General features: G+C 72.5%; 49 protein-coding genes and 2 pseudogenes (1 of these 51 running past the window's edge). 18 read left to right on the top strand and 33 right to left on the bottom strand.

Translation table 11 applies throughout. The annotated features are described in order from the left end of the window. Positions 1 to 242 carry the 3' end of an N-acetylmuramoyl-L-alanine amidase gene (locus tag K377_RS20730; RefSeq protein WP_111664934.1) on the top strand. It extends 1687 nt beyond the left edge of the window, so the window shows 242 of its 1929 coding nt (coding positions 1688-1929); its start codon lies beyond the left edge, outside the window; it ends in the stop codon at positions 240 to 242. 80 nt (positions 243 to 322) lie between these two features. Here the strand turns inward: K377_RS20730 and K377_RS20725 are convergent, their stop codons facing one another. Both K377_RS20725 and K377_RS20720 read right to left on the bottom strand, forming a co-directional pair. Further along, complete coding sequence (locus K377_RS20725; protein WP_111664933.1) at positions 323 to 820, bottom strand: hypothetical protein; 498 nt, start codon at positions 818 to 820, stop codon at positions 323 to 325. Between the two features lie 68 nt (positions 821 to 888). Continuing rightward, positions 889 to 3785 (bottom strand): annotated as a pseudogene (locus K377_RS20720) (AAA family ATPase). 187 nt (positions 3786 to 3972) lie between these two features. On the opposite strand from K377_RS20720, the gene K377_RS20715 reads away from it, so the two are divergent. Continuing rightward, complete coding sequence (locus tag K377_RS20715) at positions 3973 to 4701, top strand: leucine-rich repeat domain-containing protein (RefSeq protein ID WP_111664932.1); 729 nt, start codon at positions 3973 to 3975, stop codon at positions 4699 to 4701. Positions 4702 to 4705: 4 nt separating this feature from the next. On the opposite strand, the gene K377_RS20710 is transcribed toward K377_RS20715, so the two are convergent. The 6 genes from K377_RS20710 to K377_RS20685 all read right to left on the bottom strand — a co-directional run bounded on the left by K377_RS20710 (position 4706) and on the right by K377_RS20685 (position 10294). Next, positions 4706 to 5593 (bottom strand): universal stress protein, encoded by an 888-nt coding sequence (locus K377_RS20710; RefSeq protein ID WP_111664931.1) that lies wholly within the window; start codon positions 5591 to 5593, stop codon positions 4706 to 4708. A 149-nt stretch (positions 5594 to 5742) separates the two neighbouring features. Continuing rightward, positions 5743 to 5985, bottom strand: coding sequence for a DUF397 domain-containing protein (locus tag K377_RS20705; RefSeq protein WP_111664930.1), 243 nt, complete (start codon positions 5983 to 5985; stop codon positions 5743 to 5745). Between the two features lie 84 nt (positions 5986 to 6069). Then, complete coding sequence (locus tag K377_RS20700; RefSeq protein WP_111664929.1) at positions 6070 to 7239, bottom strand: thiolase domain-containing protein; 1170 nt, start codon at positions 7237 to 7239, stop codon at positions 6070 to 6072. Next, a complete protein-coding gene (locus tag K377_RS20695; protein WP_111664928.1) occupies positions 7236 to 8306 on the bottom strand; it encodes a thiolase domain-containing protein in 1071 nt (356 codons plus the stop codon). Before K377_RS20695 ends, K377_RS20700 begins: the two co-directional genes overlap by 4 nt. Then, positions 8307 to 9272, bottom strand: coding sequence for a Zn-ribbon domain-containing OB-fold protein (locus K377_RS20690; RefSeq protein WP_111664927.1), 966 nt, complete (start codon positions 9270 to 9272; stop codon positions 8307 to 8309). It abuts the gene before it with no gap. A gap of 221 nt (positions 9273 to 9493) precedes the next feature. Then, complete coding sequence (locus K377_RS20685; RefSeq protein ID WP_111664926.1) at positions 9494 to 10294, bottom strand: crotonase/enoyl-CoA hydratase family protein; 801 nt, start codon at positions 10292 to 10294, stop codon at positions 9494 to 9496. 174 nt (positions 10295 to 10468) lie between these two features. Between K377_RS20685 and K377_RS20680 the strand changes: the two genes are divergently transcribed. The 3 genes from K377_RS20680 to paaK all read left to right on the top strand — a co-directional run bounded on the left by K377_RS20680 (position 10469) and on the right by paaK (position 14438). Then, on the top strand, positions 10469 to 12112 hold the full coding sequence (locus K377_RS20680) for an acyl-CoA synthetase (RefSeq protein ID WP_111664925.1): 1644 nt from the start codon (positions 10469 to 10471) through the stop codon (positions 12110 to 12112). Positions 12113 to 12218: 106 nt separating this feature from the next. Beyond that, positions 12219 to 13007 carry a GNAT family N-acetyltransferase gene (locus K377_RS20675; protein ID WP_111664924.1) on the top strand — a complete coding sequence of 263 codons (789 nt, stop codon included), beginning with the start codon at positions 12219 to 12221 and terminating at the stop codon, positions 13005 to 13007. Positions 13008 to 13145: 138 nt separating this feature from the next. Next, on the top strand, positions 13146 to 14438 hold the full coding sequence (gene paaK / locus K377_RS20670; protein WP_181512617.1) for a phenylacetate--CoA ligase PaaK: 1293 nt from the start codon (positions 13146 to 13148) through the stop codon (positions 14436 to 14438). A 13-nt stretch (positions 14439 to 14451) separates the two neighbouring features. Here paaK and K377_RS20665 read toward each other — a convergent pair whose 3' ends face one another. Both K377_RS20665 and K377_RS20660 read right to left on the bottom strand, forming a co-directional pair. Continuing rightward, the gene (locus K377_RS20665) at positions 14452 to 15396 is read right to left on the bottom strand and encodes a PHB depolymerase family esterase (protein WP_111664922.1); all 945 of its coding nucleotides are present in this window, start codon (positions 15394 to 15396) and stop codon (positions 14452 to 14454) included. Positions 15397 to 15534: 138 nt separating this feature from the next. After that, positions 15535 to 17082 (bottom strand): acyl-CoA synthetase, encoded by a 1548-nt coding sequence (locus K377_RS20660; protein ID WP_111664921.1) that lies wholly within the window; start codon positions 17080 to 17082, stop codon positions 15535 to 15537. Between the two features lie 117 nt (positions 17083 to 17199). Between K377_RS20660 and K377_RS20655 the strand changes: the two genes are divergently transcribed. Further along, on the top strand, positions 17200 to 19617 hold the full coding sequence (locus K377_RS20655) for a penicillin acylase family protein (RefSeq protein WP_111664920.1): 2418 nt from the start codon (positions 17200 to 17202) through the stop codon (positions 19615 to 19617). Between the two features lie 33 nt (positions 19618 to 19650). Here K377_RS20655 and K377_RS20650 read toward each other — a convergent pair whose 3' ends face one another. Together K377_RS20650 and K377_RS20645 are read right to left on the bottom strand one after the other, a co-directional pair. Continuing rightward, positions 19651 to 21207: an acyl-CoA synthetase gene (locus tag K377_RS20650; protein ID WP_111664919.1), complete on the bottom strand. Its 1557-nt coding sequence runs from the start codon at positions 21205 to 21207 to the stop codon at positions 19651 to 19653. 141 nt (positions 21208 to 21348) lie between these two features. Further along, entirely contained in the window at positions 21349 to 22449 is a 1101-nt protein-coding gene (locus K377_RS20645) for a nitronate monooxygenase family protein (protein WP_111664918.1), read from the bottom strand. Between the two features lie 167 nt (positions 22450 to 22616). Here K377_RS20645 and K377_RS20640 point away from each other — a divergent pair, with 167 nt between their 5' ends. Both K377_RS20640 and K377_RS20635 read left to right on the top strand, forming a co-directional pair. After that, a complete protein-coding gene (locus K377_RS20640; RefSeq protein WP_111664917.1) occupies positions 22617 to 24395 on the top strand; it encodes a serine hydrolase domain-containing protein in 1779 nt (592 codons plus the stop codon). Continuing rightward, a pseudogene (locus tag K377_RS20635) lies at positions 24374 to 24619 on the top strand (acetylxylan esterase); the annotation flags it as partial. The gene K377_RS20640 and the pseudogene K377_RS20635, both read left to right, overlap by 22 nt. Positions 24620 to 24711: 92 nt before the next feature. Here the strand turns inward: K377_RS20635 and K377_RS20630 are convergent. The 12 genes from K377_RS20630 to K377_RS20575 all read right to left on the bottom strand — a co-directional run bounded on the left by K377_RS20630 (position 24712) and on the right by K377_RS20575 (position 41224). Continuing rightward, positions 24712 to 26256 carry an NAD(P)/FAD-dependent oxidoreductase gene (locus tag K377_RS20630; RefSeq protein WP_111664916.1) on the bottom strand — a complete coding sequence of 515 codons (1545 nt, stop codon included), beginning with the start codon at positions 26254 to 26256 and terminating at the stop codon, positions 24712 to 24714. Positions 26257 to 26316: 60 nt separating this feature from the next. Then, complete coding sequence (locus tag K377_RS20625; RefSeq protein ID WP_111664915.1) at positions 26317 to 28581, bottom strand: serine/threonine-protein kinase; 2265 nt, start codon at positions 28579 to 28581, stop codon at positions 26317 to 26319. A 52-nt stretch (positions 28582 to 28633) separates the two neighbouring features. Continuing rightward, the gene (locus K377_RS20620) at positions 28634 to 29503 is read right to left on the bottom strand and encodes an oxygenase MpaB family protein (RefSeq protein ID WP_111664914.1); all 870 of its coding nucleotides are present in this window, start codon (positions 29501 to 29503) and stop codon (positions 28634 to 28636) included. Positions 29504 to 29541: 38 nt separating this feature from the next. Continuing rightward, entirely contained in the window at positions 29542 to 30345 is an 804-nt protein-coding gene (locus K377_RS20615; RefSeq protein ID WP_181512611.1) for a phosphatidate cytidylyltransferase, read from the bottom strand. Further along, a complete protein-coding gene (locus K377_RS20610) occupies positions 30342 to 32132 on the bottom strand; it encodes a histidinol-phosphate aminotransferase family protein (protein ID WP_111664913.1) in 1791 nt (596 codons plus the stop codon). The genes K377_RS20615 and K377_RS20610 overlap by 4 nt, the downstream gene beginning before the upstream one ends. A 99-nt stretch (positions 32133 to 32231) precedes the next feature. Further along, positions 32232 to 33020 (bottom strand): phosphatase PAP2 family protein, encoded by a 789-nt coding sequence (locus K377_RS20605; protein ID WP_111664912.1) that lies wholly within the window; start codon positions 33018 to 33020, stop codon positions 32232 to 32234. A 3-nt stretch (positions 33021 to 33023) separates the two neighbouring features. Further along, positions 33024 to 33977 carry a YihY/virulence factor BrkB family protein gene (locus tag K377_RS20600; RefSeq protein WP_111664911.1) on the bottom strand — a complete coding sequence of 318 codons (954 nt, stop codon included), beginning with the start codon at positions 33975 to 33977 and terminating at the stop codon, positions 33024 to 33026. Position 33978: 1 nt separating this feature from the next. Then, entirely contained in the window at positions 33979 to 35664 is a 1686-nt protein-coding gene (locus tag K377_RS20595) for a diacylglycerol kinase family protein (RefSeq protein WP_111664910.1), read from the bottom strand. Positions 35665 to 35812: 148 nt separating this feature from the next. Next, positions 35813 to 37078: an MFS transporter gene (locus tag K377_RS20590; protein ID WP_111664909.1), complete on the bottom strand. Its 1266-nt coding sequence runs from the start codon at positions 37076 to 37078 to the stop codon at positions 35813 to 35815. After that, positions 37075 to 38853, bottom strand: a complete 1779-nt coding sequence (locus K377_RS20585) for a condensation domain-containing protein (protein ID WP_111664908.1) — start codon at positions 38851 to 38853, stop codon at positions 37075 to 37077. Before K377_RS20585 ends, K377_RS20590 begins: the two co-directional genes overlap by 4 nt. Beyond that, on the bottom strand, positions 38850 to 40160 hold the full coding sequence (locus K377_RS20580; protein ID WP_111664907.1) for a DUF6271 family protein: 1311 nt from the start codon (positions 40158 to 40160) through the stop codon (positions 38850 to 38852). The genes K377_RS20585 and K377_RS20580 overlap by 4 nt, the downstream gene beginning before the upstream one ends. Next, positions 40142 to 41224 carry a phytanoyl-CoA dioxygenase family protein gene (locus K377_RS20575; protein WP_111664906.1) on the bottom strand — a complete coding sequence of 361 codons (1083 nt, stop codon included), beginning with the start codon at positions 41222 to 41224 and terminating at the stop codon, positions 40142 to 40144. Before K377_RS20575 ends, K377_RS20580 begins: the two co-directional genes overlap by 19 nt. Positions 41225 to 41582: 358 nt before the next feature. Between K377_RS20575 and K377_RS20570 the strand changes: the two genes are divergently transcribed. Genes K377_RS20570 through K377_RS20555 form a run of 4 tightly spaced genes read left to right on the top strand, consistent with a single transcriptional unit; the run spans position 41583 to position 43838 of the window. Then, entirely contained in the window at positions 41583 to 42485 is a 903-nt protein-coding gene (locus K377_RS20570) for a hypothetical protein (protein ID WP_111664905.1), read from the top strand. Between the two features lie 14 nt (positions 42486 to 42499). Next, a complete protein-coding gene (locus K377_RS20565; RefSeq protein ID WP_111664904.1) occupies positions 42500 to 42742 on the top strand; it encodes an acyl carrier protein in 243 nt (80 codons plus the stop codon). Then, positions 42739 to 43446: a 4'-phosphopantetheinyl transferase superfamily protein gene (locus K377_RS20560; protein WP_181512610.1), complete on the top strand. Its 708-nt coding sequence runs from the start codon at positions 42739 to 42741 to the stop codon at positions 43444 to 43446. Before K377_RS20565 ends, K377_RS20560 begins: the two co-directional genes overlap by 4 nt. A 14-nt stretch (positions 43447 to 43460) precedes the next feature. Beyond that, positions 43461 to 43838, top strand: coding sequence for a hypothetical protein (locus K377_RS20555; RefSeq protein WP_111664903.1), 378 nt, complete (start codon positions 43461 to 43463; stop codon positions 43836 to 43838). A gap of 98 nt (positions 43839 to 43936) precedes the next feature. Here the strand turns inward: K377_RS20555 and K377_RS20550 are convergent, their stop codons facing one another. The 3 genes from K377_RS20550 to K377_RS20540 all read right to left on the bottom strand — a co-directional run bounded on the left by K377_RS20550 (position 43937) and on the right by K377_RS20540 (position 46027). Further along, positions 43937 to 44218 (bottom strand): hypothetical protein, encoded by a 282-nt coding sequence (locus K377_RS20550; protein ID WP_111664902.1) that lies wholly within the window; start codon positions 44216 to 44218, stop codon positions 43937 to 43939. Between the two features lie 80 nt (positions 44219 to 44298). Continuing rightward, the gene (locus K377_RS20545) at positions 44299 to 45489 is read right to left on the bottom strand and encodes an acyl-CoA dehydrogenase family protein (RefSeq protein WP_111664901.1); all 1191 of its coding nucleotides are present in this window, start codon (positions 45487 to 45489) and stop codon (positions 44299 to 44301) included. A 124-nt stretch (positions 45490 to 45613) separates the two neighbouring features. Then, positions 45614 to 46027 (bottom strand): ferredoxin, encoded by a 414-nt coding sequence (locus K377_RS20540; RefSeq protein WP_111665203.1) that lies wholly within the window; start codon positions 46025 to 46027, stop codon positions 45614 to 45616. A gap of 578 nt (positions 46028 to 46605) precedes the next feature. On the opposite strand from K377_RS20540, the gene K377_RS20535 reads away from it, so the two are divergent. After that, positions 46606 to 47103, top strand: coding sequence for a two-component system response regulator (locus K377_RS20535; RefSeq protein ID WP_111664900.1), 498 nt, complete (start codon positions 46606 to 46608; stop codon positions 47101 to 47103). Positions 47104 to 47243: 140 nt separating this feature from the next. Beyond that, on the top strand, positions 47244 to 48320 hold the full coding sequence (locus K377_RS20530; protein WP_375605940.1) for a hypothetical protein: 1077 nt from the start codon (positions 47244 to 47246) through the stop codon (positions 48318 to 48320). 59 nt (positions 48321 to 48379) lie between these two features. Here the strand turns inward: K377_RS20530 and K377_RS20525 are convergent, their stop codons facing one another. After that, a complete protein-coding gene (locus tag K377_RS20525) occupies positions 48380 to 49009 on the bottom strand; it encodes an HdeD family acid-resistance protein (RefSeq protein WP_111664898.1) in 630 nt (209 codons plus the stop codon). Positions 49010 to 49107: 98 nt separating this feature from the next. Here K377_RS20525 and K377_RS20520 point away from each other — a divergent pair, with 98 nt between their 5' ends. Continuing rightward, positions 49108 to 49485, top strand: a complete 378-nt coding sequence (locus tag K377_RS20520) for a DUF488 domain-containing protein (RefSeq protein WP_111664897.1) — start codon at positions 49108 to 49110, stop codon at positions 49483 to 49485. Positions 49486 to 49516: 31 nt separating this feature from the next. On the opposite strand, the gene K377_RS20515 is transcribed toward K377_RS20520, so the two are convergent. Together K377_RS20515 and K377_RS20510 are read right to left on the bottom strand one after the other, a co-directional pair. Next, entirely contained in the window at positions 49517 to 49906 is a 390-nt protein-coding gene (locus K377_RS20515) for a helix-turn-helix domain-containing protein (RefSeq protein ID WP_111665202.1), read from the bottom strand. Between the two features lie 76 nt (positions 49907 to 49982). Further along, positions 49983 to 50558 carry a dihydrofolate reductase family protein gene (locus K377_RS20510; RefSeq protein ID WP_111665201.1) on the bottom strand — a complete coding sequence of 192 codons (576 nt, stop codon included), beginning with the start codon at positions 50556 to 50558 and terminating at the stop codon, positions 49983 to 49985. An 87-nt stretch (positions 50559 to 50645) separates the two neighbouring features. Between K377_RS20510 and K377_RS20505 the strand changes: the two genes are divergently transcribed. After that, positions 50646 to 52385, top strand: coding sequence for a sodium:proton antiporter (locus K377_RS20505; protein WP_111664896.1), 1740 nt, complete (start codon positions 50646 to 50648; stop codon positions 52383 to 52385). A 6-nt stretch (positions 52386 to 52391) separates the two neighbouring features. On the opposite strand, the gene K377_RS20500 is transcribed toward K377_RS20505, so the two are convergent. Further along, positions 52392 to 52751: a luciferase family protein gene (locus K377_RS20500; protein ID WP_111664895.1), complete on the bottom strand. Its 360-nt coding sequence runs from the start codon at positions 52749 to 52751 to the stop codon at positions 52392 to 52394. A 292-nt stretch (positions 52752 to 53043) separates the two neighbouring features. Here K377_RS20500 and K377_RS20495 point away from each other — a divergent pair, with 292 nt between their 5' ends. Further along, positions 53044 to 54030, top strand: coding sequence for an alpha/beta hydrolase (locus tag K377_RS20495; RefSeq protein ID WP_309252240.1), 987 nt, complete (start codon positions 53044 to 53046; stop codon positions 54028 to 54030). 28 nt (positions 54031 to 54058) lie between these two features. Here the strand turns inward: K377_RS20495 and K377_RS20490 are convergent, their stop codons facing one another. Both K377_RS20490 and K377_RS20485 read right to left on the bottom strand, forming a co-directional pair. Next, positions 54059 to 54439 (bottom strand): Zn-ribbon domain-containing OB-fold protein, encoded by a 381-nt coding sequence (locus K377_RS20490; protein WP_111665199.1) that lies wholly within the window; start codon positions 54437 to 54439, stop codon positions 54059 to 54061. 202 nt (positions 54440 to 54641) lie between these two features. Beyond that, a complete protein-coding gene (locus K377_RS20485; RefSeq protein ID WP_111664894.1) occupies positions 54642 to 55358 on the bottom strand; it encodes a TetR family transcriptional regulator in 717 nt (238 codons plus the stop codon). Between the two features lie 137 nt (positions 55359 to 55495). Here K377_RS20485 and K377_RS20480 point away from each other — a divergent pair. Continuing rightward, the coding region (locus K377_RS20480; protein ID WP_111665198.1) for an electron transfer flavoprotein subunit beta/FixA family protein at positions 55496 to 56255 on the top strand (760 nt) is incomplete at its 3' end.

The following is a 56255-nucleotide window of genomic DNA, read 5'->3' as shown; positions in this document are numbered from 1 at the left end:
AGGCCTATCCGGCGGGCATGACCCCGCAGGCGGTCTCCCCGCTGTCGTACACGCTCCTCGCGGGCCAGCGCTATGTGATCGGCGGGCGGACCACGGGCGAGTACTTCTACTCCCCCACCTTCGACACCACATCCCACAAGGTGGTCAAGGGCAAGGACGTGTACTACGAGATCCAGTTCGGCCACCGCGTCGCGTATGTGCGGGCGGCGGACGTGCGGGTGGTGCCGTCCTCGGTGAAGTGACGGCCGTGCACCGCTGACAGGTGGGGCCCGGGTCCGCGTGTGCGGTCCCGGGCCCTCGTCGTGTGCGGGTGTGCGGGTGCTCAGCCCTGCTGGAACAGCTCGGCGGGCAGCGGCTTCAGCAGCGCGTACAGGTCGTCGGTGATGGGGCGGTCCCAGGACGCGATGGTCACCAGGACATTGTCGCTGCGGTCGAACTGGACGCAGGAGATCCGCGTCTCGGAGAGCTTGAGGCGGCGCACGATGAGGAGGTTGTCGCCCTGCATGACCGGGACGTCCTCGACGCCGGTGACCGTGACCTCCTCGTCGTTCTCCAGCGCGATGAGCAGCTGCGCGACCTCGAAGGGGATCTCGCCCTCGGCGACCTCGCGGGCCGGGGAGCCCTCGGGCAGGTTGCCGATCACCATCGCGGGGCCGCGGCCGCCGAACAGGTCGTAGCGCAGGAACACGCCCTGGCAGGTGCCGTCGGGGGCGGGCAGCAGGCCCGCGCCGAGGTTGCCCGGCCAGTCGCCCGGGTCCATGGCCAGGACGTCGAAGTCGGGGCCCGCGGGGGTCGCTGCTCGGCGGCGGAGGAAGGACATGGGGCCATGGTACGTCGCCCCGCCGCCTTCCCGGGCTTCGGGGCTCCCGCGCAGAGACCGGCTCCCGGCTAGGTCCCGAGCGCCGCGGCGAGGCCCGCCTGGTCCGTGCCGAGCTTGCGGTACACCGCGGACAGCAGGCGCACCACGTCCGTCTCCGCCAGGTGCAGCTCGGCCGCCGTCTCCGACGGGAACAGGCCGCGTACCGCGCAGGCCGCGGCGGCCCGCTCGCGCCCGGTGAGGGCGTCGGTGGCCGCACCGTGCAGCGGGCGGGGCCGCAGGCCCGCGGCGGCGAGTTCGTCCCTCGCACGCTCCACCAGGCCGTCGGCGCCGCAGCCGGCCGCGGTCTCCAGGCCCCGGTACAGATGGTCCGCGGCGTCCTCGGCATGTCCGCCGCGGCGGGCCTCCGCGCCGAGGGCGACCAGCGAGCAGGCCAGTTCGTAGCCGGCCGGTGAGCGTTCCAGCTGGGCGACGGACTCCTCCAGGAGTTTGCCGCGTGCGGAGCGCGGCGAGACCTCGGCCGCGGCCCGCAGGGCCTGCCCGATCGCGGACGGCGCCCCGAAGTGGCGGGCCCGCTCGACGGCGTCGTGGGCGAGGGCGAGCGCCCGCTCGGGGGCGTCGTGCGCCTCGGCGCGGGCGAGATGGAGCCGCCAGGGGCACCAGCCGGGGTTGCGCATGGCGGGTCGAGGCGGCGCCCGGCCGCGCCCAGCTCCGCCGCCGCCTCCTTCGTGCGGCCGAGCGCGAGCAGCAGCTCGCCGTACACGGTCTGCGCGTCGGGGAAGACGACGGCGGCGGGGAACGGCGGCCCGAAGCCGTGGGTGCGCGCGGCCTCCTCGGCCTCCGTGACGCGGCCGCGGGCGAGCAGGACCTTGATGAGCGTGCCACTGGCGTACCAGTGGGCGGGGGTGCCGGGTCCGACGCGGCGGGCGAGGCGGAGCCCGGCGCGGACGAAGTCCTCGGCCTCGGCGAGCCGGCCGCGCCGGTACCGGACGTACGCGAGCAGGGTGTAGGCGAAGGAGAGGTGGGCGCCGCGCCAGCCCGCGCGTTCGAAGTCGGCGATGCCGTCGATGAACAGTTCTTCGGTGCGGCCGGGCCGGTCGGCGTACATGAACGCCATGGCGACCAAAACGGGCACCTCGAAGCCGCGGTCCTCGTCGGCGGCCCAGCGCAGGCCGCCCTCCAGGGCGCGCTCGGCGTGCCGCAGGACGACGTCGACGGGTTCGCCGCGCAGGGTGGCGTCCCAGGTGCGCAGGCCGATGATGTAGCGCTCGGTGAGGTCGCGTCCGGTGAGCCGGTCGGCGAGCCTGGTCAGGCGCCGGGAGCGGGACGGTGAGTCGGGTTCGTCGGCGCGGAAGGCGTCCCACATGAACTGCTCGGACTGCATGCGCAGGCGGACGCGGGCGTCGCCTGTCGTGCGGATCTCGCGGGCCAGGAGCTCGGAGGCCTCGGCGAGCCGGTCGCTGTGGGCGAGGACCTGGGAGAGGCGGTAGACGATGCCGTGGCGCAGTGCCGGGTCGGTGACCGTCTCCTCCAGGGCGGCGCGCAGGTGGTTGACGGTGGTGGCGGGTTCGGTGAGCAGGGAGGCGCTGCCGAGTTCGTAGAGGACGGCGGCGCGGTCCTCGAAGGGCGGGGGTTCGCGCAGGGCGCGCGCCAGATAGCGGCGGGCGGCGTCGGGGGCTCCGGCGCGGACGGTCTCGCGGGCGGCGGCGCGCAGCTGCTGCACCACCCAGCCGTCGCCTTCGGGGTGGGTCTCCAACAGGTGGCGGGCGGCGGTGGACGGGCCGAGCCCGGCGTTGAGGACGGTCCAGGCGGCCTGTCCGTGCAGGGCGACGCGGACGCCGCCGGGGATGGCGCGGTAGACGGCGGTGGCGATGAGCGGGTGGACGAATTCGAGGGTGCCCTCGGCGGTCACCTCGCCGGTGAGGATGCGCGCGGCGCGCAGCCGGTCGGCGGCGTCGGCCGCCTCTTCGGTGCCGAGCCCGGCGACGCTCGCGGCCAGCTCGGGGGAGGTCTCGGTGCCGAGGACCGCGCAGGCCCAGGCGAAGCGGACGGTGGAGGTGCCGAGGCGTTCGAGGCGGGCGACGAGGCCGCTGCCCTTGACGGCGGCGGCGAGGTCGCGCAGCAGGTGGGCGCCGCTCCCGGTCGGGGCGAGGCCGCGGTCGTGCACCTTGGCGGTCAGCTCGACGGCCTCGAAGGGGTTGCCCGCGGTGACGGCCCAGCACTCGCGGCAGAACGCGTCGTCGGCATGGGTGCCGAGGGACTCCCGCACCAGGTGGGCGACGGCGGTCGCGCTGAGCGGTTCGAGGCCGAGCGGTCGCTGTCCGCTGCGGCCCGGCAGTCCGCGCAGCGCCTCGCCGTGCTCGGGCAGTTCCTCGGGGCGGTAGGCGACGACCATCAGCAGCGGGAGTTCCTCGGCGCGCGGGGCGAAGGCGGCGAGCCAGCCGAGGGACTCCGGGTCGGCCCAGTGGGCGTCGTCCAGGACGAGGGCCATGGGCGCGCGCCGCACGGCGAGGTGGGTGAGGACCCAGTCGAGGCCGTCGCGCAGGCCCTGCGGGTCGGGCGGCGCGCCGTCGGTGTCCGCGCACAGGCCGAGCGCGGGGCCCACGATGGCGTACCAGCTGCCGAGCCGGTCGCGCAGTTCGGGCTCGGGGAGCGCGGCGAGCTGGGGCTGGATCAGCTGCCGTGCGACGTGGAAGGCGACGCCCTGTTCCTGGTCGCCGCCGCGGGCGTACAGGACGGTGCAGCCCCGGGCGGCGGCGCGCCTGCGCACCTCGGCGAGCAGGGTCGTCTTGCCCAGTCCGGCGGGCGCGGCGACGGCGAGCAGTGCGCCGTGCGGCCGCTCGGGCGGGTCGCCGCCCCGGGGTATCCCGGTCAGCTCGGCGAGCGCCTCGTCGACCGCCGCGAGTTCGCTCTCGCGCTCGAACAAGGTCTCTCGTCCTGTACCGCCCCGGCCAGCACGCAGCGCCATGACGCCCCCCTCCCGCGGTGGTGGTCCGGCGCGGGGAGCCGGTGCGCGCCGCGGGTTCCAGGCACCTCAGCGTACGCCGACGCGGTCCGCCGGGGGCCGTTCTCGCGGGACCCGCCGCGAACGCCCCGGCGATCACCGCCGGAGCCCGCGGCTACGATGCTCGATCGGCTCCGCGGGAGGGAAGGCCATGAGGCACATCGACGGCATCCTCGACTATTGGCGTGCGGGTCTGGAAGCCGTACCCGACGAGGTGTGGACGGCCCCCGGGCCCGAGGTGCTGCTGCTGTGCGACAACCGGCTCACGTCGGTACCGGCCCGGATCGGCACGCTGACCTCGCTGCACACCCTCGACCTCGGTCACAACCGGCTCACCTCGGTGCCGTCGGAGATCGGCGGCCTCACGGGACTGACCAGGTTTCTGTATCTGCACGACAACCGGCTGACGGCCCTGCCCGACGCTCTCGGCGCGCTGACCCGGCTCGCGTATCTCAACGTCGGGGAGAACCGGCTGGCCGCGCTGCCGGAGACCCTTGCCGCGATGACGGGTCTGGTGGAGCTGCGGGCGCAGGACAACCGGCTCACGCGGCTGCCCGCCGGCCTGGGACGGCTCACCGCGCTGCGCGAACTGTGGCTGCGCGGCAATCTCCTGACCGGGCTGCCCGATTCCGTACGGGATCTGCGCGAGCTGCGTGAACTGGAGCTGCGGGACAACGCGCTGGAGACGGTCCCGGAGGCGCTGCGCGGTCTGCCCCGGCTGCGCCGTCTCGATCTGCGCGGCAACCGGCTGTCGGAGCTGCCGCGCTGGGTGGCCGAGCTGCCGTCCCTGGAGAAGCTCGACCTCCGCTGGAACGACGTACGGGTTCCGCCCGGCCTGCTCGACGAGTTGACCGGGCGGGGCTGCGTGATCCTGCGGTAGAGCCTTACTCCTGGGGCGCGGGCGGGACCACGGCGACCGGGCTCTTGGCGTGCAGCAGCACGGCGTGCGTCACCGAGCCGAGCATCGGCGCGGGGCGGGTGAAGCGGCGGCGGTGCCGGCCGACGACGACCAAGGCGGCGTCCTCGGAGTTGTCGACGAGTTGACCCGCGGCGTCGCCCGGAGCGACCAGAATCTCAACCTCGACCTTAGAGTGAGAGTCGAGCAGCGGTGCGACGGCCTGCCGGGCCAGTGCGAGGGTCTCCTTCTCCACGGCCTCCTGCTCCTGACCGGTCAGGGCGAAGTCGCCGTACGCGGTCCAGGCGAGCACCGGCCAGGCATACGCGGCGACCACGCGCACCGGCGCACCGGTCCGCGCCGCGTGGTCGAGCGCGAAGGCGAGCGTCGTCTCGTCGGGGTCGTCCGGCTGGAGTCCGACGACGACCCGCTCGGCCTCGGCCTGCTGGGCGCGCACCACCACGACGGGGCAGGCGGCGTCGCGGGCGACGGCCACGCCGTTTGAGCCGAGCAGCAGGCTGGCGAAACCGCCCCGGCCGCGCGAGCCGAGCACGAGGAGCTGGGACTCGCCGCCCAGCTCCGGCAGGACGGCGGCGGGCAGGCCCTCCAGGCAGACGTACTCCACCGGGGGCAGCCCTGAACGCCCTTCGAGTTGCTTGCGTACCTCTGCGATGACGGGGTCGTCGGCCGGTTCCTCCGGCCCGGCCATCAGGACGGCGGGCTGGAGGAGGGGCGCGTACTGGCGGACGTGCACGACGCGCAGGGTGGCGGCGCGCCGGGCCGTCTCGGCGAGCGCCCACTCCAGGGCCGCTCGGCTGTCGTCGGACCCGTCGACCGCGACGACGACGGGAAGGTTCTGCGACTCGGGCGTGCTCATGGGTCATTGCCTCCGACACCGGGCACGCTCGCCGTGCCCTCGCTGACCGGCTCTTCCTGTGTTCTTGTGGCCAGGCTCGCGCACACAAGAGCCACAGGACAGGGCCGAAAGTCATGTGTTGGAGGCGCCCCTTCCCGTCCGGGAGGGGGCTATGTCAGATCGAACTCGCCCTCGCGGGCCCCGAGCACGAACGCGCCCCACTCGGCGGGAGTGAAGATCAGCGACGGGCTCTGCGGGCTGCCGCTGTTGCGCATCGCGATGAAGCCCTCGATGAAGGCGATCTGGACATCGCCCAGTCCCCTGCTGCTGGAGCGCCAGTCCGCATTGCTCAGATCCAGGTCCGGCTTCTCCCATCCCGCGAGCGGGTGCTGGTCGATGGTGCTCTCGGCCACGTCCGTGCTCCTCCCGGTTCGTCGTCCGTGCGTCAGCCTAGCGATCGGCCGGTGCCGCGCACAGGCCACGAAAGGGGCCGAAGGTCAGTGGGTGGGCGGCTCGGAGCCGACCAGCCACATGGAGAAGAACTGCGAGCCGCCTCCGTAGGCGTGGCCGAGCGCCTTCCTCGCCCCTTCCACCTGGTGTTCTCCCGCCTGGCCGCGGACCTGGAGGGCGGCCTCGGCGAACCGGATCATGCCGGAGGCGCCGATGGGATTCGTGGACAGAACGCCGCCCGACATGTTGACGGGGAGGTCCCCGTCGAGTTCCGTGACACCGGATTCGGTCAGCTTCCAGCCCTCGCCCTCGGCGGCGAACCCCAGGTTCTCCAGCCACATCGGCTCGTACCAGGAGAACGGCACGTACATCTCGACGGCATCGATCTCCCGGCGCGGGTCGGCGATCCCGGCCTGCCGGTACACGTCGGCGGCGCAGTCCTTTCCGGCCTGCGGCGACACGAAGTCCTTGCCCGCGAAGAGCGTCGGCTCGCTGCGCATGGCTCCGCCGAGCATCCACGCGGGAGGCTTCGGCGAACGGGCCGCGCCCGCGCGGTCGGTGAGGATCATCGCGCAGGCGCCGTCGGACGACGGGCACGTCTCGGAGTAGCGGACCGGGTCCCAGAGCATGGGTGAGGCCTGGACCTTCTCCAGGGTGATGTCGTGCTCGTGGAGGTGGGCGTACGGGTTCTTCAGGGCGTTGCGGCGGTCCTTGTAGGCGACGAGCGAGCCGACGTGGTCGGGGGCGCCGGTGCGCCGCATGTAGGCGCGCACGTGAGGCGCGAAGAAGCCGCCGGCTCCGGCGAGCAGGGGCTGCTGGAACGGGACGGGCAGGGAGAGCCCCCACATCGCGTTGGATTCCGACTGTTTTTCGAAGGCGAGGGTGAGGACGGTGCCGTGGACGCGGCCCGCCACGAGGTTGGAGGCGACCAGGGCCGTGGAGCCGCCGACCGAGCCCGCGGTGTGCACGCGCAGCATGGGCTTGCCGACGGCGCCGAGGGCGTCGGCGAGGTACAGCTCCGGCATCATGACGCCCTCGAAAAAGTCGGGCGCCTTGCCGATGACGACGGCGTCGATGTCGGCCCAGGTCAACTCGGCGTCGGCGAGGGCGGCTCGGGCGGCCTCGCGGACGAGGCCGGCGATGGACACGTCGCGGCGGGCGGCGACGTGCTTGGTCTGGCCGATGCCGACGACCGCCACCGGTTCTTTGTTGGTCATCGGTTCTCTCCTTCGGCGGCTTCGAGTACGGCGACGAGGTTCTGCTGGAGGCAGGGCCCGGAGGTGGCGTGGCCGAGGGCGCGGCGGGACTCGCCGCGGTGGATGCGGGCGGCGGCCTCGCCGATGCGGATGAGTCCGGCGGCCATCATCGGGTTGGCGGCGAGGGCGCCTCCGGACGGGTTGACGTTCACGTCGTCCCCGAGCAGCAGGGCCTTCCTGAGGACGACCTCCTGCGAGGTGAACGGGGCGTGCAGCTCGGCGGTGTCGACGGGCCGTTCGAAGGCGCCGGCGCGTTCGGCGGCGAGCCGGGTGGAGGGCGAGTCGGTCAGGTCGCGCACGCCGAGGCTGTGGGCCTCGATGCGGTGGTCGATGCCGCGGATCCAGGCGGGCCGCTCGCACAGTTCGCGGGCCCGGTCCCCGGCGGCGAGGATCACGGCGGCGGCGCCGTCGCCGATCGGCGGGCAGTCTCCGGTGCGCAGCGGATTGACGACGTAATCGCCGTGCGCGACGTCCGGGCCGCGCAGTTGGGCGTGCGGGTTGTCCGCGGCGGCCGTGCGGCTGCGGGCGGCTACTCCGGCGAGGGCGCCCTCGTCGGTCTCCCCCGCGTCGATGAGGGACCGGGCCTGGAGCGCGGCGAGGGCGACGGCGTCCGGCCACAGCGGGGCGACGTAGTACGGGTCGAGCTGGCGGGTGAGCACGTCGCGGACGCTGCCGGGTGACGACTTGCCGTACGAGTACACGAGCGCGGTGTCGGCGTCCCCGGTCAGCAGCTTCGTCCACGCCTCGTACAGCGCCCACGCGCCGTCCATCTCCACGTGCGACTCGGAGATCGGCGGCCAGGCGCCGACCCCGTCGAGCGCCATGGTGAAGGAGAAGGCGCGGCCCGCGAGATAGTCGGAGGAACCGGAGCAGGTGAAGCCGATGTCGGCCGTCTTCAGGCCGGTCGCGGCGAGCACCTCGTGCAGGACGGGCATCAGCATCTCCACCTCCGACATCTCGTCGGTGGTGCGCAGATGGTCGCTCTGGGCGAAGGCGACGACGGCGATGTCCCGGATCGGCGGCCGCATCTAGATCAGCTCCTTGTACGTGTCGTAGTCGGCGTCGGGTTCGCCGGTCGGCCGGTAGTGGTCCGGGTAGCGCCCGCCCTCGCTCCAGACGGGTTCGACGCGCAGGCCCATGCGGACCTGGTCGTAGGGGATGCCCGCGATACGGCCGTGCAGGGCGAGGTCGGCGCCGTCGAGCGCGATGTGCGCGTAGACGTAGGGCAGTTCGATGTCGAGGTTCTTCGCCTTGACGTTGACGATGCAGTACGTGGTGACGGTGCCGGCCGGGCCGACCTCGACCTGGTCGGTGGTGGCGACACCGCAGGTGGGGCAGGCGCCGCGGGGCGGGACGTACACCTTGTGGCAGGAGGGGCAGCGCTCGCCGACGGTGCGGTTGTCGGCGAGGGCGTTGATGTAGCGACTCTGGGCGCCGCCCGGGCTGTAGGTGTAGTCGAGGCGTGCCTCGGCGACGATGCCGGTGACCGGGTCCTCGTCGAAGGTGCCGGTGTGCGGGGTGGGCGGGGTCTGTTCGGCCTGTCCGTCGTACGGTTCGAAGCAGGCGATGTCGGTGATGGCGCCCGTGCGTTCCCCGGCCCAGCGGACGCGGACCCGCATGCCGGTGTGCACGGCGTCCGGGTCCGGGGCGTCGAGGGCGTGCAGGAGGGCGGTGTCGGCGCCGTCGAGCGTGACCAGGATCCAGGCGAACGGGGTGTCCAGGGGCTGGCCCCGGCGGGGTTCGGGGTTCCAGGCCCAGGTGGTGACGATGCCGGTGTCTCCGACCTGGACCAGGTCGCGGAGTTCGTCGGCGGTGACGGGGTCGTACTCGACGGGCGGGACGAGGGTTTTGCCGTCGGTGGTGCGGACGCCGAGGACGGTGCGGTGGCGCAGGCCGGTGAGGAAGGCGCTCTGGACGGGGCCCAGGGAGCGGGTGAAGGGGAACTCCACGACCAAGGGTGCGCGGAGAACCTCCGGTTGGGACGCGGTTGTCATCGGGGCTCCTCTTTGGTGCGGGGCGGTTTTTTTTGGGGGGGGGTGCTGTTTCGTCGCCGGGTGCGGGTTGCGTCGTGGCTGGTCGCGCAGTTCCCCGCGCCCCTGAGGCTGCGCTTCGCGCGTCTCACGTCCCGGGGGCTCTGATGAGATGGCGCACGAAGTGCGCGTCTCAGGGGCGCGGGGAACTGCGCGAGAAGCCCCACCGGGCCGCGGACGGAGCACTACTCCCGGCGGAACTGCGGCGCGCGCTTCTCGGCGAAGGCGCGGGCACCCTCCTTCGCGTCGGCGGTGTCGAAGATCGGCCAACCCCGCTTCAGCTCGGCGGCGAGACCGTCCGACTCGGACATCTCGGCGGCCTCGTACACGGACGCCTTGACAGCCTCCACGGCCAGTGGCCCGCACGCGTTGATCTGCTCGGCGATCCCGAGCGCGGCATCGAGCGCGGTGCCGTCGGGCACGACCCGCCCGACGAGCCCGATCGCGGCGGCCTCGGCCGCCGGATACGCGCGCCCGGTGAGCAGCATCTCCAGGGCGTGGGTGCGGGGCACCTGGCGCGGCAGGCGGACCGTCGAGCCGCCGATCGGGAACAGGCCCCGCTTGACCTCGAAGAGCCCGAACGTCGCGGACGCGCCGGCGACCCTGATGTCCGTGCCCTGAAGGATCTCGGTGCCACCCGCAACGCAGTAGCCCTCCACGGCGGCGATCACCGGTTTGCGCGGGCGGTGATGGCGCAGCATCGCCTTCCAGTGCAGATCGGGGTCGGCCTTGAGCCGGTCGCGGTACTGCTCGCCCGCCATGCCCTTGCCGGCCAGGGCCTTGAGGTCCATGCCGGCGCAGAACGAGCCGCCCGCGCCGGTGAGCACGACCGAGCGGACGGTGTCGTCGGCGTCGGCCTCCAGCCATCCGTCGTAGAGGCCGACGAGCATCGGCAGGGAGAGCGCGTTCTTGGCCTCGGGCCGGTTGAGCGTGAGGACGAGCGTCGCGCCTTCGCGCCGCACGTCGAGATGTTCGGTCCCACCCATGGGTGTCCTCCAGTCGGCCGGAGCTCGGACCTGGAACAGGTTGCAGGAGGGGACCGACCAGTTCAAGAGTTTTCTGACAGACAGTCAGATTTCTTGTGCGGGGACCCTTCCCCCTTACATCCCGGGATGCTCTGATGACGGCCACACGAGATGCGGCCTGGGTCAGGAGGAGCGGTGGAGTACAACCTTGCCGACCTGTTCGAGTCAGTCGTCGACGTGGTCCCGGACCGCGAGGCGCTCGTCTACGTCGACCATCCCGGTACGGGGGCGGAACGCAGGCTCACGTACGCGGAATTGGACACGGCGGCCAACCGGATCGCCCACCACCTCATCGACAGCGGCATCCGGCCGGGCGAGCACCTGGGCCTTCACCTCTACAACGGCGTCGAGTATCTGCAGACGGCCCTCGGCTGCCTCAAGGCGCGGGTCGTCCCGGTCAACGTCAACTACCGCTACGTAGAAGAGGAGCTGGTCTACCTCTACCGCGACGCGGACCTCGCGGCGCTGGTCTTCGACGCGGAGTTCACCGAGCGGGTCGCGGCCGCCCAGCCCCGCACGGAGAAGCTGCGGCATCTGGTGCGGGTGGGCACCCCGCCGCCCGGCGCGCCCCCGCTCAAGGCCGTCGATTTCACGGAGGCGGAGGCATCGGCGTCGCCGGAGCGCGGGTTCGCGGCGCGGTCGGCGGACGACCAGTTCATCATCTACACCGGCGGCACGACGGGTATGCCCAAGGGCGTGATGTGGCGTCAGGAAGACCTGTTCTTCGCCGGGTTGGGCGGTGGAGCACCGACCGGCGAGGCGGTGACCCGTCCCGAGGAGCTGGCCGAGCGGGTGGCGGCGGGCGGTGACGGCATCACGTTCTTCCCCACTCCCCCGCTGATGCACGGCACCTCGACACTGACGGCGTTCATCGGGTTCAACTTCGGCCAGCGCGTCGTCATCCACCGCAAGTTCGTGCCGGAGGAGGTGCTGCGCACGATCGAGAAGGAGCGGGTGACGAGCGTGTCCCTGGTGGGCGACGCGATGCTGCGCCCGCTCATCGACGCGCTCGGCGGCCCGCTCAAGGGCACGGACTGCTCGGCGCTGTTCAGCGTCTCCTCGTCCGGCGCGATCATGTCGGACACGGTGCGCGCGCAGTTCCAGGCGCTGGTGCCGAACGCGATGCTGCTCAACAACTTCGGCTCGTCCGAGTCGGGTTTCAACGGCACGGCGACCGACGGTTCGGGCGCGGGCCAGGGCTTCCGGCTGCGGGTCAACGCCCGTACGCAGGTGGTGGATCCGGCGACGTACGCGCCGGTGGAGGTCGGCGAGATCGGCCGGCTCGCCCAGCGCGGGCACGTCCCGCTCGGCTACTACAACGACCCGAAGAAGACGGCCGAGACCTTCTTCCGGACCGGAGACGAGCGGTGGGTGCTGCTCGGCGACATGGCGACGGTCGACGACGAGGGCATCGTGACGGTCCTCGGCCGCGGCTCGCAGTGCATCAACACGGGCGGCGAGAAGGTCTACCCGGAGGAGGTCGAGCAGGCGCTCAAGTCCCACCCGGACATCTACGACGCACTGGTCGCCGGTGTCCCGGACCCGAAGTGGGGCAACCATGTCGCGGCGGTCGTCCAACTCCGTGACGGGGCACCCACGTTGGATCTGGGGGCGGTCCAGACGCACTGCCGTACCCATCTCGCCGGCTACAAGATCCCCCGCCAGCTGGTGGTGACGGACAGCATCCAGCGCTCCCCCAGCGGCAAGGCGGACTACCGGTGGGCGCGGAGCGTGGCGGCGGAGTCGGCCGCGTCCCCGCCGGTCAGCGACGCGCCGTGACGATCGGCCGGTAGGACCCCGTCGTCCCGGGGGTGCGCCGGGCGCATCGTCACGGCCGCACCGTAATCCGGTTGCCGCCGCATGGCACCGGTGCTGGAGTGACCGGATGGATCGTGAAAAAGTACTGGCCCTGTTCGACCGGCAGATTCGGCTCGGGGCCCGGCCCGACGAACCGGCGGCGCGGGTCGAGCGGGTCGGCGGCGTCGTACGGCATCTCAGTCCGCCGGGCGGCTGGCACGGGGTGCTGTGGTCGGACCTCGACGAGGACACCGCGGACGCCGCCATCGCCGAGCAGGTGCGGCTCTTCCGGGAGCTGGGCGGCGAGGCCGAGTGGAAGACGTACTCGCACGACCGGCCCGCCGATCTGCCCGCGCGGCTGGTCGCCGCCGGGTTCGTCGCGGAGGAGCCGGAGACACTGCTCGTCGCCGAGACCGCCGTGCTGCCGCTGGACAGCCCGCTCCCGGAGGGGATCCGGCTCATGCCGGTCACCGAGGAGGCGCACATCGCGCTCGTCGAGGCCGTGCACGCACGGGCCTTCGACAACGAGTCGTCGCACATCGCCCACCAGATCCGCCAGCAGCTCGCGAACGACCCCGACACGGTGCCCGCCGTGCTCGCCCTGTACGGCGACGAGCCGGTCAGCGCCGCCCGCCTCGAACTGAACCCGGGCACGGACTTCGCGGGCCTGTGGGGCGGCGGCACGGTGCCCGAGTGGCGCGGGCGCGGGATCTACCGCGCCCTGGTCGCCTACCGGGTGCGGATCGCGGTCGAGCGCGGATACCCGTACATGCAGGTCGACGCGACCGAGTACAGCCGCCCGATCCTGGAGCGGCTCGGCTTCGAGGCGCTGGGGACGACCACGCCGTACCTGCTGCCGGCGGAGACGGGCCGCTGACGGAACCCGTCTCGACCGGATCGCCCGCGTCGCATCCCTTGACGTCAGGGCCCCGACCTTGAATTACTGACGACCAACAGGTCAACCGAATGATCGGTCGGGAGTTCGGGAGTGCGGTCGATGGCGACAGAGGCATCCATGACGGACTGGTGGGACGCGGGCGAGCGTCTGGGCGTGGCGGGGTTGCGGGAACTTCAGCTGGAGCGACTGCGCGCGACGCTCGCCCGGGTGTACGAGCGGGTGCCGTTCTACCGGGAGGCGTTCGACAAGGCGGGGGTGCGCCCCGAGGACTGCGGCTCGCTCGCCGATCTGGCCCGGTTCCCGCTGACGACCAAGGCCGATCTGCGGGACAACTACCCGTTCGGGATGTTCGCCGTCGACCAGGCGGACCTGCGGCGGCTGCACGCGTCGAGCGGGACGACGGGGACGCCCACGGTCGTCGGGTACACCGAGGCCGATCTGTCGATGTGGGCGGACATGGTGGCGCGGGCGATCCGCGCGGCGGGCGGCCGGCCGGGCCACAAGGTGCACGTGGCGTACGGGTACGGCCTGTTCACCGGCGGGCTCGGCGCGCACTACGGCGCTGAGCGGCTCGGCTGCACCGTGATCCCGGCGTCCGGCGGGATGACCGCGCGCCAGGTGCGGCTGATCCAGGACCTGCGGCCCGAGATCATCATGGTGACGCCGTCGTACATGCTGACGCTGCTCGACGAGTTCGAGCGGCAGGGCGTGGACCCTCGTACGACGTCCCTGAAGGTCGGCATCTTCGGCGCCGAGCCGTGGACCGAGGAGATGCGGCGGGAGATCGAGGAGCGGTGCGCGATCGACGCGGTCGACATCTACGGCCTGTCGGAGGTCGTCGGGCCCGGTGTCGCGCAGGAGTGCGTGGAGACGAAGGACGGCCTGCACATCTGGGAGGACCACTTCTATCCCGAGGTCGTCGATCCCCTCACGGGTGAGGTGCTGCCGGACGGGGAGCTCGGGGAGCTGGTCTTCACCTCGCTCACCAAGCAGGCCATGCCGGTGATCCGCTATCGCACCCGGGACCTGACCCGGCTGCTGCCGGGGACGGCCCGGCCCGGGTTCCGGCGGATGGAGAAGATCACCGGGCGCAGCGACGACATGGTGATCCTGCGCGGGGTGAACCTGTTCCCCACGCAGGTCGAGGAGATCGTGCTGCGCACGCCCGGGGTGGCGCCGCACTTCCAGTTGCGGCTGACCCGCGAGGGCCGGATGGACGCGCTGACGGTGCGGGCGGAGGCCCGGCCGGACGCCACGCCGGACGAGCGGGCCGAGGCGGCCCGCTCGATCGCGGCGGGGATGAAGGACGGGGTCGGGGTGTCGGTCGGCGTCGAGATCGTCGAGCCCGAGTCCCTGGAGCGGTCGGTGGGGAAGATCAGGCGGATCGTGGACCTGCGGCGCGAGGCGTAGGGCGGCCGGCGTCTCAGTGCTTCGGCAGCGGGTGCTCGGTGAGGAACTTCCAGATGAGGGGTGTCGCGTCGATGGTCGTCGGGGTCGCCGAGTCCTCGTTGGGGGCCGTCGAGGGCCAGACGTGGCCGCCGTCCGTGATCCGGTAGTGCTCCAGCGCGGAGCCGTCGTCGCAGGAGCGCCAGCGCTGGCGTACGACGTTGTCCTTGATCTGCGTCTCGCTCGGACGCGCCGCGCACCCGTCGCGCTCGGCCCAGCCGGCCAGCCAGTCGGGCAGGGCGGGCAGGCCCTTCTCCGGGTTGCCGTCGTACGGGATCGTCGTGTCGGCCTGCCCGTGGAAGTCGAGGACGGGGACGGGCCGCCGCGGGTCGCAGGCGCCGCTCTGCGGGTAGAAGGCGCCGGAGACGACGGCGGTCGCGGCGATCCGGTCGGCGAGGCGGCAGGCGACGACGGCCGCGAAGCCGCCGCCGTTGGACTTGCCGGAGGCGAAGACGCGGCGCGGGTTCACGCACAGCTCCTTCTCGGAGGCGTCGATCAGCGCGTTCGTGAACGCGATGTCGTCGACGTCCGCCGAGTACGGGGCGCCTTCCCAGGCGCTCCTGCCGTCGGTGCCGATGACGCCCTGCGGGTAGACGACGACGGCGTCCAGCGCGTTCATGCCGGTGAGCCGCTCCTGGTAGTCGGAGGTGCGGCCGTGTCCGTGGAAGGACAGGACGAGCGGGGTGGGCCGGTCCGGGTCGTAGGAGGCGGGCAGGTGCACCAGGTAGTCGCGCCGTTCACCGTCGACGGTGAGGGACCGTGCGGTGGACGCGCCCGGGGTGAGGTCGGTGGGCGTACCGCAGCCGGCCGATCCGGCGGCCCGGTGCGGCTGTGCGACGGCCGGGCCCGGGGTCAGGACGGCGGCGGCGAGCAGGGCCCCGACGGCGGAGGCGGCGAGGCGGGCGAGGTGCGAGCGGCTCATGGAGTTCCCTTCGGGCGGCGCGGCGGCCGCGGGTCGTCCGCGGCCGGGCCGATCGCCGGGACACTAACTCCCACGCGGGGCCCGGCAATACGGCCTGTTCAGGGAACTCAATGAACGTAAAGCACGCCCCGTCCGCGGTCAGTCGCCGAAGCGGTCGCGCAGCTCCCTCTTGAGGATCTTGCCGCTCGCGTTGCGCGGCAGTTCGTCGACGAACACGATCCGCTTCGGCGCCTTGAAGTGGGCGAGCCGCTCGCGCGCGTGGTCGACGAGTTCGGCCTCGGTCACCTCGGCCGAGCGGACCACGACGGCGGTCACCGCCTCGATCCAGCGCTCGTCGGGCAGCCCGATGACGGCGGTCTCCGCCACCGCGGGGTGGGTGTAGAGGGCGTCCTCGACCTGCCGTGACGCGACGAGTACGCCCCCGGAGTTGATGACGTCCTTCACCCGGTCGACGACGGTGAAGTAGCCCTCGCCGTCGCGCACGGCGAGGTCGCCGGACCGGAACCACCCGTCCCGGAACGCCTCCTGGCTCTCCTGTTCCTTGTCCCAGTAGCCGTCGCACAACTGCGGTGAGCGGTAGACGACTTCGCCGGGCGTGCCGTCGGGCACGTCCTTGCCGTCCTCGTCGACGACCTTCGCCTCGACGAACAGCACCGGCCGCCCGCAGGAGTCCATCCGGCCCTCGTGCTCATCGGGGCCGAGGACGCAGGCGAGCGGGCCGATCTCGCTCTGCCCGAAGCAGTTGTAGAAGGCGAGACCGGGCAGCCTGGCGCGCAGCCGCTCCAGGACCGGCACCGGCATGATCGAGGCGCCGTAGTACGCCTTGCGCAGTCCGCTCAGCTCGCGGACCGCGAAGTCCGGATGCTGGGAGAGGCCGATCCACACCGTCGGCGGCGCGAACAGACTGTCGGCCTCGCCCGCCTCCACCAGGTCGAAGATCCGGTCCGCGGCGGGCGCGTCCAGGAGGGTGTTGGTGGCGCCGACCGCGAGGTAGGGCAGCAGGAAGACGTGCATCTGCGCCGAGTGGTAGAGCGGCAGCGAGTGCACGGGACGGTCCGTCGCCGCCAGGTCCAGGGCGTGGACGGCGCTCACGTACTCGTGGACCAGGGCGCGGTGGGACATCATCGCGCCCTTGGGCAGGGCCGTCGTCCCGGACGTGTAGAGCAGTTGGACGAGGTCGTCCGCGTCCGGCGGATCGCCGTCGTAGGGGACGGCGGCGGGCAGCCGGTCGAGCAGCGACTCGTCGGCGTCGCGCAGCAGCAGCGTGCCGACGCCGTCCGGGAGGCGCCCGGCGAGACCGGGGTCGGTGAGCACCAGGGCGCTTCCCGACTGGCGCACGATGTAGGCGAGGTCGTCCCCGGTGAGGTTCTGATTGACGGGGACGTGCACGAGGCCGGCCCGGGAGCAGGCGAGGAAGCCGATCAGGTACGCGTCGGAGTTGTGCCCGTAGGCGCCGACCCGGTCGCCGGGCGCGAGACCGAGGCCGCGCAGCAGCCCGGCCGCGCGGGAGACGGCGTCGTCGAGTTCCGCGTACGTCCATGAGCGCGGCCCGTACCGCAGCGCGACCCGCTCCGGGGCGCGGCGGGCGCTGCGCCGCAGCACTCCGTCGACGGTACTGACGGCCGCCGCCGCGGCCGGTGTCCGCTCGGTCCCGTGTGCCCTCTGTGCCCTTGATGGACTCGTCATGGCGTGATCCTGCGGGGTGACCGACGCCAGGTCAAGACACGTGCCACCACCCCTCGGCAGTCGACATACTCGCTGGTACGCTCAACCGCCTTTGCCCTCACGACAGTTGGGAGCACGATGCGAATCCGCCCGAGACAACGGCGCCTCGCGGCAGTCGGCACGGCCCTGTTGACCGTCCTCACGGCGGCGGCCGCGCTGCCGTCGGCGGCGGCCGACCGCCCGGAGCGCCCGCACGGCGGCGGTCTGTCCGCCACGATCCGCTACACCGAGTACGGCATTCCGCACATCGAGGCCGAGGACTACACGAACCTCGGCTTCGGCACCGGCTGGGCGCAGGCCGCCGATCAGGTGTGCACGCTCGCCGACGGGTTCGTGACGCTGCGCGGTGAGCGCTCGCGCTGGTTCGGCGCGGACGCCGCGCCGGACGGCTCGCTCTCCTCGGCGGCCGGGAACCTCTCCAGCGACCTGTACTTCAAGGGCGTACGGCAGTCACGGACAGTGGAGAAGCTGCTGGCGACGCCCGCGCCGGCCGGTCCCAGCAAGGCCGTGAAGGACGGGATGCGGGGCTGGGCCGCGGGGTACAACGCGTGGCTGCGGCAGAACCGCGTCACCGATCCCGCGTGCAAGGGCGCGGCCTGGGTGCGGCCGGTGACCGAACTCGACGTCGCCGCGCGCGGGTTCGCGATCTCGGTGCTCGGCGGGCAGGGCCGCGGGATCGACGGGATCACGGCCGCGCAGCCGCCGTCGTCGACGACCACGGCGAACCCGGCCCCCACCGACACGAAGAAACTCGCGCGCGCAGCGTCCGAGTTGTTCAGCCAGGAAGACTCCGACATGGGGTCGAACGCGGTCGCGTTCAGCGGGGCGACGACCGCGAACGGGCGCGGGCTGCTTCTCGGCAATCCGCACTACCCGTGGCAGGGCGGCCGTCGCTTCTGGCAGTCGCAGCAGACGATCCCCGGTGAACTGAACGTCATGGGCGGCTCGTTGCTCGGCACCACGACGATCTCGATCGGCCACAACGCGCACGTGGCGTGGAGCCACACGGTCGCGACCGGCGTCACCCTCAATCTGCATCAGCTCACCCTCGATTCCTCCGACCCGACCACGTATCTCGTGGGCGGCGAGCCGGAGAAGATGACGAAGCGGACCGTGACCGTGCCCGTGAAGGGCGGCAAGGACGTGACGCGGACCCAGTGGTGGACGCGGTACGGGCCGGTCGTCACCTCGCTCGGCGCCTCGCTGCCGCTGCCCTGGACGGCCACGACGGCGTACGCGCTGAACGATCCGAACGCGGTCAACCTGCGGGCCTCGGACACGGCGCTCGGCTTCAGCAAGGCGCGCTCGACGGACGACGTGCTGGCGTCCCTGCGCCGCTCCCAGGGCATTCCGTGGGTGAACACGATCGCCGCCGACTCCGCGGGGCACTCGCTCTTCACCCAGTCGCAGGTGCTGCCGCGCATCACCGACGATCTGGCGGCCCGCTGCTCGACGCCGCTCGGCAAGGCCACGTACCCGGCGTCGGGCGTCGCGGTCCTGGACGGTTCGCGCGGTGACTGCGCGCTGGGCCGCGACAAGGACGCGGTGCAGCCCGGGATCTTCGGTCCCGCGAAGATGCCCGTGCTCAAGGACGCACCCTACGCGGAGAACTCCAACGACAGCGCCTGGCTGGCCAATGCCGACCGGCCCCTGACCGGGTACGAGCGGATCTTCGGAACGGTCGGCACCCCGCGCTCGATGCGCACCCGGGGCGCCGTCGAGGACGTCGCGGCGATGGCCGGACAGGGTGGTCTGACGGTCGCCGATCTGCAGAAGCAGCAGTTCGCGGACCGGGCCCCGGCCGGGGATCTCGCGGCGGCGGACACCGCGCGGGCGTGCGCCGCGCTGCCCGGCGGCACGGCGACGGGCAGCGACGGAAAAGCGGTCGACGTGTCCGCCGCGTGCGGCGTCCTGAAGGGCTGGGACCGCACCATGGGCACCGGCAGCCGGGGCGCGCTGCTCTTCGACCGGTTCTGGCGCAGGCTCAGCGCGGCGGTCCCGGCGGCGCAGTTGTGGAAGGTGCCGTTCTCGGCGGCGGACCCGGTGGGCACGCCGAACACCCTCGATACGCAGGTACCTGCCTTCGCCACGGCGCTCGCCGACACGGTGGCCGAACTGCGGGCCGCGGACATCCCGTTGAACGCGAAACTCGGCGACCACCAGTTCGTGGTGCGTGACGGCCGGCGCATCCCGGTGCACGGCGGCACGGAAGGGCTCGGCGTCTGGAACAAGGTCGAGCCGGTCTGGAACGCCGCGGGCGGCGGTTACACCGAGGTCGTGCACGGCTCCAGCTACATCCAGGCCGTCGGCTGGGACGGCGGCCGCTGCCCGGTGGCGCGCACGCTGCTCACGTACTCCCAGTCGTCGAACCCTGACTCGGCGCACTTCAGCGACCAGACACGGCTCTTCTCCGGGAGCAAGTGGGTCACGGAGCGCTTCTGCGAGCAGGACATCCGGAAGTCGCCCGCGCTGAAGGTGGTGCGGGTGCGCGGCTGATCCCGCGCACCCCGGCGGGAGGGGCGGCCCCGGTCACACGGCCCGGGTGCGCCCCTCCCAGTACGGGTCGCGCAGCCGCCGCTTGTACAGCTTGCCGTTGGGGTCGCGCGGCATCGTCTCGATGAAGTCGACGCTCTTGGGCCGCTTGTACCCGGCGAGCTGCGTCTCGCAATGGGCCAGGATCTCCGCGGCCAGCTCGTCCCCGGCGGTGCGGCCCTCGGCGACCTCGACGACGGCCTTGACCTCCTCGCCCCAGTCGTCGTGCGGGATCCCGAAGGCGGCCGCGTCGGCGACGGCGGGGTGGGTGAGGAGCGCGGACTCGATCTCGGCGGGGTAGATGTTGACGCCCCCCGAGATGATCATGTCGATCTTGCGGTCGCGCAGGAAGAGATAGCCGTCCTCGTCGATGACACCGAGGTCGCCGACGGTGAAGAAGTCGCCGATGCGGTTCTTCTTCGTCTTGTTCTCGTCCTTGTGGTACGAGAATCCGCCGGTGCTCATCTTGAGGTAGACGGTGCCGAGTTCACCGGCCGGGAGCCGGTTGCCGTCGTCGTCGAAGACGGCCAGTTCGCTGATGGGCCATGCCTTGCCGACCGTTCCCGGCTTCTTCAGCCAGTCCTCGGCCGTCGCGAACGCGCCGCCGCCCTCACTGGCCGCGTAGTACTCCTCGACGCACGTCCCCCACCAGTCGATCATCGCGCGTTTGACGTGGTCGGGGCAGGGCGCGGCGCCGTGGATCGCGTGCCGCATGCTGCTCACGTCGTAGCGGTCCTTGGTCTCCTGCGGCAGGGCGAGCAGCCGGTGGAACTGCGTCGGCACCATGTGCGTGTGCGTGCACCGGTGGGTGTCGATGACGCGGAGCATCTCCTCGGGCGTCCACCTGTCCATCAGGACCAGCCGGTGGCCGATGTGGAGGGCGGCTCCCGCGAACTGGAGCACGGCCGTGTGGTAGAGCGGTGAGCAGACCAGGTGGACGTTGTCGTCGAACGGCTTGATACCGAAGATGCCGAGGAACCCGCCGAGGTAGGTCTCCTCGGGGAGCTTGCCGGGCAGCGGGCGGCGGATGCCGCGCGGGCGGCCCGTGGTCCCGGAGGTGTAGTTCATGACCCAGCCGAGCGTGCGGTCGGCGGGCGGCGCGTCGTCCTGACCGTCGAGGAGTTCGGCGTACGGGCGGAAGGTGTCGATGGCGCCGACGGCGTAGCGGTGGGTGGCGGGGAGGTCCGCCTCGTCGGCGGCGGCGCGGGCCTGGTCGGCGAAGCGCTCGTGGGCGATGAGGACCTTGGCGCCGGAGTCGGAGACGATCCAGGCGATCTCCGGTCCTACGAGGTGGTGGTTGACCGGGACCAGGTAGAAGCCGGCCTGGGACGCGGCCAGGTGGGCCGTGAAGAACTCGACGCCGTTGGGGAGGACGACGGCGAAGGAGTCACCTCGTCGCAGGCCCGCCTGGCGCAGGCCCGCGACCATTGTGTTGGCCGCCGCGTGGAGGCGGGCCGCTGTCCATTGCTCGCCGTCGGGGGCGATCAGCGCGATACGGTCCGGCTCCGCCGCGGCTTGGGCCCAGAAGCCGTTCGGGGGTGTCTGGTCGGGCATGGGGTCGTTCCCTTCTGGGGTGGCGGGAGGGGCGGCGTGGTCGGGTGCGGCTCTCGTCGTGGCTTTCGCGCAGTTCCCCGCGCCCCTGAAGCGAGCTCCGTCGCCCTTCAGGGGCGCGGCCGGCACCCGGCGACGATGGCGCTATCGCCCTGCGATCCGGTTGATCCTGTCGATGGCCTTCTCGAAGTCGCGGGTCAGCTCGTCGAAGACGGCCTGGACGGACCGTTCCTCGTTCATCCGGCCGACGATCTGCCCGACGGGCGTGCCCAGCAGCGGCTCCACCTCGTACTTCTGGATCCGGGACACCGCCTCGGCGACGAGCAGCCCCTGCAACGGCATCGGCAGGGTGCCGGGCCCGGCCGGGTCGTCCCAGGCGTCGGTCCACTCGGTCCGCAACTGACGCGCGGGCTTACCCGTGAGAGCGCGCGAGCGCACGGTGTCGCCGGACCCTGCGGCGAGCAGCTTGCGGGTGACGGCCGGGGAGTGCATGTCGGCCTCGGTGGTCGTCAGCCACACCGAGCCGAGCCAGACTCCCTGCGCGCCGAGCGCGAGGGCGGCGGCGACCTGCTGCCCGCTGCCGATGCCGCCGGCGGCGAGGACGGGCAGCGGGGCCACGGCCTCGACGGCTTCGGGCGTGAGCACCATGGAGGCGATCTCGCCGGTGTGCCCGCCGGCCTCGTAGCCCTGGGCGACGACGATGTCGATGCCCGCGTCCGCGTGCTTGCGGGCGTGCCGGGCGCTGCCCGCGAGCGCGGCGACGAGGACGTCGTGCTCGTGGGCGCGGGCGATGACATCGGCCGGGGGTGAGCCGAGGGCGTTGGCGAGGAGCTTGATCGGGTAGTCGAAGGCGACGTCGAGCTGGTTGCGGGCGACCTGCTCCATCCAGCCGGTGATCCGCCAGCCGGACGCCTCCCCTTCCGCGAGTTCGGGCACGCCGTACTTGGCGAGGGTGTCCGTCACGTACTGCCGGTGGCTCTCCGGGATCATCGCCTCGACGTCGGCCTCCGTCACGCCCTCGACCTTCTTGGCGGGCATGACGACGTCGAGTCCGTAGGGCCTGCCGCCCGCGTGTTCGTGCAGCCAGTCGAGGTCGCGCTGGAGTTCGTCGGGTGCCGTGTAGCGGACCGCGCCGAGTACGCCGAGACCGCCGGCTCTGCTGATGGCCGCGGCCACCGCGGGAAACGGTGTGAAGCCGAAGACGGCGTGCTCGATCCCCAGTTTCTTGCTCAGCTCCGTCTGCATGCGCGCAGGATGCCGCAGCCGGCCGGCCGACGGAAGAGGTTTTCTGATGCAGCGTCAGATTCTTTACAGGGTGGGCACGGGGCCCGGGTGGTTGACACGGAGCAGTCTTGACATGAATCTTTCACCCGTCGTGGTGGATCCCGAAAGATACTTTCAGGAGGCTGTTGATGCGCTCAGGGGACCAGGACAGATCACGGGCCGGGCTCACCCGGCGCGGACTCGGCGCCGCGGCCCTCGCGCTGGGCGGGGCGCTCGCCCTCGCGCCGTTCCCCGCGGGCCCCGCCGCGGCCGCGGAACCGAAGCGGCGACCGACGCTGCGGCACGGCCCCCCCGAGCGTGCGGGGCTGCTCGCCGGGCATCTGCGCCAACTCGTCGCCGACGCCGAGAAGTTCCTCGACCCCTCCCCCAAGCACCCGTGGTACGCGGGCGCCGTGCTGCTGGCGGGACGCGGCGGCACGGTGGCGCTGCACCAGCCGATCGGCAAGGCGGTGAGGTACGAGCACTACGACGAGGCGACCGACACCGGCGTCGAGTTCCCGGCCGCCGACCAGATCGACATGGCCGAGGACACCGTCTTCGACCTGGCGTCGGTCTCCAAGCTCTTCACGTCGATCCTCGCCGTGCAGGAGATCGAGCGCGGCGGTCTCGCACTGGAGGCGAAGGTCGCCTCGTACCTGCCGGACTTCGCGGGCGCGGGCAAGCAGGACGTGACGATCCGTCAACTGCTGACTCACACCTCGGGTTTCCGCTCCTGGATCCCGCTGTACAAGGAGCCGACGCGCGAGGGACAGCTCCGGCTCATCTGGAACGAGGCGCCGCTCAACCCGCCGGGCACCGTCTACCTCTACTCCGACCTGAACCTGATCTCCCTCCAGCTCGTCCTGGAGAAGCTCACCGGCACGACGCTCGACGTCCTGCTGCGCGAGCGCGTCACCGGCCCGCTCGGCATGACCCGTACCCGCTACAACCCTCCGGCGGACTGGAAGCCGAAGGTCGCGGCGACCGAGGACGCCCGCGCACCCTGGTCGGGTCTCGACCGCGGTCTGGTGTGGGGCGAGGTGCACGACGAGAACGCCTACGGGCTCGGCGGTGTCGCGGGCCACGCGGGAGTCTTCTCCACCGCCTGGGACCTGGCGGTCCTCGGCCGCACCCTGCTCAACGGCGGCGTGTACGGCAGCGCGCGCATCCTCTCCGCCAAGTCCGTGGAGCTGATGTTCACCGACTTCAACCAGGCGTTCCCCGGCGACGAGCACGGGCTGGGCTTCGAGCTCTACCAGCACTGGTACATGGGCGCGATGGCCACCCCGCGCACCGCGGGCCACACCGGCTTCACGGGGACCTCGATCGTCCTCGACCCGACGACCGACTCCTTCCTCATCGTGCTCGGCAACTCCGTGCACCCCGTGCGGAACTGGCGGTCCGGCTCCGCACCCCGGGTCGCCGCGGGCACGAACATGGCACGGGCGGTCGCGGTCCGCCCCGCGCACGGCCGCACGGCCTGGTTCGCCGGCACGGCGAGCGCCACGACGGCGACGCTGACCCTGCCGGACCTGCGCCTGACCTCGTCGGACGCACGGCTCAGCTGCTCTCTGTGGTGGGACACGGAGCCGCACTCCGACTTCGTGTTCCTGGAGGTGTCCACGGACGGCGGGAGCACCTGGAAGGCCCTCCCCTTCACGACGGACCTCACCGACACCCACGACACGGGGGCCGTGGACGGCTTCTCCGGCCGCACCTGGCACCGCCTGGAAGCGGATCTCGGCGGCCTCGACCCCGCGTCCGTGCGGGTGCGCTGGCGGTACACGACGGATCAGCTGTATGTCGGCCGCGGGGTCTACGTGGACGGCATCCGGGTCACCGACGGCCGCCGCGTCGCCTTCGACGAGGCGCGGCCGGCGGACTCGTCGCGGATCGAGGCGGTCGGCTGGGCGGCGTCCCGGGACTGACCGCGGCGGGGCTGCGCGACGGCGGGGCGGCGACCGTCGCCGACGTGCCGTTCCTGTGCCACTACCGGCGGGCCTCGCAGATCACGGACAACGGCCCGTACGCGGAGATCGCCCGGTTCCTCTCCGGGCACCGGTTCGGCGTCGAGGCGGCGATGGAGACCCTGTCGTACGTCGACGGGGTCAACTTCGCGGCGCGGGCGACGAGTCCGGCCTGGTTCTCGGTCGGCCTGATGGACAGGATCTGCCCGTCGTCCACGGTGTTCGCCGCCCATCACCGCTCTGCGGGGCGTGTTCGGCACCTGATCCGGCGGCGGGGTCAGCGGCCGAGCACCGCCATCGCCGCGTTGTGCCCGGGGATACCGCTGACCCCGCCGCCGCGGACCGCGCCCGCTCCGCACAGCAGCACGTTGGCGTGCGCGGTCTCGACGCCCCAGCGGCCCGTGCCCGCCTGCGCGTAGGGGAAGGAGAGCTCCCGGTGGAAGATGTTGCCGCCGGGCAGCCGCAGGTCCCGCTCCAGGTCGAGCGGGGTCTTCGCCTCGATGCAGGGGCGGCCGTCGGCGTCCTCGGCCAGACAGTCCTCCAGCGGTTCGGCGAGGTGGGCGTCGAGCTGGGCGAGGGTGGCCTTGAGCAGGGCGGCGCGAACCGTGTCGTGGTCCCCCGCGAACAGCCGGGCCGGTGTGTGCAGGCCGAAGAGGGTGAGCGTCTGGTAGCCGCGCGCGGCCAGGTCCGGTCCGAGGATCGTGGGGTCGGTGAGGCTGTGGCAGTAGATCTCCGAGGGCGGCGCGCTCGGCAGCGACCCGGCCGCGGCCTCGGCGTGCGCGGTCGCCAACTGGGCGTATCCCTCGGCGACATGGAAGGTTCCGGCGAACGCCTCGTGCGGGTCGACGGAGGTGTCCTTCAGCCGGGGCAGCCGCTTGAGCAGCATGTTGACCTTGAGCTGGGCGCCCTCGGCCGGGGGCGGCGGGGTGTCGCCGACGAGCCGGGCGAGGTGCTCGGGGGACGCGTTCACGAGGACGTGCCGGGCGGCGATCGTGCCGTCGGTGTCGGCGGTGCGGTAGGTGACCTCGGCCTGCTGTCCGTCGGTCTCGATCCGGGTGACCTCGTGGCCGGTGCGCAGCTCGGCGCCGGACGCGCGGGCCGCGGCGGCGAGGGCGTCGGTGAGGGCTCCCATGCCGCCGACCGGGACGTTCCAGTCGCCCGTGCCGTTGCCGATGACGTGGTAGAGGAAGCAGCGGTTCTGGGCTAGGCCGGGGTCGTGGGCGTCGGCGAACGTGCCGATCAGCGCGTCGGTGAGGACGACACCGCGCACCAGGTCGTCGCTGAACCGCTCCTCGATGCCGACGCCGATGGGCTCCTCGAAGAGCAGCCGCCACGCGGTCTCGTCCGCGACACGGGTGCGCAGTTCCTCGCGGGTGGGCAGCGGCTCGGTGAGCGTGGGGAAGATCCGTTCGGCCGCGTGCCGGGTCGTCCCGTAGAAGCGGTGCCAGGCCGCGTACTCGCGCTCGCCGCCGGTGAGCCGGGCGAACGAGGCGCGCGTGCGGTCGTCTCCGCCGCCGACCAGGAGGCCGGTGGCGCGGCCGTCGCGGACGGTGGGGGTGTACGAGGAGACGGTGCGGGGACGGACGGCGAAGTCCAGGTCCAGATCACGCACGATCTTCCTGGGCAGGAGGCTGACCAGGTAGGAGTAGCGGGACAGACGGGCGTCCACGCCGGTGAAGGGGCGGGTGGAGACGGCGGCGCCACCGGTGGTATCGAGGCGCTCGAGGACGGTGACGGTGCGGCCTGCGCGGGAGAGGTAGGCGGCGGCGACCAGGGCGTTGTGGCCGCCGCCGACGATGACTACGTCGGTCCGGGTGAACATGGCTCTTGGTAGCACGGGAGGGTCCGGGACAGCCAGGGTGACGGGCCTGCGGCTCCGGCGCTAACCGCGGCGCCGCTGGGCCGCCACTCGGTGGTACAGCTCCGTCGCCTCCGGGCCGCGGCCCAGTTGTTCCAGGCAGTGGGCCTCGTCGTTGCGGCTGGCCAGGGTGTCGGGGTGGGTCTCGCCCAGGACCCGCTCGCGGGCGTCCGCCACCGTGCGGTACTCGGTGAGCGCGTCCTGCCAGCGGCCGAGCCAGCCCAGGCCGACCGCGATCTCGCGGCGGCTGACGAGGGTGTCGACGTGGTCGGGGCCGAGCACCCGCTCGCGGATCGCGCAGACGTCGCGGGCCTCGGCCAGGGCCTCCTCCCAGCGGGCCAGCCGGCCGAGGTTGACGCCGAGGCCGTGGCGGGCGCGCAGCGTCTCGGGGTCGTGCGGGCCGCTGACGCGGACGCGGTCGTCGATCAGGTCGCGGTAGAGGGTGAGGGCCTCGGCGCTGCGGCCGAGACGGCCGAGGCCGATGCCGACCTCGTAGCGGGCGGCGAGGGTGTCGGGGTGGCCGGGCCCCAGGGTCTCCGCGCGGGCCGCCGCGACCTCGCGGTAGGTCCTCAGGGCGTCGCTCCAGCGACCCAACTGCCCGAGCGTGTAGCCGACTTCGCAGCGTGTGACGAGCGTGTCGGGGTGGTCGGGGCCGAGGATGCGGGCGCGGGCCTGCGCGACCTGGCTCGCCATCCGGTACGACTCCTCCAGGCGGCCCAGACGGCTGAGGTTGAAGGCGAGGTTGTGCCGGCAGCGCAGGGTGTCGGGATGGTCGGGCCCCATCGCGCGCTCCCGGGCCGCGAGCACCTCCGTGTACACCTGGTGGGCTTCGGGGTGGCGGCCCAACTTGCCCAGGACGTAGGCCACTTCCTGCCGTGCGCTCAGCGTGTCGGGGTGCTCGGGGCCGAGGACGCGGGCCCGGCCCTCCACCACGCGCCGGTACTCCCCCAGCGCGTCCGCCGCGCGGCCGGTGCGGCTGAGGCTGAAGGCGGCCTCGTAACGGCTGGCGAGGGTGTCGGGGTGGTCGGGGCCGAGCGCCTGCTCGCGCTCGGCGGCGACGGCCCGGTGCATGTCACCGGCCTCGGCCCAGCGGCCGACCCGGCCGAGGCCGAGGGCTGCGTGGTGCCGGGAGACCAGTGCGGCCGACACCTCGGTTCCCGGGGTGGGGAGTTCGGCCGGAATCGGTCGGGTCGTCGCGGGCCCTTGCGGGCGCGGGATCCATTCGCCGGTGAGGCCGGCCGCGCCGTCCGGCGGGGTCATGCGCAGGCCGGAGCCGCTGGTGGCCTTGTGACCTGTGGTCATGCCGCGGGTCCAGGACGGCAGGCGCGGTTCGTGCGGGGTCTGCGGCGCGTGGACCGCGGTCGTCCCGGAGTACGTCACGATCTGCGGGGTGCGCACCGTGGGGACGTAGGTCGCGCGCGCGGCGCGTCCCGCCGCGATGCGCCGGCCCACCTCCCGTGCGTCGCGCGGCCGTTCCTCGGGCTCCTTGGCGAGCAGGTCGAGGATGATCCGCTCGACGTACGCGGGCAGGTCGGGGCGGTGGTTGCGGGGCGGCTCGGGCTCGGTGTCGCGGTGCCCGACGAGCACGGCCCAGGCGTCGTCGAGGTCGAAGGGGGGCGCGCCGGTGGCGATCTCGTACAGGACGCAGCCCAGGGAGTAGAGGTCGCTGCGCTCGTCGACGTGGGTGCCGCCGATCTGTTCGGGCGACATGTAGTGCGGGGTGCCCATGGCGATGCCGGTGCCGGTGAGCCGGGAGGTGAAGCCGATGTCGTGGCCGAGCCGGGCGATGCCGAAGTCGCAGATCTTGGCGGTGCCGTCGGTGAGCCGGACGATGTTCGCCGGTTTCAGATCGCGGTGGACGATGTCCTGTTCGTGCGTGTAGGCGAGCGCGGCGGCGATCTGCTCGGCGATGTCGACGACCTCGTCCACGGCGAGCGGATGGTGCCGGTTCGCCTCCAGGAGCTGGCTGAGGTTCTTGCCGTCCAGGAGCTCCATCACCAGGTAGAGGACACCGTCGTACTCGCCGAAGTCGTGCACCACGGTGATGCCGCGGTGCTGGAGTCCGGCGGCCACCCTGGCCTCTCTGCGGAAACGCTCCCGCAGGACCCGGGTGAAGGACTGGTCGCGCTGCGGTCCGAGCGGCTTGAGGCACTTCACGGCGACGTGCCGGCCCAGTGACTCGTCCCGCGCCCGCCACACCTCGCCCATACCGCCCCGGCCGATCCGGTCGAGCAGCCGGTACCGCTCGTGGATCAGTCTGACGTCGCGGGTCTCCCCCAACTCCGGCATCGTCCGCCATCGCCCCCGTCGCCTCGCTCCCGCGCCCTCCCCGGGCGGGGTCTCAGTCCAGTATGGCTACCCATCTGTCGACTTTGTACGGGGCCGGACGCGCGTCGGGGCCAAGTCTGGCCATCGCCCGCAGGATGTGTTTCGGCGGTAGTTGCCAGCGCACACGGTCGGGAATCCGGCGCAGGGCGGTGCCGGTGGCGCGCAGGCGACGGGTGACGACGGCCGGTGCGGGGGCGGGTCTGCCGTACAGGGTGTGGGCGTACGGCGGCAGGGAGGCGTAGGCGAGGTTCGCCACGCGCCGCCAGAGCACGTCGCGCGCGGGTTTCAACAGCATTGGCGTGGGCGGGCGTTGCAGGAAGTCGTCGACGGTGCGGGCCTCGGCGCCCGCGGCCAGTTCGGGCCGCACCTGCTCGAAGTAGGCCCTCAGGTGCGCCTGGTCGGCGGGTACGTCGTCGGGGTCGAGGCCGACGAGGCGGGCGCCGGTGCGGTGTTCGGCGATGTAGCGGTCGGCCTGCGCGTCGGTGAGGCGGAAGCCGGAGCGGCGCGCGACGTGCAGATAGGAGTCGATCTCCGCGCAGTGCACCCAGAGCAGCAGTCCGGGTTCGTCGACGCCGTACCGCTCCCCCGTGGCGGGGTCGGTGGCCGTGAGCCGGCGGTGGATGCCGCGCACGCGCGCCCCGGCCTTCTCGGCCGCCTCGGTGGTGCCGTACGTCGTGGTGCCGACGAAGCTCGCCGTGCGCATCAGGCGGCCCCACGCGTCGCGCCGGAAGTCGGAGTTCTGCATCACCCCGCGCACGGCGCGGGGGTGCAGCGCCTGGAGGTAGAGGGCGCGGATGCCCGCGATCCACATCATGGGGTCGGAGTGGACCTGCCAGGTCACCGAGTCGGGTCCGAAGAGTCCCGGGTCCGCGTCGTCGCGCATGGTCGCAGGGTACCCGCGGACCTCCGGCGGCCACCGGTTCAGCGCAGGACCAGGAGGACGGCGAGCGCGCCGAGGAGGGAGTCGACGCGGTCGAGGAGACCGCCGGAGCCGGGCAGCCAGCGGCCCGCGTCCTTCCGGTGCGCGCCGCGCTTGACCATGGACTCGACGAGGTCGCCCGCCGGGCCGCCGACCGCGACGGCCAGTGCCGTCCGCCAGTCGGCCGCGCCGAGCAGGGCGAGCGCGCCGATGCCCGCGGCGGCCCCGGCCAGGGTGCCGCTCCAGCGTTTGGCCGGGGACAGCGGGGACAGGCGCGGTCCGCCGAGGCGACGGCCCGCGAAGTAGGCGGTGATGTCGGCGACGGAGACGGCGACGAACAGGGCGAGCGCGTCGGTCCCGAGCGGGACGAGTACGGCGAGCAGGCTCAGCCAGGCGAGTCCGAACAGTGCGGCGGCGGCCCGGCGCAGCCCGTGGTCGGCGTCGCCCGACACCAGCGGCACCGCGACCACCGCGAGGGCTCCGGCGGCGGTCGCCCGCAGGATCTCGCCGGGCGCGACCCACGCGGCCAGGATCACGGCGGTGACCGCCAGGGCGAGCACCGCCCGGTCGGGGCGGGGCAGGTCCAGGAGCCCGCCGAACTCGTGGACGGCGATCAGCGCGGCGACCGTGGCGAGGGCCGCGACGCCCGGGGGCCCGAGCCAGAACGCGCCGGTGATCAGCGGCACCCCCACCGCCCACGCGCACCACCGGATCATCAGCTCGCGGCGCCGGGAGGCGGCCACGCCCGCACCGGCCAGGGCCAGCGCCCCGCCGAGCCAGGGCGCCAGGGAGGCGACGGTGGTCACCGGGCGGTTCCGGTGACCGGCTCGCCCGGGAGCGGCACCGGCGGGACCAGCACGTCGAGCGCGGCCTGGCAGGCGGCCACGATGCGGGCGTTCTCCGCGGCGTCCTTGACGGCGATCCGTACGGTGCGCCCCTCGTAGAGCGCGGACAGCGGCGACAGGTCGCGCAGGTAGACGTCGTGGTGGCGGCAGGCTTCGACGAACTGCGCGGCGCTCGGCCCGTCGGCCGGCAGGGTGAGGTTGACGAAGTTCGCGACGCCCTCCTCCACGAGCACGCCCTCGTCCAGCTCGGTGAGTTCGAGGGCGAGCCGGTGGCGCAGCGCGCGGGTCTGGAGCCGGCGTTCGCGGTAGTAGGCGGGTGCGCCCAGGGCGGCGACCGCGGCGCGTTGCGCGGGCAGGCTGACCGGCCAGGGCGGCGTCCACCGCCGCAGGCGGGCCGTCGTGTCGGGTGCGGCAACCAGGTAGGCGGCGCGGAGTCCGGACAGGGCGTACATCTTGGAGAGGGAGGTGCAGACGATGACGCGCGGGTCGGTCGCGGCGAGCGGCGCGAGGGAGACGCCGGGGTCCTCGGCGCCCTCGGCGCCCTCGCCGTCCACGTAGCCGAGATAGGTCTCGTCGATCCACCAGCGGGTGCGGTCCGGCGCGGCGTCGATCGCGGTGCGCAGATCGGCGGCGGGCGCGTGCCGGCCGGTGGGGTTGTTGGGGTTGACGACGACCACGAGGTCGTACCGTCCGTCGGCGACGGCCTCGGTGAGCCGTCGTGGGTCGATGCGCCAGTCGTCGGCGCGGCGCAGGCGCAGCCGGTCGACGTGGCAGCCGATGACCCGCTCGGTGACATGGGCGTACTCGCCGTAGCCGGGGTCGATGAGGAGCACCCGGCTCTCGGGGGTGAGCAGTTGGCCGAGCGCCCGGTAGATGAGGTCGGAGGAGCCCGCGCCGACGCAGAGGCTGTGCCGCGGCAGCCGGCGCACCGCGGCTATCTCCGCGATGAGGCCCGCCGCGTCGGCCGGTGGTGAGGTGCGGGCCAGCCAGGACGGGTCGTCGGTGAGCGCGTCGCTCACCTCGGGCGCGGGCGGGAACCAGGCGTCCAGGACATCGGCCGCGACGATCCGGCGGCGCCGGTGCAGGGTGCGGAAGTCGGTGCCGACGGCGGTGAAGGAGGCGCCGCCGTGTTCGCAGCCGTCGGGGCCCGGGGCGAACGGCACGTCGAGCCGCCAGTCCACGGCGGTCCGCAGCCGCTCCAGGGTGGCCGGGTGCCGGTCGAGGACGCTCCGGGTCAGCGCGTCGACCCCGCCGGTCAGCACCTCGAAGGACACCGCCCCGCACTGCACCGTGCGCCCGACGGGCCGCAGGCCCGCGGCGAGGTAAAGACCGAGCACCTCGGTGCGGCCCATCGCCACGACGTGGCGGCCGCCGCGGGAGGCGATCCAGCGCAGCGCCGCGTACATCAGCAGCGGTGCCACTGCGCTGGTCCGTTCCTCCGGCTCGACGGTGAGGATGCGCACCTCGAAGGTGTCGGCCTCGCGCAGCAACGGCAGTTCGTCGCGCTCCAGGTACTTGTCGAGCCCGAACCGGCCGAGCCAGGGGGGCGTCACGCTCACGAAGCCGATCCGCACGGCACCGCGTGTCGCGACCAGATAGACGTTGTCCCCGTCGAGCCCGTCGCTCAGCCGCCCGTCCGGGCGCGACGCGTGCTGTCCCAACTCCCGCGCGTACACCCGGTGCCGCAGGTCGTGGATCCAGTCGGCGTCCTCCGGGACGGCGGTGCGCAGGTGCAGTTGGCGGCCCATGAGGATCTCTTTCCGAGCGGGGGCGGGTCCGTCCCATCCTCGGGAGCGGGCCCGCGTCCCGGGAGGGCGCTGCGACGCAGGCGGTCTGAGTACGCGTACTCAGGCGGCCCGGGTCTCCGGTTCCTCCGGTCGCTCCGTGCGCAGTTCGGGCTCCAGGCCCTGCGACGGAGGTGTCCGGCGCAGGCCGGCGTCCGTCCGCCATGCCTCGAACGCCCAGGTGGTGAGGGTGACGACGGCGGCGCCCAGGAGCCAGCCGCCCACGACGTCGCTGAACCAGTGGACTCCCAGGGCGACCCGGGTGAATCCGACGCCCACGACCGAGACGACGGCGAGCGCCCAGCACACCGGCCGCCCGCGTCGCGGGACGAGGGAGAGGGCGATCAGCAGGAGGATGGCGCACGAGGTGGCCGCGGTCATCGCGTGGCCGGAGGGGAACGAGTAGCCGGGGGCGTGGGCCACCGGATCGCTCAGCGACGGCCGGGCGCGTTCGACCAGGAGTTTGGCCCAGAGTCCGATCAGGCCGCCGGTCACCGCGGTCGTCGCCGACCAGGCGGCGAGCCGCCACGCGCGCCGGTACAGGAGCCACACCGTGACGGCCAGCACCGCGCAGCGCAGTGTCAGCGGATCCCAGACCCAGTCGGACATCACGCGCAGGGTCCGGGTCCACGCCGGGTGGTCCGTCGCGAGGGAGTGCAGGCGCCAGGCGGCGTTCTCGTCGATCCGGTGCAGCGGCGTCCACTGCCTCTCGACGAGCACGACCAGCAGGGCGAACGGCGCGGTCGCGAGCGCGGCGACGGCCGCCGCACCCGCCAGACGCAGGGCGAAGCGACGGTCGGCGATTCGGCGACGGTGTTCTTGGAGACGACGGGCGCCGGCGCGCACCACCATGGTTCAGACTCCCGGGTCGGGTTGGATCGGGTCGGGCCGCTGTCCTCGTACGGCTTCCAGTTGAGCGGCGAAGGACAGCCCGAGGAACAGGGCGATCGAGGTGAGGTAGGCCCAGAGCAGCAGGGACATGAAGGCGCTGAGCGGGCCGTAGACGGTGTCGAAGGAGCCGCTGAGGTTCAGGTACATGCTCAGGGCGAAGGTCAGCGCGGACCACAGGACCAGGTAGACGGCGGCGCCGAAGGCCAGCCAGGTGTACCCGGGTTGGGAGCGGCGCGGTGCGCCTCGGAAGATGACGCTGGCGGAGAGCAGGGCCAGGAGCAGGCCGAGGGGCCAGCGGAGCAGGTTCCAGGCCGTGGAGGCGGTGTCGCCGAGGTGGTAGACGGTGGCCGCCGCCGCGAAGAGGTCGTCGCCCGCCACCGCCATGACGAATCCGAGGCCGAGCGGCACCCCCGCGGTCAGTGCCATGAGCAGGCCGCGGGTGTACTTCTGCGCGAACGGCCGGTCGCGCTCGCAGCCGTAGATGCGGTTGGCGCCCCGCTCCACCTGGCACATGGCCGTGGTGACGTTGACCAGGGAGAAGAGCAGGCCGAACCAGAGAGCGAGCTGGTTGCCGTCGCCTGCGTGGCGGCGGCTGCGGTCGAGCGCGTCCTCGACGACCTCGGCGCTGGGGCCCTGCGAGATGCGGTGGATGGCGAGTTCGGCCATCTGTCCGATGCTCTCGGTGTGCACGGCCGTGGAGAGCCCGACGAAGGCGATCGACAGAGGTACGACCGACAGGACGGTCTGCAGGGCGAGCGCGCGGGAGTGGCTGAACCCGTCGGCGTAGCGGAAGCGCATGAACGCGTCGCGCAGCAGCGGCCAGCGGCCGTAGCGGCGGAGCGTGACGAGCGCCTCGTCGCCGGAGAGTTCGTCGCCGATCATGTCGCGCGTCGTCGGCACGCGGGTCGCGGTTCCCACGTCAGTTGCCTCCGTTCGGGAGCATCACGGTGAGCGCCCCGGGGCGGGCCTCGGCCCGCAGGAGGCGTCCGGGGGCGACGGGGTCGCCGTCGATCTCGCGCGGTTGCGGCGCGTCGAACTCGACGGCGGCCCGCCGGAAGGTGAAGTACTCGACCGGACCGGCGGCGGGAGCCGTGGTGCCGCGCCCCTGGCGCGGGGCCGTGCGGGCGAGGGTGGTCAGGGCGCGCAGCCAGTCCCGGAGCCCGTGCGGGTCGAGGATCAGCAGGTCGAGTCGTCCGTCGTCGGGGCGGGCGCCGGGGACGAGGTGGACGCCGCCCTGGAGGGTGCCGACGTTGGCGACCACGACCATGCGGGCACTGCGGCGCAGGGGTGGTTCCCCGTCCAGACTGAGCGTCAGTTCCGTGCGCGGGGCGCGTGCCTTCCGGAGGACGGCCAGTGCGTAGGCGAACCAGCCGATGACCGCCTTGGCGCGGTCGCCGGTGGCGTCCATGACGGCCGCGTCGAGTCCCGCGCCGGACATGGCGGCGAAGTGCGTGGCGGGAAGCCCGTCACCGTCGACGCGGCCCAGGTCGAGCCGGTGTGCCGTGCCGGAGAGCGCGCTGTCCAGGGCCTTCTCGGGGTTCAGCGGCAGTTCGAGGTTGCGGGCGAGCAGATTGCCGGTGCCGCAGGGGACGATGGCGAGGCGTACGTCGCTGTCCGCGAGGGCGTCGGCCGCGGCCTGCACGGTGCCGTCGCCGCCGCAGACCACGACGAGGGAGGCTCCCTGGTCCCGGGCGTCGACGCACTGGCCGTACCCGGGGTCGTCGGCCGTGGTCGCGACGAGGCGGGCGTCGGGGTGGCCGTGCCTCGCCAGGACGCCTCGTACGGTGTCGAGGGTGGCCGCGTTCGCGGACAACGGGTTGTACACGACCACGGCCGCCGCGCTCCGCTGTCCGCCGCCGGCCGGGGCGGGCGTGTCCGACGAGTCGTCCGGCGCCGGGGTCGTGTCGCGGGTGAGGACCGCGCTGCCGACGATCAGCAGCGACAGGGTTCCGTTGAGCATGCCGCCCAGGACGTCGGTCGGGTGGTGCATGCCGCGGTACAGCCGCGCGGCGGCCACCAGCACCGGGATCAGCAGCAGGACGCCGCCGAGGATCTTGCGCCAGGGGCCCCGGATCCGCGAGAACGCGAGGACGGCGAGACCGGCGTACAGCGCGGTGGCCGCCCCCGTGTGCCCGGAGGTGTAACTGGAGGTGGGTGGCGAGTCGTCGAGCCTTTCGACGTCGGGCCGGCGCCGGTCGACGGCGAGGGTGATCAGCAGGAACACCAGCGCCTGAAGGGCCACACCGGTGGCCAGGAAGAGCGCCTCGCGCCAGCGCCGCCGGTGCGGGATCAGCACGAGTGCCAGACAGGCCACCACCGTGCCGATGATGACGGTGAGGGTGTTCCCGGCCTCGGACGCGACGGAGGAGACGGCGGTGAGGGCCGACGTGCGTACGCCTTCCAGTCCCTCGTCCACGGCGTCCTCGTGCGCGAGGGGCCACAGCGCATGGGCCGGTCCCGTGATCAGCAGCCCGAGCCCGATCATCAGCGCCGTCTGCACGGCCGCCAGCACGGCGATCCGCGCGGCGGCCCGCGGCGCGGGCTCGGGGCCACGGCGTACGGGTCTTGCTCTGTCGGCCGGTCGGTCCGGTATGACGGCGGGCATCGGGCTCCCCCAGGGGTTGTTCTGACGGATCGGAGGGATCTCGCGATCGCTGCTCAGAAGCGCCGTATGCCCGCTCAGCGCGTTTGTAGTTCCTGTGTTCGCCGTGTGATTGTCCGGCCGTCCGCACGGGGGACGGTCTCCGGCCGCCCTACCCGTCGGCCGGAGCGAGGTGTGCCGGGGACTCCGGGACGGCCGTGCGGGGGTCGCGGGTCAGTCGGCGGACCGCGGGGACGGCCGTCATGGTGAGGAGGAGGACGACGGCGACCGCGGCCGAGAACTCCAGGACGTGCGCGGCGCCGAACGCCTCGGCGGCCGGTCCCGACAGGGCCCGGCCCAGGGGGATGACCATGATGGAGCCCGCCACGTCGTAGGCGGAGACACGGCTGAGGACGGCGACCGGGATGTGCGTCTGGATGCTCGTCGCCCACATCACGCCCCAGAAGGCGAATCCGCATCCGCCGAGCACATGGGCGGCCGCTGTCGCCGTGAACGACCAGCCCAGCGCGGGGGCGAGTGGGTTGAGCGCGAACATCAGCATCCACAGCGCCCCGGCCACGACCGGCCTGCGCGGCCGGACCCGCATGCCGAGGAGGCCGCCGATGATGGTGCCCGCGCCGTCCGCGGAGGCGATCCACCCGTATCCGTTCGCGCCGTGCTGTTCCGTGATGAGCGCGGCGCCCAGCGGCAGTGCGGGGCCGAACACGAACAGTCCGAACACCGACCAGATGAGGATGACGCTCCACAGCCAGTCGCGGGAGCGGAACTCCCGCCAGCCGACGGCCAGCCGGGTCCAGATGGGAGCGGTCTCCTCGTCCCGCGAGGTGGCGAGCCGGCGCAGCGGGAGCAGGCCGAGGGCGCTCAGCGCGTAGGCGGCGGCGATCACCGTGTACGAGCCGGCGACGTCCCAGTACGCGACGAGCAGCCCGGCGAGTCCGGGGCCGAGGAGGGCGCTCATCGCCTCGGACACCCGCAGCAGGGCGTTGGCCCGCTGGATGTCCTTCGCGACCTGCGGCACGAGCCCGGCCAGGCCCGGCTGGAACAGGGCGGTCGCGGCTCCGCTGAGCGCCATGAGGGTCATGATCTGCCAGAGCCGCGGGCTGCCGAACGCGAGGAGTGCGGCCATGAGCAGCATGGCGACCATGCGCAGCAGGTCGGCGGCGACCATCGTCGTCTGCGGGGAGAAGCGGTCGGCCAGCACCCCGCCGACCAGGACGAGCAGGACGATGGGGGCCATCCACGCGGCCAGCGCGTAGCCGACGCCCGAGGGGCCGAAGCCGGTGGCGAGCACCGCTGTGGTCAGGGAGACCATCAGCATGCCGTCGGCCAGCAGGGAGGCGCTGCGCGCGGTGAAGAACAGGCGGAAGGGGGCCGAGCGCCAGGGGCTGGGCAGGGCGGGTGCCTCGTCGGTGGTCATGTCGCATCGGCCGGTGCGCGGCCGTTCCCTTCGTCGAGGACGGGCAGCCGGTGCCACGCCGCGGTGTCGGTGGGGTCGTGCGGGGCGTCGCGGACGATCACGTAGCGGCTCGGCGCGAGGAGTTCGGACCGGTGGGCGACCTGGGTCATCAGCGCGGTGTGGATGCCGTGCGGGGTCGGGGCGGGGCCGTCCGGCGGCGCCACGACGAAGGCGGTCAGGACGTGGGCGTCCTCGTCCGGCCCGGTGCCGGCCGGGTCGTGGGTGACGCCGGCGTGGGCGGGGAGGCGGCCCGCAGCGTCGCTCACGGCCCGTTCGACGGCGGTGCGGGAGATCCAGCAGCCGTCGACCCGGTACCAGTCCGCGTCGCGGGTCGCCGGGCGCACTCCGGTGACGGCGGTGAGCCGGTCGAGCGGCACGTCCGCGTGGGCTGCGGCCTCCAGCAGCCGGACGAGTCCGGTCAGCTGGTCCTCCGTCTCCGCGCGGGTGAAGAGAGCGGGATCGGCCCACAGCGACAGCCGCAGCTCGGGCTCGACCGCGTGCACGAAGGTGAGCAGGCGGGTGGGCAGTTGCTGCTCCGGGCCCCAGGTCAGGGAGAGTTCGCGGGGCTCGTCGTCCCCGTCGGGGGCTGCCGTGCCGACGGAGGTCGCGGGCACGCTGCTCACGTCGTTGAACACGACGTCGCGGGCGAAGCGGCTGCCGCGTTCGCGGGTGACCGAGTCGATCATGTTCCAGAGCCGGACGGAGTCGAACCTGCTGTGCCGGTAGGCGTCGAGGGCCGCGCCCCACGTCCTGCGGAGCACCGTGTCGAAGGTGGGTCCGCTCATGTCGAGGCTGAGCAGGGCGTCCTGGGAGAGGGTGTTGACGCTGCGGGCGAGCCCGGACCGGTTCCGGTTCGAGGTGGGTGCCGCCGCGACGCAGGTGCGCTGGCCCGCCCGGTGCGCGGCGAGGGTGCACCACGCCGCGAGCAGGACGGTGGGGGCGGGGCTTCCGGTGCGGGCCGTGACCGCGCGCAGGGCCCGGGCGGCCCGTGCCGACCGCAGGGACAGCTGGGCGGTGTCGTGGTCGCCGGAGCGCAGCCGGGGTTCGGCGAACATGGCCTGGGGCGCGGTGCGCAGGACCCGTTCCCAGTAGCGCAGGGACGCCTCGCTCTTGCGCCGGCCGGCCGGCGAGGTCTCCTCGGCGGCGAGGTCGAGCGGGGCGAGGGCGTCGGGGGCGGGAAGGGCGTCGCCGGTCACGAGGGCGCGCCATTCGTCGTGCAGGATCGCGAGCGCGGTGCCGTCGGTGGCGGCGTGACTGGCGGCCAGGGCGACCTGGGTGACGGTGCCGTCGCGGGTGAGCAGGGTGATCCGCAGCGGGAAGTCGCGGTCGAGCCGGAAGCGGCCGTGGCGGGACGCCCGGGCCACGGACTCGGCGTGGCGGGGAGCCTGTTCGCCGGGGAGGGAGCGGTGTGCGCGCTCGGTGACGTGGAACGTCCCGTCGGCGGCGACCCGTTGCTCGACGGGCAGCTCACCGTGCCGGTGCGGAAAGGTCGTGCGCAGCGCCTCGTGGCGTTCCACGAGGACGCGCAGTGCGTCGACGGCGCGTTCGACGGAGGTGTGCTCGGGTGCGGGCCACACGTCGTGAATGTTGATCTGTACGGGGTCGTCGCGCAGGATGCAGCGGATCATGTTGGTCTGTCCGACGGCGAGCGGGCCGCTCCGGGCGACTCCGCCGGCGTAGTGGACGGTGTGCGTCTGCTCGGTCCACGGCACGGGCTCCGCCCGGGTGTCCGTCATCGCGCGCTCACCAGCCCTCGGGTGCGGGCCGCGTCGATGAGGGCGGGCCACGCGTCGAGGAGGAACGCGAAGTCCGCCATGTCGGCCCGGGCCTCGGCGAGGAGCTGGTTCCTGCGTGTCGCCAGCAGGTCGGCGGCTTCGGCCCAGCGGCCCCCGAGCCCCCGGTACACGGAGTCGAGGACGTCCAGGCGGTGGGCGTCGCCGGGGCGTGCGTCGGCCGCGCTGCGGCGGACCGGGTCGGCGACGGCGGCGGTGCGCAGGAGGCCGTCGCCGTCGAGCAGGCCGGTCCCGGTGGCCCCGAGAGCGGTGTGGATCTCGTGGAGCCGGGGCACGGCCAGGAAGTACTTGGCGAGCCTGGTCTGGTAGGCGAGGAAGGCCGGGTCGGTACGGCGGTCCGGGGTGTGGTGGTTGACGATGTGCCGGTTGTGCTGGACGCCGGGGAGCCCGGCGGCGTGCACCACGTGCAGCAGGAAGTAGTCGCTGCCGACGGTGTCCGTCGCCGGGGGCAGGGGCACGCGCGCGTACACCGCTCGGGACAGGGCGATGTTGCACATGTCGACACGGGTGGGCGGGACGCTGGTGAGGGTGGTGCGGTCGCCGGTGAACGGTGTCGTGCCGCCGCCGCGGAAGGAGTCCGCGACGAGGGTGGAGCGCCACAGCGCGGGATAGTCGTCGGGCACGGTGAGGGCGATGACACGCTCGTACGCTGCCGGGTCGAGCCGTCGGATCGCGTCGAGGTCGACGGACATGTCACCGATGAACGACCCGCCCACCAGGACCACTTGACGGTTCTGCGCGTCGGGGCGGAGCCTGCGGGCCGACACGCGGGCGGCGGCGTCGGACGCCGTGGTGTCGAGGAAGGCGAGTTCCTGGTGGATCGGGTGGACGGTCTCGCCGGCGTGTTCCTGGTAGCCGCTGTCGGAGTCCCGGCGGTGCACCGAGGCGCAGCCGAGGGCTTCCGCGATCAGGAACGCCCGGTCGGTGCAGGCGCCGTAGGAGACGGCGTCGGGCAGCAGCAGGTCGAGGAGCCGGTCGGCCGGGCCGGGCGCGGCGGCAGTGGCGAGGTCGCGGAGGAGCCGGCGCTGCTCCTCCTCGTCGAAGTGATGCACGACGACGCCCGGTGCGGGGGCCAGCCTCCCGATCGCCGCGCGGTGTTCCGCCTGTGCGGCGGCGGGTGCCGAGTCCAGTACGAGGACGTGGACCTCGACGCCGAACGCGCGGGCTCCGTGGGCGGCTTCGCGGACCACGTCGCCGAGGGCGGGGACGCAAGGCCGGTCGGTCGGGAGGGTCAGGCAGACGCGGCGCACGCGGGCTCCTCGGCGTTCGCGGTGGGGGCCGGTTCGTGCCAGGAGGTGAGCCCGAGCAGGCGGCTTCCGAGGTCGTCGAGGTCGGCCGTGGGGTAGCGCTTGGACTCGTGGCGGACGGGATCGCCGACGAGGGTGCGGTTCCAGCGCGGGGTGCGCAGGTGGCGCCAGGACTCGACCCGCGACGTGCGCAGCCGGGCGTGTTCCTCCAGCGCGGGCATCATCGAGAGGTACTGCACGGCTCGCACCCCGTTCTCCGAGGTGTTGCGGGCCACTCCGTGCGCGAGCAGACCGTTCCAGATGAGCAGGTCGCCCGGGTGCAGATCGGGCCGGACGACGGGGAACTCCTCGCGGTCGGCCTCGGGACGCAGCGGGTCGCGGTCCGCCGGCTGGAGCGGCGCCCACCGGTCGAACCGGCGGAAGAGTTCGGGGCAGCACTGGAAGCCGCCGGTCTCGGGGGTGGTGTCGTTGAGGGCGATGATGCCCTGGACCCGCTGGGGAGGGACGCCGAGGGTGGTGTCGATGTCCCAGTGCAGCTCGATGTCGAAACCGCGGTCGGTGGGGTCGATCAGGGCTCGGTCGCGGTTGCCGCGGTTGGGCGGGTTGAGGTTCAGCCGGTCGAGGGTGACCCAGAGTTCCTCGCTGTCCCACACGTCGACGAAGGCGTCGTACACCCGGCTGTTCTGGCGGCTGTCCCAGAGCAGTTGGTGGTGGTACGCCTCCACGAAGCCGTAGATGTGCAGCTGCCGGTCGAGCTGCGAGCGCCAGGGCCGGTCCTCGAACCACGTCTGCGGCCGGTCGGGGTCGAGCCCCTGGAACTCCCAGGTGAAGTCCAGCAGTCGGCGGGCGGAGGCGGCCGGGATCGCTTCGCGGACGATGACGTAGCCGTACGTCTGCCAGTGGGCGAACTGCTCGGCGGAGAGCACCCGCAACGGGCGGGTCTTGTCGAGTTCCCGCAGGGTGGTCTGTGCGAGGTAGGACTCTCCGTCGGCGCTGAAGTAGGGCCGGTCGGTGGCGGCCCGGTGCAGGCGGGGGCCGCGGGGACGGGTGGGTGCGGTGGGTGGCATGCGGGTCCTTCGGCGACGTGCGGCAGTCGGGTCGGCCGGGCGCGCGCGGCACGGCCGCGGGTGCGCTCCGCTCCGCCGTCGGCCGGGACGAGCCGGCGCGACGAAGGGGCGCTCGAACACTGGTCTAGACCGCAGATTCTGTCAAGTCCCCCTGATTTACGGGCTCTTGCGCCACGCAGCGATAACTTTCGGCCACCAGGCCAACTCGCGACCCTTTGGTCTAGACAACTGCAATGCCGTCCGCCTAGGGTCCACAACTCGACGCCATGGCAGCGCTCATGACGGCACATCACCGTCGGTCCGCCCCACGCCTGCCCCGGCTCCCCCGCGCCCGCCCACTTCCCAGGAAGCGGATTGCATGAACACCACCACCCGGCCGCTGCCCACGCTGCGCAGCCCCGGCGCCGGACTGCTCGCGCTCGACCCCGCACACACGGCTCTGCTGCACGGCCTCGACGCGCTTCTGCGGGGCCTGGCCGAGCAGTTGGCGGCTCCCGAGTGCCTCGGACCGCCGCTGCTGCCCGCCGAGGGGCTCGCGCGCCTCGACTACTTCCGCAACTTCCCGCATCTGGGCGTGCCCGCGGGACGGTTCGCCCCGGAGGCCCTGGACGCGCTGGCGGACGGCGGTCCGCCGGTCGACGCGCCGCTGAGCGCGACCGGACATCTGCTGCCGTCCGCCACCTGCTACGGCCTGCTGCTGTCGCTGGAGGGACAGGACGTCGGCGAGGACGGGCTGCGGCTGTCGGCGACCGGCCGCTGCTTCCGCAACGAGACGCACTACGACGGACTGCGCAGGCTGCACGGCTTCCACATGCGTGAGGTGCTGTACCTGGGCACCAAGGACGGCTGCGCCGAACACCTCGACCGCGGCGGCGAGTTCATCGTGCGGCTGGCGCGACGGCTCGGCCTGGACCTGACCCGGGCGGCGGCGGACGACCCGTTCTACGACCGGCAGGGCTCACGGGCGAAACTGATGGCGCTGGATCCCGTCAAGCACGAGTACAGCACCTCCGACGGCACGGCCATCGCCTCCGTGAACCGGCACCGCAACTTCTTCGGTGAGCGGCTGGGCATCGGCGCCGGCTCGCACGGCAGCGCGTTCAGCTCCTGCGTCGCCTTCGGCGTCGAGCGCTGGGTGCACGCGATGATCCTCACGCACGGCTCCGCCGAAGCCGCTCTCGACCGGCTCGACCGGGCCCGGCACGCCACGGACACGGCCTCCGACTCCGCCGCCCGCACCACCGCCCCTTCCGCACAGTGAGGACCGCGCACGCCATGGAATCCGTCATCGAGTGGATCCACGAGAAGAACCCGGGACTCGAAGGTGACCTCGCGCCCGACGAGGACCTGATCGAGGCCCGGCTGATCGACTCGATGGACTTCCTCGAATTCATCGACCTGCTCGAATCGATCAGCGGCGAAACGATCGACCTCCAGACGTCGACCATCGACGACTTCCGCACGCTCGACCGCATCCGGGAGCGGTTCCTGGAGCCCTCCGGCACCGCGACGGCGTGAGCGCGCGGGCGACGGATCCGTCCTCGCCTCGGCCGGCCGAGGGGCCGACGCTCGTCTCGATCGCCCGCACCGCCGAAGTGCTGGACGCGCCCTCGGCCGACGCGCGGACGCTCGCCGGCTGGGAGCGCCGGCGCCTCGCGCTGGTCCGGGTGCCGTCCCGGCGCGACGACGTCCTGGCGGCGCGTCTGCTGCTGCGCTGGTGCGTCGCCCGGGTCCTCGGCCGGCCGCCGGACGCGGTGGAGGTGCGCCAGCACTGCCCCGACTGCCGCGGAACCGGGCACGGACGTCCCTTTCTTCCGGGACAGCCCGGGCTGGGGATCAGCATGAGTCACGCGGACGGGTTGGTGGCCGCCGCCGTGGGCCCCGGCCCCGTGGGCGTCGACATCGAGCGGGACGACCGCGTCCCGCCCGGCCGCGATGTGCTCCTGCGGCACTTTCCCGCGGCGGCGCACCACCCGGGGGCCGACCCCCTCAGGCAGTGGGTCGAGGCCGAGGCCCGCTTCAAGGCGGGCGACACCGGGCAGCCGGTGCGCTCCTGGTACGACGTCCCGCGCGCCGCCTGTGCCGCGGTGAGCTGCGCGGCTTCGTGGCAGGTGCGCGGGGCCGCCGACCTGTCGCGGCGTTTGGATTCCTCGGCTCAGGTCACGAGTGACGTGACGACCCTTCGCCGATCCGGCGGAGGGGTACCCGAGGAGAAGGCATGACAGCAGGAGAAGGCATGACAGCGCCACTCACGGACCACCGGCTCACCGGGCGGCCGGCCGACCCCGCGGAGGCGAAGGAGGCTCTGGACCGCCTGCTCGACACCATGCCGTCCTGCTCCCCGTCGGCGCGCTCGGACGCCCTGCTCACGGTCTCCGAACTCATCTCGGCGGCCCAGAGCCACGGCATCGAGGTGTCCTCCGTGACCGCGCGTACCGGCGACGACTGGGTGGACCTGGACTTCGCCTATGAACCGCAGCCCCAGGGGGACCAGGTCGAGGCGGCGCTCACGGACGGCTGGGCATGGACCATCGCCGCCTCGGTCGCGGACAAGCTGGACGTGTCGTCCACGTCGTCCGAGGGGCTGCGGGTGCGGCTGCTGCTTCGGGTGTGACGAGCGCGCCCCGGCCCTCCACGAAGGACCGGGCGAAAGGGGCGGGCTCTCCGCGGAGGCCCACCCCTTCACCGCGCGTTCCGGCCGCCGGGACGAACTCAGCCGGCCACGGCGGTCCGACGACCCGGCGCATGGTGCACGGGCTTCTGCGGCGCGCTGGTGCGCAGTCGGTGCAGCCAGACGGAGGCGGTGCCGAGCAGGCCGGCGAAGACGGCCGCCAGGAGGAGCGAGACCCACATCTGCCGACTGCCTGGATGCACGAACCCGGTCCAGACCGCCGCGGCCGTCCACAACAGGACACCCGCCAGGTAGAAGCCGCGCGTGCGGCGCAGTTGTCGAAGGGCCCGCAGGGACGTGAGTACTTCGGTCTTCGGTGCCATGCCGAGCCCAGTACCCCGAAATTCCGCTGTGCACCGAAGAGTTGCAAGATGATTCCGCCCGGCTGCCGGTCAGCCACCCGTCAGCGCCGCACCCTGGGCATCCCCAGCCCGATCCACGAGATGATCTCGCGCTGGATCTCGTTGTTGCCGCCGCCGAAGGTGAAGATGACGGCCGACCGGTAGCCGCGTTCGAGTTCGCCGTGGAGGACGGCGCCGGCGCTCCCCTCCTTCAGTGCCCCGGCGGCGCCCACCACCTCCATCAGCCACGCGTAGGCGTCGCGGCGTGCCTCGGAGCCGTAGACCTTCACGGCGGAGGCGTCCTGCGGCATGAGGGTGCCATGCTGGACGGCGTTCACCATCTGCCAGTTGAGGAGCTTCATCGCGTCGAGCTTGGTGTGGGTCTGCGCGAGGCGCTTCCTGACCCAGCCGAGGTCGATGACGCGGCGCCCGTCGGACAGCTTGGTGTCCATCGCCCAGCGCTGGACGTCGTGCAGGGCGCGGATGGCCATGGTGCCGTGGGCGGCGAGGGTGACGCGTTCGTGGTTGAGCTGGTTGGTGATCAGGCGCCAGCCCTTGTTCTCCTCGCCGACCCGGCGCGCGGCGGGCACCCGGATGTTCTCGTAGTAGCTCGCCGTGGTGTCGTGCGAGGCGAGGGTGTTGATGACGGTGCAGGAGTAGCCGGGGTCGGACGTCGGGACGAGCAGCATGGTGATGCCCTTGTGGGGCGGTGCTTCGGGGTCGGTGCGCACGGCGAGCCAGACCCAGTCGGCGGTGTCGCCGTTCGTCGTCCAGATCTTCTGGCCGTTGACCGTGTAGTGGCCGGTGGCCTCGTCGCCGTCGCGGACCGCCTTCGTCTTGAGCGCGGCCAGGTCGGTGCCCGCGTCCGGCTCGCTGTAGCCGATGGCGAAGTCGATCTCCCCGGCGAGGATCTTCGGCAGGAAGTACTCCTTCTGCTCGTCGGTGCCGAACTGCATGATCGTCGGGCCCACGGTGTTGAGCGCCATCAACGGCAGCGGCACGCCCGCCTGGGCGGCCTCGTCGAAGAAGATGAACTGTTCCATCGGGGTCAGGCCGCGACCGCCGTACTCCTTGGGCCAGCCCACCCCGAGCCAGCCGTCGGAGCCGAGGCGGCGCACCGTCTCCCGGTAGAAGCGCTTCTGGGCGGCCGGGTCCTCGTAACGGGCATAGGCGTTGTCGGGCACGAGCTCGGCGAAGTAGGCGCGCAGCTCGGTGCGCAACTGCTGCTGCTCAGGCGTGTATTCGAGGTGCACGGCCCCTCCTGGCGGTCAACTGGGCGGCGCCTGACGGTCTTTCAGGCATGGTTCGACGGCGCACACAGTAGAACCCGTTCCAGAAATTGTGAATGGCGGGGACGGCCCCACCTGGAGACGGGATTCAGCCCAGGGTCGCGAGGAAGTCGGTGCAGGCCCGCGCGCACGCCCGGCACAGGCGGGCGCAGGCGCCGGCACCCGGGTCCCGGTCGCAGGCGTGCGCGCACTCCAGGGCGACGGCGCGGCACCACTCGACCTGGAGGCGCAGGGCGTACTCGTCCCGGAGCGCTTCCTCCGACAGCAGCCGGCAGGTCGCGTCGCAGACCTCGACGCAGAGCAGCAGGGTGCGCCGCGGTTCCTGGGGCGCCCTGCCGCCGGTGTCCGGACCGGCGCCCGCGGCCGGCGGGAGGGAGGGGCCCTGTGCCGTGGCGGCGATGTCCGCCCGGTCGGTGGCGCTGACCCGCACGGCGCAGGCGCGGGCGCACTCGGTGCAGGCCTGGGCGCAGGCGAAGCGGTCCTCGAGGAAGCGCACGAGCACGTCCTTCGACGGTTCGTCCGCCGTGGTGCGCTCGGCGCTCCGGGTCTCCTCGGCGCGGGGGTTCGCGTGCTTCGCCAGGGGGGTCACGGCCCGGCTCCCTTCCACGGCTCGTGCGAGTGGAGGAGAGCGGGTAGCCGGATCCGGGCCCGCCAAACCTGCCGGCCCTCGGCAGGGGCGCCGGGACGGCGCGATCGGTTGGCCCGCGCCCACCGGGGTACCCGGAGCCGACGCGAACGACCGGCCGCGTGCCACCTGTTGACGGTGCCGCGCGTTGACGGTTCAGGAGCGTCTACCGAGTTGTCTACAAAACAATTCGACCGAATCCGACCGAGAGAGTTCGAAAAGAGGAGCGATCATGACCGTTACCGTGCGTCCGCCGCACCCGGCCGAGACCAAACGCGAGGTCAAGGGCAAGGTCCGCACCTCCGCCCCGCACACCGCGACGACGCGGATCCGACCGGTCCCGATCATGAGCCGGATTACGAGTGGAATCTGGTGCGCGGAGAGGACTGACAGCCCCTTCCATCCCCCGCGTTCCGGCATATGCTGTCGATGCCGGCGAGGGGAGGCCACTGGCGATGCCCACCGTTGCACAGCCCAAGATCCTCGTCGTCGACGACCGCGACGACACGCTCTTCGCGATGGAGAGCGCGCTCGCCCCGCTCGGCTACCCGATGGACCGCGCGAGCTCCGGGGACGACGCCCTCAAGACGGTCCTGCGCGGCGGTATCGCGGTGGTCCTGCTCGATGTGCTCATGCCCGACCTCAGCGGCTTCGAGGTCGCCCAGTACATGAACCGCCTGGAGCAGACCCAGGACATACCGATCATGATGATCACGGGCGCGGGCCAGGACCCCGCCCTCGCGGCGAAGGCCTTCGAGCTGGGCGTCGCCGACTATGTCGTCAAGCCGGTGGACCCGTGGACGATACGGACGAAGGTCCGCTATCTGTACGAGACGGGCCGCAGGCTGCACGCGCTGCGTGAGCGGCTCCAGGCGTACGAGCGGCGGAGTAACGAATTCCGCGAGCGCCCGCCCGTCGGCCTGGAGGACCGGCCGCTGCCCCGGCCCGCTTGATTCCGGCCACTCCCGCTCCCGCTCCCCCGCCCACCCCGCGTGGGCATGCTCACAGCCTCCGCGGCACTCCTCCCCGGCAACCGGTTGTACAGTACAACTAGCGTAAGAGTTGTATAAGCCAACCCATGGAGGTCCCGCTCATGCCCGCGCGCAATCCCGCGCTGCGTCACGTGCTGACGCATCTGCTCACCCCGCTCCTGATGTGCGTGGGCATGGGCCTGGCGTATCTGGGCGCGTTCGCCCACCCCGAGCCGCACCATCTGCCCGTCGCCGTCGTCGGCTCGGGTGCCGAGGCGAAGGTCTTCGCGCAGACCGTCAAGGACAAGGCGGGCGACGCGCTGGACGTGCGTACGCTCGACGACCGGGCCGACGCCGTCGACCTGCTCAAGACGCGGGACATCGACGGTGCCTACGTCCCGGCGGGCAAGGGCGCCGGGACGCCCGAGCTGATCGTGGCCTCGGCCGGCTCCGACACCACGGTCTCCGTCGTCCAGAAGATCTTCACGCCGGTCGCGGCCGCGCAGGGCGAGCCGCTGAAGGTCACGGACATGGTGCCCACGGTGGACGACGACCCGACGGGCCAGGGGCTGTTCTTCCTGCTCGTCGCGCTCAGCATCGGCTCGTACGCGTCGGTGGCGGTGCTCGGCGGCGCCGGAGCCGCCCTGCGGATGCGGTCCAGGGCGCTGCTCGTGGTCGGTGTCTCGGGCGTGGTCAGCCTGATCGGCGCGGCGTTCGCGGGACCCCTCTTCCACCTCGCCCACACGAACCTGTGGGGCCTGTGGGGCATGGCCTGGCTGTACTCGGCGGGCATCCTGTTCGTCGGCGTCGGCCTGCACACCTTCCTGAAGCGGTGGACGACGCTCGGCGTGATGGTGCTGTTCGTGATGCTGAACTTCACCAGCTCCGGCGGGATCTTCCGGCCCGAGCTGCAGAACGGCTTCTTCGGCAGCCTGCACGCCTTCTGGAACGGCGCGGGCTTCGTCGAGGGAGCGCGCAGCCTGATCTACTTCGGCCACCACGACCTGGCCCGGAACCTGTGGACGCTGGTGGCGTGGCTGGCCGTCGGGCTCGTCGTCATCGGCGTCGCGGCGCTCGCCGAGCGCCGGCAGGAGCGCACGGCCCCGGCACGGCACGCCGCCGCTCCCGCCGCGGTTCCTGCTCCCGCCGCGGAGGAGGACGTCGTCGAGGAGGAGCTGGAGGAGACCGTTGGCGTGTGAACCGCGCCCTGCCCTGAACCGACGGTCCCGCCGCGCGTCGCGGCGGGACCGTCCGGCGTTCACACCTCGTGCGGGATCTTCTTGGCCTTGCCGCGCACCGCGAACGCCGTGACGATCTCCACCACGCCGACCACGAGCAGCCACAGACCGCCGACCAGGGTGAGCACCGCGACCGACTCGAACGGCGAGTCGATCAGGACGATGCCGGCCAGGGCGGTGACCACTCCGAGGAAGATCTGCCAGCCGCGCGCGGGCACGGTCCGGTCGGCGGCCGCGGCGACGGTCTGCGTGATGCCGCGGAACAGCCAGCCGATGCCGATCCACAGGGCGAGCAACAGCGTCGACTGCATGGCGCCGCGGAAGCAGAAGAGGCCGAGGAGCACCGACACGGCACCGCTGACGAAGGCCACGACCCGCAGCCCGGCGGTGACGTGCCGGCCGAAGGCGGCGACCAGCTGGAAGACGCCGCTGACCACGAGGTAGACACCGAACAGCACGCCCGCCGCCCACAGCGAGGCACCCGGCCAGACCAGGACGAGGACGCCGAGGACGAGGGAGGCGACGCCCATGAGCAGCACGGCCTGCCACGCGTTCTGCGCGAGTCTGTTGAGCGGGCCCTGATCGGGGGACGGACCGTCGGCGGCGGGCGTCTGGTGCGGGGCCTGAGGGTCGTACGGTGCTTGGGTCATGTCCGACTCTTCGCACAGGGCACGGCGTTCGGCCATCCGGGGTGCGCCGAACAGGCGAACGCGCTGGCCGGGCGGCGGATCCGCCCGACAATGGCCCCATGAGCACCCACGCACAGCCGGACCGCGTCGCCGTACGCCGTGTCTACGATCCGCCCGCCCCGGCCGACGGCACCCGGCTGCTGGTCGACCGGCTGTGGCCGCGCGGCATCTCCAAGGAGCGGGCCGCCGTCGACGAGTGGCTGCGGGACATCGCGCCGTCCAAGGAGCTGCGGACCTGGTACCACGAGGACCGCGACGGACGGTACGACGCCTTCGCCGAGCGCTACGCCGCCGAGCTGGCCGCTCCGGTCCGCGCCGAGCTCGTGTCCCATGTACGGGAGCTGGCCCGGCGGGGCCGGGTCACGCTGGTGACCTCGGTCAAGGAGGTCGAGCACAGCCACGTACCGGTCCTCGTCCGCCACCTGCTCGGCGACTGACCGCCCGTCGGAAGCGGGCCCGGCCGGGCGGTCAGGCCGCCAGGCAGACCGTGCCGCGCCCCTGGGCCGAAGACGCATTGCGCACGGAGACGGCCGACGTGACGGACACGGCGGACGTGACCGAGACGGTCCTGCGGACCTGTGCCGCGCGCGCCAATTCGCCCTGTGCGAGCGCCAGGACGTCGACCAGGCCGAGGCCGAGCGCCCCGGCCACGGCGGCGAGCATCTCCGAGGACGCCTCCTTGCGGCCGCGCTCCACCTCGGAGAGGTAGGGCATGGAGATCCCGGCGACGTCGGCCACGTCCTGCAACGTCCGTCCCTGGGCGCGCCGGCGGCGGCGCAGTACATCTCCGACGACATGCCGCCACAGCGGCTCGGGGCCGAGGGCGGCTCGGGGCCTGCGGGTCTCGTGGGCGCTCATCAGGTCAGCGTAGGCGCGGGTCCGCGCGGGAACGGCCGACTTCACCCACAGCGATATTCGCCGGCCGCCGCGCCGGTCACTCGGGCGCCCGTTCGTAGCGCAGCAGGACGACTCCGTTGTCGAAGGCCCGGGTCTCCACGAGGCGCAGGAGCGACGGGTCGAACGGGCCGTCCGGGAAGAGGCGTTTGCCCGCGCCGACCACGACGGGGTGGACGTAGATCCGGAACTCGTCGACGAGGTCGTGCTCCAGGAAGGTGGCGGCCAGGTCGGCGCCGCCGAGGCTGAGGTCGCCGCCGGGTTCCTCCTTGAGGGCGCGGACCGCGGCCGGGGAGACCTCGGGCAGGACGGTGGTGTGCCAGGGGGCGGGGCCGGGCTTCAGCGTGCGCGAGAAGACGATCTTCGGTTTCTCGCGCCAGATCTCCGCGAAGTCGGCCTCGACCGGCTCCGCGCCGGGGGCCGCGTCGGCCTCGGGCCAGTAGTCCGCCATCAGTTCGTGGGTGACGCGTCCGCTGAGGAAGCCGCCCATGGGGCGCAGCACGTCGTTCATGTGCTGATGGAACGGAGTGTCCACCTGGTGCCAGTCGATCTCGCGGCCCGGGCCCTCCACGTACCCGTCCAGAGAAATCCCCATCATCAGGACGATCTTGCGCATCTCGGCCTCGTCTCTCGCCTCGTCCGCCACCGGCGCGGACACAATGGCCCGCATGCACCAGACTGCACAGTCCGCCGCGAGGCCGCCATGGAAGTGACACTTATCGCCGTCGTCGGCGTCGCGAGCATCGTGGCGGTGGCCGCCTTCTCGCAGCGCCTCGGGCTCGCCGCGCCGCTCAGCCTCGTCGTGGTGGGCATCGCCCTGAGTTTCGTCCCGGGTGTGCCGGTGGTGCAGCTGGATCCCGAGTGGGTCCTGGCGGGCGTCCTGCCACCGCTGCTCTACTCCTCGGCCGTGAACATGCCCGCGCAGGACTTCCGGCGCGACATCAAGGCCATCGGCGGGCTCGCGGTTCTGCTGGTGGCGGTGTCCACGCTCGGGGCCGGATGGCTGCTGCACGTGCTGATGCCGGACATCGGCTGGCCCGCCGCGTTCGCGCTCGGCGCGGTGATCAGCCCCACGGACGCGGTCGCCGCGACGTCGGTGGGCCGCAAACTCGGCCTGCCGTCACGTCTTCTGACGCTCCTGGAGGGCGAGGGCCTGGTCAACGACGCCTCCGCCCTGGTGCTGCTGCGCTCCGCGGTGGCGGCGATGGCGGGCGCGGTGTCCCTGTGGGGCGTGGCCGGGCAGTTCGTGTTCTCGGTCGCGGTGGCGGTCGTGGTGGGGGTGGTCGTCGGCCTCGTCAACGTCCGGGTGCGCGCGCTCCTGGACGACACCGTGCTCAACACGGCGATCTCGTTCGTCGTGCCGTTCGTCGCGTATGTGCCCGCCGAGGAGTTCGACGCGTCGGGGGTGCTCGCCGTCGTCGTCTGCGGGCTGGTGACGGGGCATCTGAGCCCGCGGCTGCTGCGGGCCCAGGACCGGATCGGCGAGGCGATGAACTGGCGCACCCTCGCCTTCCTCCTGGAGAGCTCGATCTTCCTGCTGATGGGGCTCGGCCTGAAGACGCTGCTCGACGAGGCGCACGCCCACGACAACGGGCTCGGCGCGGGCCGCGTCATCCTCTACGGTCTGGCCCTCACCGGTCTCGTCATCGTCGTACGGATGGTGTTCGTGGTGCCGCTGGTGGCACTGGTGCGCCGCGACGCGCGCAGGGCGGCCGCCTCGAAGCCGCTGATCGAGCGGATGCAGGAGCGGCTCGACACCTTCGACCTGAGCGAACGGTTCACCCCGCGCAAGAAGGCGCACATCGAACGCCGGGTGCAGCGCACGAGCGCCGACATCGACTTCCGGCTCACGGAGACGCTCGGCTGGCAGGGCGGTGTGGTCCTCGCCTGGTCGGGGATGCGGGGCGCGATCACGGTGGCGGCCGCGCAGACGCTGCCCGAGGACACCGAGTACCGCGCCCAGCTGATCGTGATCGCGTTCGTCGTGGCCGTGACGACGCTGCTGCTGCAAGGGCTGACCCTGCCCGCCGTGATCCGCACCGTCCGCATCCCGGGCGACGATCCGCAGCGGCTGCGCGAGGAGTACGGACGGCTGGTCACCGAGATGTCCGACGCGGCGGTCGCCTCTCTGGACGAGGCGGCACAGACCGGCGACGCGCCGCCCGCGCTGCTCGACCGGGTGCGGCAGGACAGTCTGATCCGGCCGCGGGACGCGGACTCGGACGAGGACCGCGAGAAGGCGGCCGCCGCGTTCCGGGGCATCGACGACGCCCACCTGGTCTATCTCCGGCTTCGGTTGCAGGTCGTCGCGGCGGAGCGCGACGCTCTCCTCGCCGCGCGCACCCGCGGCTCGTACAGCTCCCGCGCGCTGCAGGGCGCCCAGCACGTCCTGGACCTGGAGGAGGCGCGGCTGGAGCAGTTCGGCGACCGCTTCGAGGACTGAGCTGCCCTACGAGGCTTTCGGCCGCTCCCAGTCGCAGGGCGGGGACGGGCAGGCGTGGGCGTCGTGCTCCTTGAGCGCGACGCTCACCAGGCTCAGCAGCAACTGGACGTCCGTGTCGCTCTCCAGGAGGACGGTGATCCAGGAGTCGCCCGGCCGCACCCGGATCGCGCTGCTGTGCCGCAGCTGGGGCAGGAGCCGCTGCACCGCCGACGAGGTCAGGTAGAGATCGGCGCAGTCGTCGGCGTGGAAATGGATGAGTTCATGGCCCGCCGCACCGAAGGCGTGCCCAACCGAGCACCGGGGCGGGCCACTTACCAGGTTCGGCCATGTCCCCAGTTGGGACATGGCGCGCTGGGCCGCGGTCATACCTCCATCCTTGCGCACCCTTCACCTGGAGGACCAGCCCCATCAACCCTCGTGTTCCCCCGGCTACTTGTCGTGACCCGGCCGCGGGGCGGGCGCGCGGGCCCGGTGGGCCGTGCGTGAACCGGTGGAGCCACATCGGTCGACGCACTCCTCAGCCGCTGAGGGTGCGGTGGCCAGGACCGGTTCAATCCGTGGCGTCGGGTTGACGGGCGCCCGCCCTGCACTCCGGGCCCCGCTGTGCCCCTTGTGCCGGAAGGGTTCGATCGACTTCACTCTCACCCACTCGGCTTTCATGATCGAGCACGCCTACGAGCAGGAGGTTCCGCACATGCCCACACCATCGCCGGTGGCCGGGTGGGAGGACGTCGCGGTGCGCGACGTCGAGACGAACGGCATCACGCTGCGGGTCTTCGAGCAGGGCCCCGGCACCGCCGGGGGCGCCGACCGGCCGCTCGTCGTGCTCTGCCACGGCTTCCCCGAGCTGGCGTTCTCCTGGCGGCATCAGGTGCGGGCGCTGGCCGCGGCGGGCTACCGGGTGCTGGCCCCGGACATGCGTGGTTACGGCGGCAGTTCCCGCCCGGACGATCCGGACGCGTACGACGCGCTGACCCTGTGCGCGGATCTCGCGGGTCTGCTCGACGCGGAGGGCGCGCAGGACGCCGTGTTCGTGGGCCACGACTGGGGCGCGATCGTGGTGTGGCAGATGGCGACGGCGTACCCGGAGCGGGTGCGGGCCGTCGCGGGGATGAGCGTGCCGGCCACGCCCCGCTCCCCCGTGCCGCCGCTGCCCCTGCTGCGCAAGCGGAACGGCGACGACTTCTACATCGTGTGGTTCCAGGAGCCGGGCATCGCCGACCGCGAGCTCGCGCGGAACGTCCGCCGCACGCTCGTCACCCGGGAGATCTACTCGGCGGCGTGGGCGGCCCGCCCCGACGAGCAGTTGCCGCCACCACGCTGGCTGAACGAATCCGAACTCGCGCATTATGTGGATGAGTTCAGCCGGACCGGGTTCACCGGCGGGCTCAACTACTACCGCAACCTCGATCGCACCTGGTCCCTGACCGAGCATCTGGCGGGCCGCACGATCGACTGCCCCTCGCTGTTCGTCACGGGCTCGAAGGACCCGGTCGCCCGATTCATGCCGGACGACAAGATGGAGCGCATCCTGACCGATCTGCGCGGCCGTGTCGTCCTCGACGGAGCCGGGCACTGGATCCAGCAGGAGCGGCCCGAAGAGGTGAACGCCGCGCTGCTCGACTTCCTCGCCGGGCTCGACTGACGGTCTCCGCCTGCGCCGTGACCTTCGCTCAGCGGCGCAGGCCGTCGCCGTCGTCCGTCCCGTACTCGCACAGTTCGAAGACGACTTCTCCGGCCGTGGCACCGACGACGGTGCCGCGCGCGGGCCGGACGGGGGCTCCGACCCACACCAGGTGGGGTGCTGTGCCGACGATCCGGCACGGGACGACGAAGCCCTCGGGGAAGCGGACCAGCGACTCGTTGCGGGCCGCGCCGGTGCCGCGATGGACCACTCGGGACTGGACCACGACGCCGAGGCCCGCGCTGTGTTCGGTCTCCAGATCGCTCGACGCGCAGACCGGGCACAGCAGCCGCCGGAACGACGGCGAGGCACACCACCTGCACCGCTGGTAGGCGAAGCCCGGCGTCTCCTTGTGCGCGGGCGGCGCCATCACGCCCGTCCCGGCCCCGGCCCCGATCCGGCTTCCGAACACCTCTGCCATCTCCGACATTCTCGGCCTCCCGCGCTCGCCCGGTGTACGCCGAGGCTGCGGCCGCGACGCCTCTGGCATCGTATGGCACTCAGTGCCGCGCGGTAAAGACACCCAGTACCCTCTCTTGGGCCTTCGCGCCGGAACAGCCGTCCAGCCCGTATCAGTCGTCCCGCAGCGCTGATTCCACCCGCTGGATGACCCGCCACATGGGGGCACCCTTCGAGGCCACCATGACGACGACCTCGTCGTCCGGCTCCGCGGCACCGGGCGCCTGCCCCGCCTCGCCCCACATCCGCCGGACGAGCCCGAGGGCCTGGTCGACCGCCGCTTCGGCGTCGCCCTCACCGCCCGAACGGAGCCAGGAGCGCAGGCCGTTGTTGTGCGCGGCGACCACCGACGCGGCGACGACCTCCGCCCGCAGCGCGCCGTCCGCGGCGTCGCTCCACCGCCGGCGCAGATACCCGGCGAGGGTGCGCTCGTAGCGGCGCACGACGGAGAGTTCATAGGTGCGCAGGCCGGGGACCTCGCGCGTCAACCGGTAGCGCTGGACGGAGAACTCGGGGTTCGCGGCATACATGCGCAGCACGATGCGGGCCCCGTCGCACACCACCTCGACCGCGTCGCTGTCGTCGCCGGCCCCGTCGAGGAACGCGGTCATGTCGGCCAGGCAGCTCTCGTGGTCCGGGAAGACCGCGTCCTCCTTGGACGGGAAGTAACGGAAGAACGACCGGCGCCCCACACCCGCGCGCGCGACGATGTCGTCCACGGTCGTCCGCTCGAAGCCACGCTCCAGGTACAGCTGGAACGCTGCCTCGGCCAGCACCTCCCGCATGGGTGCCTTCTTCCGTGGACCGGTGACCTCGCGCGCCTCGCTCATGCCGGGAACGTAACACCGGACGTCCCGTTTTGGCACTACGTACCTTTACAGAGGGAACTGAGTGCCATACGTTGACGGCAGTAGAACTTTACTGGGCAGTCTGAGGACGCTCTGATCGCTGATCGAGGAGAGCCGGCGTGAGCTTGAGGATCGTTGTCACCGTGAAGTACGTGCCGGATGCCACGGGCGACCGGCATTTCGCCGATGACCTGACCGTGGACCGGGATGATGTGGACGGTCTGCTGTCGGAGCTGGACGAGTACGCGGTCGAGCAGGCGTTGCAGATCTCCGAGAATTCGGACGACGACGTGGAGATCACCGTGTTGACGGTGGGTCCGGAGGACGCCAAGGACGCGCTGCGCAAGGCGTTGTCGATGGGTGCGGACAAGGCGATCCACGTCGAGGACGACGATCTGCACGGTACGGACGCGATCGGTACGTCGCTGGTGCTGGCGAAGGCGATCGAGAAGGCCGGTTTTGATCTGGTGGTCTCGGGGATGGCGTCGACGGACGGTACGGCGGGGATCGTGCCGGCGCTGGTCGCGGAGCGGCTGGGTGTGCCGCAGGTGACGCTGTTGTCGGAGGTGTCGGTCGAGGGTGGTGCGGTGTCGGGCCGCCGGGACGGTGACACGGCCTCGGAGCAGTTGCAGGCGTCGTTGCCGGCGGTGGTGTCGGTGACGGACCAGTCGGGTGAGGCGCGGTATCCGTCGTTCAAGGGGATCATGGCGGCGAAGAAGAAGCCGGTTGAGTCCTGGGACCTGTCCGACCTCGACATCGAGGCGGAGGAGGTCGGTCTGGAGGGTGCCTGGACGAAGGTCGAGGCGGCCGCGGAGCGTCCGGCGCGCACGGCGGGCACGATCGTGAAGGACGAGGGTGAGGGCGGCAAGCAGCTCGCCG

The sequence above is a fragment of the Streptomyces sp. PsTaAH-137 genome (assembly GCF_003259365.1).
GTDB lineage: Bacteria > Actinomycetota > Actinomycetes > Streptomycetales > Streptomycetaceae > Streptomyces.
This window is presented reverse-complemented; position numbering and strand designations above follow the sequence as displayed.

What these genes read in the sequence shown, in the direction of transcription:
- K377_RS20645 (WP_111664918.1), bottom strand. Translation starts at nt 22,449, where the DNA reads ATGCAGACGGAGCTGAGCAAGAAACTGGGGATCGAGCACGCCGTCTTC.
- paaK (WP_181512617.1), top strand. Translation starts at nt 13,146, where the DNA reads ATGACGGACTGGTGGGACGCGGGCGAGCGTCTGGGCGTGGCGGGGTTG.
- K377_RS20620 (WP_111664914.1), bottom strand. Translation starts at nt 29,503, where the DNA reads ATGCGCGACGACGCGGACCCGGGACTCTTCGGACCCGACTCGGTGACC.
- K377_RS20675 (WP_111664924.1), top strand. Translation starts at nt 12,219, where the DNA reads ATGGATCGTGAAAAAGTACTGGCCCTGTTCGACCGGCAGATTCGGCTC.
- K377_RS20550 (WP_111664902.1), bottom strand. Translation starts at nt 44,218, where the DNA reads ATGGCACCGAAGACCGAAGTACTCACGTCCCTGCGGGCCCTTCGACAA.
- K377_RS20640 (WP_111664917.1), top strand. Translation starts at nt 22,617, where the DNA reads ATGCGCTCAGGGGACCAGGACAGATCACGGGCCGGGCTCACCCGGCGC.
- K377_RS20610 (WP_111664913.1), bottom strand. Translation starts at nt 32,132, where the DNA reads ATGGGCCGCCAACTGCACCTGCGCACCGCCGTCCCGGAGGACGCCGAC.
- K377_RS20660 (WP_111664921.1), bottom strand. Translation starts at nt 17,082, where the DNA reads ATGACGAGTCCATCAAGGGCACAGAGGGCACACGGGACCGAGCGGACA.
- K377_RS20510 (WP_111665201.1), bottom strand. Translation starts at nt 50,558, where the DNA reads ATGCGCAAGATCGTCCTGATGATGGGGATTTCTCTGGACGGGTACGTG.
- K377_RS20535 (WP_111664900.1), top strand. Translation starts at nt 46,606, where the DNA reads ATGCCCACCGTTGCACAGCCCAAGATCCTCGTCGTCGACGACCGCGAC.
- K377_RS20565 (WP_111664904.1), top strand. Translation starts at nt 42,500, where the DNA reads ATGGAATCCGTCATCGAGTGGATCCACGAGAAGAACCCGGGACTCGAA.
- K377_RS20650 (WP_111664919.1), bottom strand. Translation starts at nt 21,207, where the DNA reads ATGCCCGACCAGACACCCCCGAACGGCTTCTGGGCCCAAGCCGCGGCG.
- K377_RS20505 (WP_111664896.1), top strand. Translation starts at nt 50,646, where the DNA reads ATGGAAGTGACACTTATCGCCGTCGTCGGCGTCGCGAGCATCGTGGCG.
- K377_RS20655 (WP_111664920.1), top strand. Translation starts at nt 17,200, where the DNA reads ATGCGAATCCGCCCGAGACAACGGCGCCTCGCGGCAGTCGGCACGGCC.
- K377_RS20490 (WP_111665199.1), bottom strand. Translation starts at nt 54,439, where the DNA reads ATGGCGCCGCCCGCGCACAAGGAGACGCCGGGCTTCGCCTACCAGCGG.
- K377_RS20725 (WP_111664933.1), bottom strand. Translation starts at nt 820, where the DNA reads ATGTCCTTCCTCCGCCGCCGAGCAGCGACCCCCGCGGGCCCCGACTTC.
- K377_RS20630 (WP_111664916.1), bottom strand. Translation starts at nt 26,256, where the DNA reads ATGTTCACCCGGACCGACGTAGTCATCGTCGGCGGCGGCCACAACGCC.
- K377_RS20575 (WP_111664906.1), bottom strand. Translation starts at nt 41,224, where the DNA reads ATGCCACCCACCGCACCCACCCGTCCCCGCGGCCCCCGCCTGCACCGG.
- K377_RS20625 (WP_111664915.1), bottom strand. Translation starts at nt 28,581, where the DNA reads ATGCCGGAGTTGGGGGAGACCCGCGACGTCAGACTGATCCACGAGCGG.
- K377_RS20715 (WP_111664932.1), top strand. Translation starts at nt 3,973, where the DNA reads ATGAGGCACATCGACGGCATCCTCGACTATTGGCGTGCGGGTCTGGAA.
- K377_RS20665 (WP_111664922.1), bottom strand. Translation starts at nt 15,396, where the DNA reads ATGAGCCGCTCGCACCTCGCCCGCCTCGCCGCCTCCGCCGTCGGGGCC.
- K377_RS20690 (WP_111664927.1), bottom strand. Translation starts at nt 9,272, where the DNA reads ATGACAACCGCGTCCCAACCGGAGGTTCTCCGCGCACCCTTGGTCGTG.
- K377_RS20605 (WP_111664912.1), bottom strand. Translation starts at nt 33,020, where the DNA reads ATGGTGGTGCGCGCCGGCGCCCGTCGTCTCCAAGAACACCGTCGCCGA.
- K377_RS20685 (WP_111664926.1), bottom strand. Translation starts at nt 10,294, where the DNA reads ATGGGTGGGACCGAACATCTCGACGTGCGGCGCGAAGGCGCGACGCTC.
- K377_RS20590 (WP_111664909.1), bottom strand. Translation starts at nt 37,078, where the DNA reads ATGACCACCGACGAGGCACCCGCCCTGCCCAGCCCCTGGCGCTCGGCC.
- K377_RS20570 (WP_111664905.1), top strand. Translation starts at nt 41,583, where the DNA reads ATGAACACCACCACCCGGCCGCTGCCCACGCTGCGCAGCCCCGGCGCC.
- K377_RS20515 (WP_111665202.1), bottom strand. Translation starts at nt 49,906, where the DNA reads ATGAGCGCCCACGAGACCCGCAGGCCCCGAGCCGCCCTCGGCCCCGAG.
- K377_RS20695 (WP_111664928.1), bottom strand. Translation starts at nt 8,306, where the DNA reads ATGCGGCCGCCGATCCGGGACATCGCCGTCGTCGCCTTCGCCCAGAGC.
- K377_RS20500 (WP_111664895.1), bottom strand. Translation starts at nt 52,751, where the DNA reads ATGACCGCGGCCCAGCGCGCCATGTCCCAACTGGGGACATGGCCGAAC.
- K377_RS20555 (WP_111664903.1), top strand. Translation starts at nt 43,461, where the DNA reads ATGACAGCGCCACTCACGGACCACCGGCTCACCGGGCGGCCGGCCGAC.
- K377_RS20710 (WP_111664931.1), bottom strand. Translation starts at nt 5,593, where the DNA reads ATGAGCACGCCCGAGTCGCAGAACCTTCCCGTCGTCGTCGCGGTCGAC.
- K377_RS20530 (WP_375605940.1), top strand. Translation starts at nt 47,244, where the DNA reads ATGCCCGCGCGCAATCCCGCGCTGCGTCACGTGCTGACGCATCTGCTC.
- K377_RS20700 (WP_111664929.1), bottom strand. Translation starts at nt 7,239, where the DNA reads ATGACCAACAAAGAACCGGTGGCGGTCGTCGGCATCGGCCAGACCAAG.
- K377_RS20525 (WP_111664898.1), bottom strand. Translation starts at nt 49,009, where the DNA reads ATGACCCAAGCACCGTACGACCCTCAGGCCCCGCACCAGACGCCCGCC.
- K377_RS20495 (WP_309252240.1), top strand. Translation starts at nt 53,044, where the DNA reads ATGATCGAGCACGCCTACGAGCAGGAGGTTCCGCACATGCCCACACCA.
- K377_RS20585 (WP_111664908.1), bottom strand. Translation starts at nt 38,853, where the DNA reads ATGACGGACACCCGGGCGGAGCCCGTGCCGTGGACCGAGCAGACGCAC.
- K377_RS20520 (WP_111664897.1), top strand. Translation starts at nt 49,108, where the DNA reads ATGAGCACCCACGCACAGCCGGACCGCGTCGCCGTACGCCGTGTCTAC.
- K377_RS20485 (WP_111664894.1), bottom strand. Translation starts at nt 55,358, where the DNA reads ATGAGCGAGGCGCGCGAGGTCACCGGTCCACGGAAGAAGGCACCCATG.
- K377_RS20595 (WP_111664910.1), bottom strand. Translation starts at nt 35,664, where the DNA reads ATGCCCGCCGTCATACCGGACCGACCGGCCGACAGAGCAAGACCCGTA.